Raw genomic sequence first — 50,339 nt, 5'->3', positions numbered from 1 at the left:
CGTTGTGTTGAGTTTTCCCTATTTTTGGGTGGGGTGGTAAGGTTCGGAAAATTTTTCTCTATCAGAAAAACATACTTTTTGCAAGTAAAAAGACTTATTCTTGTCGGAACACTTGAAAAATGTGCCTTTTTGAGCCCAGAACGGCGATCCATAGATTAGTATGTTTCCTGCATGCAATTTAATAACCAGAGTTGAGGACCAGGACTCGCCAATATTTTCTTACATCGAACTCACATTAGTCCCAGTTTAAAAAAGCAGATTCTATGTTGGGGCCGGAGTAATTCCAGTGTCCCATCTTTCTTCCGTTTCGAATTTCTGTTTTGCCATAAAGATGAAGATGATAATAAGGATTTTCTAATGTTTTATTCCAAAGAGTAGATCCGGGTTTATAATCTTCTCCTAAAATATTTTTCATTGATACTGGGTTGGCCAGGATTGTTTTTGGGGAAGGTAAGTTACAAAGAGTTCTCAGCTGAAGGGAAAATTGAGAAATTGTACCAGAGTTTTGACTAAAATGTCCTGAGTTATGCGGCCTAGGTGCAAATTCGTTGCATAAAATTTCGTCTCCTCGGATAAAAAACTCTATCCCAAAAACTCCAACGTAATCGATTGTTTCCGCTAATTTTTTTGCATAGTTTACAAGTTTAGTTTCTATACTATCTGGAAAATTTCCGGGATAAAATGTAAGGTCCAAGATATGATTTTTATGAACGTTTTTAGAAGGTCTAAAATTTAAAATTTTGCCGTCTTCAAATCTGGCCATAATAACGGAGGCTTCCGAAGTAAATTGGAAAAATTCTTCTACGATATGATCCGGTTTGTTGAGGTTAGAAAATACTAAAGATAGTTCTTGTTCGGTGATACACCGAATCTGCCCCCTACCGTCGTAACCCATCGTATTCGTTTTTAAGATACAGGGAAAATTAGTCTTAGAAAGAACGGATTTTTTGTCTTCTTCCGTTAAAACCGGATAAAATTTCACCGTAGGAATTCCTGCTTTTTGAAAAGAAGTTTTTTCCTTCCAGCGATTTTGTGAAATTCTGACGCAGTTCGGAGAAGGTCTAACTATCAGTCCGGTTCGTTTAGAAAAATTTTCTATTGTAGTAAGTGCAATTTCTGGAATATTCTCAAATTCAAATGTAAGACCGTCTATATTTTCCAAAAAAAAAGTCAGAGCTTTTTCGTCTTCGTAAGTGGATATATATTCTTTTGCTCCCGCTCCTGCGGCCGGAGAATTTTTTTCGGGAGAATAAACGGAAATCTCGTAACCAAAAGGAATCGCTTCTAAACAAAACATTCTCGCGAGTTGTCCTGATCCCATCACTCCCAGCCTGGAACCTGGAAGAAGCATTCGAGAATTGTTCACAATAAATCCTTATTTTTAGAAAGTGCGTCTTCTCGAATTTGATTACGATATCGTTCTAGTTTTTCGGAAAGTATAGGATCTTGAAGTGCAAGAATTCTGACTGCCAATAAACCAGCATTTTTTGCGCCTGCAGTTCCGATCGCAAGAGTTCCTACTGGAACTCCCCCTGGCATTTGAACGATGGATAATAAACTATCCAATCCGTTTAAAGTTTTACTTTGTATTGGAACTCCTAAAACAGGAAGAGTAGTCATCGATGCAACCATTCCGGGAAGATGGGCCGCACCTCCTGCTCCTGCGATGATTACGGAGTAACCTTTTTCTTTTGCAGATTTAGAAAATTCTAACATAAGCTCAGGAGATCTATGTGCAGAAACAATTTCTTTGTGAATAGAAACGCCAAATTCTTTAAGAATGATCTCCGCTTCTTTCATCGTTTCCCAATCGGAATGGCTTCCCATAATGATTGCAACTTTTGTGTTCAAACATTTTCTCCTGTGGAAGATGTTTCTTTAGATTTACTTGTTTGCAAGTATTAAACCGGAAGCGCTTCTACGAAACGTTCCAATTGAATTCCTCGAGACGCCTTCGCTAATACGATAGAACCTTCCGGAATCGTTTGTAAAAATTTATGAATGAGTTCTGATAGTCCTTCTTGTGTTCCTGGAAAATGTTCAGAGAACCTGGGAGAAGAAGTTCGTTTAACAAACTCTTCTTGAATCCAAAAAGCATCTGTTCCAAAAGTATAAAGTCCCTTTAGGTTTTGAAATTCGGAGCATTTTTTTCCAAGTTTTTTATGAAACTCTTTGGAATATTCTCCTAATTCTTTCATATCACCTAACACCGCGTAAAACTCTTTTCCGTCGGCGAGTTGATCTGCGACTTCCAAAGAGGAAATCATGGATTCGTAATTTGCGTTATACGTATCGTTGATTACAGAATATTTGCCATTTTGTAAATCTAGTCTTTTATTGGAAGACTTGAAAGAATGGATCCCTTCTTGAATCCATTCTTGTGGGGTACCGATAGCTTCTAAACATGTGATAGCAACAGAAAGGTTTTCTAAAAGTTTTTCACCTGGCAGATTCCATTGGATTTTTTTGTTTTTGTATTCTAATAAAAATCCGGAGGATTTTTTCTGAAGAATAGAAAAAATTTTTTCAGATTTTGTAAGAACAAGTTTGTTTCCGTGTTTGCGAGTTTTATTTTTTAGTATTTTAGAATATTCTCCTGTATTAGGATAAAATAATTTTCCTCCTTTTTTTAAACCTTCCACGATTTCGCCTTTGGCTTTTGCTATGTTTTTTTGACTTTCTAAAAATTCTATATGGGCCGTTCCAATTGTAGTTATGATGGCGTAATCTGGTTTAGCAATCTGACTGAGTCTTGAAATTTCTCCTTTATGGTTCATTCCTAGTTCGCATACTACAACTCTGGTCTGATCGGAAATCTTAAAAAGTGTAAACGGAAGCCCAATTTCGTTATTATAATTTTTTTCGGTTACGACTAGTGCAGATTCTTCTAGATTTTTAAGACAATTTCCTAATAATTCTTTTGTAGTCGTTTTTCCGCTGGAACCAGTGACCGCAATTACGATCGGATCAAAACGGGATCTGTGAAAAGATGCGAGTTTTCCGAGAGCGGTTAACGTGTTTTTTACAGGGATTGCTTTGGATTTCTCTTCGAGGTTAAGGTTTTTATAAATCGGATGATTTTCTTCGACTAAAAAATAAGTAGCTCCTTTGGAAATTGCATCTCTGATAAATTCGTGTCCGTCTCTATTTCCTAAAAGAGGTACAAAAAGGGAATTTTCTTCTGCCTCTGTGGATGAAGTGGTAATCGTAGTAATGAGTGGTTCTTTGTGATACCAAGTTTCGGATGTGGATCCCAATACTCTGCGGATGGTTTCCGGATCGTAGTAGAAGTTCGATTTCATGGGTCCAAGTTGTAAGGGGAGAATGTTTTGAAAATTCTAAAATGAATTTTGGCAGCATAAAGAGTTTCTTGCAAACATAAGGCTACAGAAGGATCTTTTTCAAATATTAATTTTTTAACTGAAACTTTGGCCATAGATACTCGTTAAAGCTGAATTGACTGTTAGATTTGTTGGAATACAGCCTTGACAGTCTTCATTCTTATATTTTTGATTCCATTAAAGCTCGAGTAAATATGACTTCTAAAAAATCAACTTCCAAAAAAAAATCACCCAATCAATTGGATAAGTGGTGGCAAAAAACAACGATTTACCAGATTTATCCCCGCTCTTTTGCAGATAGTAATCGGGATGGTGTTGGAGACATTCCAGGGATCATTTCTAAATTGGATTATCTTCAAGATCTTGGGTTTGAAACAATTTGGATATCTCCTTTGTATAAAAGTCCACAAATGGATCACGGTTACGATGTAAGTGATTATTACTCGATCGCTCCAGAATATGGAACTATAAAAGATGCAGAAAAGTTAATAAAGGAAGTTCATAAGCGCGGGATGAAAATCGTTTTTGATATGGTGATGAATCATACTTCTATTGAACACGATTGGTTTATACAATCCCGTTCTAGTCGAGATAATCCTAAAAGAGATTGGTATATTTGGAAAGACGGAAGAGGAAAAAATAAACCTCCTAATAATTGGAGTTCGTTTGTGACACCCAAGGCCTGGCATTATGATTCCAATACGGATCAATGGTATCTTGCGAGTTTTCTAGATTTTCAACCAGACTTAAATTATTACAATCCAGAAGTCAAAAAGGCAATGTTCGACGTTTTGCGTTTTTGGCTTAAGAAGGGAGTAGATGGTTTCCGTTTGGATATTTTTCACGCGATTTATAAGGATAAATATTTCAGAGACAATCCGTTTCGATTTAAATATATCGTTTCGGAAAATGATCACGATGGTTATTTTCAGAGTAGGGTTCATACTGTAAACCATCCAAATAACTTTGCTTTTGCGAAAGAGCTAAGATCCGTTTTAGATGAGTTTGATGGAGATCGTTTTGCGGTAGGAGAGGTGGCCGGAGATGATCATATCATCAAACGCTACTTAGGCGAAAAAAAAGATGGCCTGAATCTAATCTTTTTATTCGAAACTTTGTTGTTAAAGTTCAAGACTAGTTTTTTTAAGGGAATCGTAAAAAAAATGGAACAAGTATATCCGTATCCAAACGTTCCCACATACGTTTTTGGAAACCATGACCAAAGACGTTACATGATGAAAATCAATAATAATCTCGAAAAAGGAAAATTGATTGCTCTGTTTCAGTTTACCGCGAGGGGGGTTCCAGTCACTTATTACGGAGAAGAAATTGGAATGACCAATGAGACGATCAAATTAACTGAGGCACAGGATCCGCTTGCAAGAATCTATCGCTGGTTAGGTGATTCGCTTTCCGAATTGTTGGGACTCGCAGACGTTATCATTCGGGATCGAGCAAGGTCGCCGATGCAATGGGACGACTCGCCAAACGCAGGTTTTACGGTTCAAGAAGCAAAACCATGGATTCGGGTTCACGGAAATTATAGAGAACGTAACGTTTTGATCGAGTCCGAAGATTCGGATTCTCTTTTAAATACTTATAAAAGTGTTCTTCGCATTCGAAATGGAAGTTTTGCTCTTAAAGAGGGTTCTTTGAGATTAATTGAAGAAAACGTTCCAAAAGATATGTTAGTTTATTTAAGGGAATTTGGTAAGGAACGTAAACTGATCGTTTTTAATTTTGGTAAAAAAACCAAATTTTTTTCTAATCCTACCGATTGTAGAAAATATTTTTTCTCTACGGTTTCTTTCGATCATAACGAATTTGATCAATTTAAAATACCTCCTTGTTCTGGAGTTATATTAGGTAATTAGTATATTTTAAAAAATGTGTATTCTACAAAAAAAGATTTGTTTTGGACAAATCTATTGTTTGAAACAGAATTTTTGCGTCTATAATATGGGCGAAGTATTCAATGATCAGGGTAGAATCAGTAAAATCTGTTTTGGGGGCATTATAAAATAATAATGTGTGTTCTGTATAACCAATATAAAAGTGATTTATTATACTGCATTCTGCAGAGTGACCAGCCATTGAAACTCAGCGAATATTTTTCTATAGATTGGCATTACTGAGTTTAAAATCGGTCGTTAGCTATTTTAAGCTATGAAATTCACGAGCTACTACTACGATCTAAAACGCGATCCGTGACGAGCGTTTTGTTGAGTCTAAGGTTTAGTTTTTTATTCATAGAGGTTTTCTTTTGCTCAATTTACATTAAAATAACGTGAGTTTGGCGGTTGAAAAAATTTTCTAAAAGTATAAGTTCCTACAATTTTAAAATTTGTTTGTAAAATCGTGATTTGCAATAGTTTTCATATTATTTTACAGAAAACCTAAGTTTTGTGAGTTCCCGCACTTGAATACGACAGATTCAATTGTTATAAACTTCTATTTTAGAGTTGTTGAAAAATTCCATAGTGGTGATTAAGAAAACTGCTTCAATTGATAGTTTCCATGAAATAGAAACAAATGGGAAATTAATTTTTTTGAATGTTCGGTAAAACGTGATGATTCCTTCCCGTCGATAATATTATAAATTTTAAAATGTATTTTCCGTGGAGAGTTTCCACGTTTTTGAGGAACAGTTTAAAAGATAAAAGGGATAATTTGAAACCGTTGAGTACTACTATTTACTGAATAAGATGATACTCAACGATTCAGAACATTCAATTTTACTTAAAAACTCATTTCATTAAGTGTAATACGTAGGAAATGAGTTTTAGAAAATTGATTTTTAGACTTGTATAAAAATTAAAAAGTTAATTTTACTTTTTATTCTCCGTAAACCACTACACATTCTTTCGAGAAAATTGGCCCCAAAATTCCAAAAGTGCTTTTGTCAACAATTGCAACTTTTGTGATTTGGCCGTCTTTCATTGCTTCTGCAATACTTCCTTCTCCACCGGAGTAGAAGTACCATGTTAAAAGTGAATAGAGGTTACATGACTTTCCACTTTTTACAATCTTTGCATCCGTAGGACCACCAGTTGGGTTTCCCGATACGTGATAGCTGGAAGAGTTATAAATTGCCGCTGGAAAAATACTTGTTGCACAGTTGGAAACAACAAACGCCGCGAGAGAGATTACAATCAGACTGATAAATTTTTTCATTTTAATTATTCCCCACTTACGATGGTGCAATAGTTGCTATAAACAAGTCCCAGAACGGAAAAAGTAGAATGATCTACGGTTGCGATTCTAGAAATTTTATTTTCTAATGCAATTTGTCCTACCGATGCGTTTCCCCAGGTGACCAGGTAAAGAACGTTATGAGCACAACTTTCTGCTTTTTTAGCAATAGGAACGTTGTTGGAAGGATTGATTTCCCCTGGAAAGGTAGTAGTTGTAACGAGTATTCCTTGTTGAGGACCAGTAGCGCAATTCGATAAAAATACCGAAAAGCTGAGTGCGACTAAAGTCAGGATGATGATTTTTTTCATAAGATCCTTTTTCCTTCTTCCTTATTTTTTCTTTCCGGTAGCAGATTTTGCATCCGTTTTCGTTTCTACAGCTGCATTAGAACCGGTTACGACAGTACAAAATTTATGATAAATAGCACCGTATAAAACTCCAAGTTGTTCGTATTCTATGCTCGCTACTTTTGTAATTTTACCATCTGCTTTTGCTGCTTCGATGGAAGAATCACCAAAAGATACTAACCATAGTATGTTTTTAGAACATGCCTTTCCAATAGAAGTATTTTCTGCATTGTCTCCAAGTGGGCCTGGGATTACGCCATCATGTACAATCACTCCACCTTTAGAGATGATAGGGTACATGAATCCATAGTCTTTGGTTGGGTTTGTATTGGGGCGAAGTCCGTAAATGTACATAGCATTTACTCCTGTACACTGAACCGCCCAGATCGTCATGAAAGAAATGAAAAGTAGTGATTTGAGTTTCATTTTTTCTCCTGGATTCCTTGTTTGATTATTCTCGGACGTTGCTTGTGATTATCTCTAAAGCGACATCCGGCGGCCTATACTATAAAAAGTGATATTTTTGTAAATAGAGAATCACTTATGAGTAACAAGTTTTGAAATTTTTTATCAAAAAGATATTTTTTGAAGGGTTTTAAATACAAAGTGGAGTAAAAATAAATTTTTTCAAATTTATTAGCGAGATGATTCGTTTTAATTTGTATGAATAGGATTGTATATAAATGAAAAAGTTAGTTTTTTAGGATGAAAACAAAAAAAGGTTTTAATATTTTTCACTTTGTATTTTAAATCTTATGGATTCAATTTTATATGGAAGGAATGTTCTAAAATTATAGGTTAAGATGGGTTCGAAACTTTAAATTATCTTTTGATCTTGAATCCATTTTTAGTTTTGCTTTTAAAAGCTAGGTTTGTCATTTTTCATGATTATCTTGAACTTGTGGGAACTATTACAAATCAGGGTTTTAATAGATTGGATCTAAAGTTGTGGGAACTATTACTTTAAGAAAAATCTTTCTAGTATTGAACTCAACTCATATTCAAAAGTAAGATGGGTCCATTTAAATTTAATAATTTTATTTCTCTCAAAGGAAAAGAGTGAAACTGGTTTTGGAATATGTCAATCCAGTAGGTTTTAAAAAAATGCATCTGAAATGTATTACTATCATCTTTCGGATAAAAAAGAAGATTCTTCAGAATCGTAAGCAAAAGGAGAAACGATTTTAGAAAGGTCTTCCTCTTCTTGTTTTTTTCTGATCTTTGCAAACTGTGATTTCCATTCTTGTGCTTTGTGGTCGGAACTACTTCCAAAATTTATTTGAAGATAAAACAATGAGAAAAGTAAAAGTTCTCGGTTAAACCCGGTTTGGTTGAGTTTTGCATCTAAAAATTCAGGGTCGATCTTCCGTCCACTTTCCACAATATCCTGAAGAATTTCAATCGCCTGAATATCCGTAACAGAACCTTGGTGTCTGTAAATTCTATGGAGAGGATAAAGGATTTCTTTATCCGGCTTTCCATTTTTTTTCAGACTTAAAAAAAAGGCTCGTCTGGACATAGCCAAAGAATCGTTGAATTTTCTATTCTGTAGAAATTCCAATGCAGACTCGTAGGCGAAGATGGGTTCAGATCGAAAAATAGAGGCACGGTCTAAAAGAGCTTGTACCAAATCGGAAGATTTTTTCTTTTTCAAAGATAAAAGAAAAATTTTATGAAGGAGTGAATTATCAGGAAAAAAAGGAAGGAATTTTCTACATTTAGAAATTGTATCATCGATTCTTCCAGACTCGTAAGAATTGTTTATTTCCGATTCGATCGCAGCTAAATCTTCTTTATAGGGATTGTTGATTCGAATCCAGTTTAGAGTTTGATTGTAGTATTCTAAATTTCCGAGTCTTGAACTGAGAACAAGAACCTTGTATCTAAGTGGAGGATTTTCAGGATTTTTAGAAAGACTGAGTCTGGCAAACTGGAATGCTTTTATAGGTTTATTGAGTTCTTCATAACCAGTGAAAATTTCGTTCATCAAAGAAGAATGATTTGGATCTAGTAAAATGCTTTTCTCAAAACTTTTCAAAGCGGTCACTAAATCTCCTTTACCGACCCAGGCTCTTCCTTCTAACTCATAGTAAAGCGCTGTATTTTTATTTCTGATCGAGTCCGCGATTTCTAATTTTTGAAGGGCTTCGTCGTATCGGAGCCGGTTTAATTCTTCTTGTGCTTGGCGGAGTAGTTCCGAATAAGAAAAGGTTGAATTCCCGTAGACCGTTGAATAACTTGTGCAAAGTAAAAAAAAGAGCCAAGTGGATAGCAGTCTCCCAGCCAGTCTGTTCGGTAGAATTCTTCCCATCTTTTTAAACATCGGAACATTAAAAAAAAACAAGAGGTTTCACTGAATGAATTCAGTTACGATAATTATCGCCATGTCTATTTTGGCGATCGTCACTGCTGTGGTCTATACCTTAAAAGTCACCTCCATCAAAGTAGGTACCTTAGGCGGTAACGAAAAAGAAACGAAAAAGCTTTTAGAAATTTCATCCGCTATCTCCGAAGGAGCTATGGCCTTTCTCGTAAGGGAATATAAAGTCATTTCCCTGTTTATTGCCTTTATGGCAGTATTGATCGTTCTATTGTTAGACAATCCTGGATCGGAAGGATTTAACGACGGAATTTATACTGCAATTGCTTTTGTATCGGGAGCTTTGATTTCCTGTATTTCCGGTTTTATCGGAATGAAAATTGCAACTGCAGGAAACGTAAGAACCGCAGAGGCCGCTAAATCTTCTATGGCAAAGGCTTTTCGGGTAGCATTTGATTCTGGAGCCGTGATGGGGTTCGGACTCGTAGGGCTTGCAATTTTAGGAATGATCGTGCTTTTTCTTGTTTTTACTGGAATGTATCCAGGTGTAGAAAAACATTTTCTTATGGAATCCTTGGCTGGTTTTGGATTAGGGGGGTCTGCTGTAGCACTTTTTGGAAGAGTGGGCGGCGGAATTTATACAAAAGCAGCAGACGTAGGAGCGGATCTAGTCGGAAAGGTGGAAAAAGGAATTCCTGAAGACGATCCTAGAAACCCGGCAACGATTGCGGATAACGTAGGAGATAATGTGGGCGATGTGGCAGGAATGGGAGCAGATTTATTTGGTTCCTGTGCGGAAGCTACTTGTGCGGCTCTTGTAATTGGTGCTACTGCCTCCGCTCTTTCTGGATCTGTAGACGCTCTATTATACCCGCTTTTGATTTCTGCATTTGGAATCCCAGCTTCTATTTTAACCAGCTTTCTTGCAAGAGTCAAAGAAGATGGAAATGTGGAATCCGCTCTTAAAGTTCAACTTTGGGTTTCTACACTTCTAGTCGCGGGAATCATGTATTTTGTAACAAAAACTTTCATGGTGGATTCTTTTGAAATTGCGGGGAAAACAATCACAAAATGGGACGTTTACATTTCGATGGTGGTTGGACTTTTTTCTGGAATGTTTATAGGGATTGTAACTGAATATTATACTTCACATTCTTATAAACCTGTAAGAGAAGTGGCAGAAGCGTCTAACACAGGAGCGGCGACAAATATCATCTACGGATTGTCTCTTGGTTATCATTCTTCCGTAATTCCAGTGATTTTACTTGTGATTACAATTGTAACGGCAAACCTACTTGCGGGAATGTATGGAATCGCGATTGCGGCTCTGGGCATGATTTCCACGATCGCGATTGGATTGACCATAGACGCTTACGGTCCTGTTTCGGATAACGCGGGCGGGATCGCGGAAATGGCGGAACTCGGAAAAGAAGTTCGTGATAGAACCGATACTCTGGACGCGGCTGGAAATACAACTGCGGCGATCGGCAAGGGATTTGCGATTGGAAGCGCCGCTTTGACTTCTCTTGCGTTATTTGCGGCTTTCATCACAAGAACTCATACCACGAGTCTTGAGGTTTTAAATGCGGAAGTGTTTGGAGGATTGATGTTTGGAGCGATGCTTCCTTTTTTATTCACCGCAATGACGATGAAGTCTGTAGGAAAAGCCGCAGTGGATATGGTGGAAGAGGTTCGCAAACAATTCAAAGAGATTCCAGGAATTATGGAAGGGAAAAATAAACCGGACTACAAACGTTGTGTGGATATATCTACGAGCGCTGCTTTGAGGGAAATGATTCTTCCGGGGCTTCTCGTTTTATTAACTCCGATCTTAGTAGGTTATCTTTTTGGAGTCAAAACTCTTGCCGGAGTACTTGCGGGGGCATTGGTTGCGGGTGTGGTGCTTGCAATTTCTGCCGCAAATTCCGGAGGAGGTTGGGACAACGCAAAGAAATACATTGAGAAAAAAGCGGGCGGAAAAGGATCGGATCAACACAAAGCCGCGGTTGTAGGTGATCCGTTTAAAGATACTTCTGGACCATCTATCAATATTCTAATCAAATTGATGGCGATTACAAGTTTAGTTTTTGCTGAATTTTTTGTCCAACAAGGTGGATTGATATTTAAAATATTTCATTAAAAAATTCTAAATTAGAATTTTATGAAGCTACAAAGCCCTTTTTGCAAAAAGCAAGAAGGGCTTTTTTTGTGGATTTGTTTTGAAGATTAAATTTTTTGAAGTATTGGATCAGAACCGGGCGTGCCCTGTCGAACAATTGGAGTTGATGAACCAAATAACTTCTTAAAGGTGAAATTCTTTTTTTAAAAACGTTCGACAGGTCGCGCTCTCGATTACAATCTGCAAAGCACCATTTGATTTTGTCTAAAATCCAGAATCTTTGGATTTGCAACGTTGCATATAGGTTGATCAATGGTGCATTGCAGTATTTTCATCTCGATCGCTCACGCGTTTTGAAGTTCTATATTTTTTTCGTTTTAGTTTGATTGAGTGGTTTTTAAAAGTTTGGTTCTGGTAAAAAATAGGAATGTTCGCTTGCAATCGGGTTGGGTTCGAAGAATAATTCCCTGGAAATTTGATTTTTACGTAAATTTAAAGTCCAGATCATTTTGTAAGATTTATGGAACTGAGGAACTCCTCGGTTCATCGTGTCTACGATAGAATCTCCGACGCCTACTTCTTCTAACCAGAGAAGATAGTTAAAAAGAAAACACCTGGAAACTCCATGTGCAGCGGCCAATGCACCTAACACAGCCCAAACTCCAGTATTTACATGGATGGTCATTTTCTTCAACTCACCAACTCCCCAGTTGTATTTGATTTTTCCGGCTCTCCAATGCAGACGGTTTAAAGAAGAGATATATTTAGTATATTTCTCTAACAAAAAAGGAAGTTTTTTAGAAAGAGCTTTTTTCTGAATCGAATTCAATTGATTCCAATAGCTGAGAGGAATTAAAAGAGAGTCGGAGCCGACTTCTCCTTCATTTAAGGCGGATAAAATCTTTTTTTGAGAAGAAAGTAAAAGAAGGTCCATATCCAAAACGGTTCATTAAATTACAAATGAAGGACCTGATTCTAAAAAAAATTAAGAAAAAAATATAAGAAATTAATAATTTGAACTAAAACTGATAAACAAGATAGGGTTTCTTACATTGAAATCAGATTCGAGATGATTTTAGTTTTTAAAAAGTATCAAAACGTTTTTTTAGCTGACTACTCAATAAGGAAAAGTCTATTAGTTGGTATGTTATATTTGTTATTACGACCTATTATAATTTTTCCTATTATTTCCGTCTTATATGCAATTTTTGTACAGTATATATTTCAAATTGAATCCCTGAAAAATCTAGGAATGACTATGACTTACGGCGGATTCTTTGTGATTCCTTTCTTAATTGGAGTTATTTCGGTGTATGGATTGGAAAAAGAAAAACCACAGCCGATTCCGTTTCGTATTTTTTATCCTTGGATACCTACTATTATTTCGATGTATTGTGCATTTTTGGTAAATTGGGAAGGGCTCATCTGTCTGGCAATGGGCGCTCCAGTTTATCTTGTTTTATCAAGTGCGGGTGGGATTGCAGTGGGAATTTGGTTCTATATTTTTCCGGGACATAGAATGAATTTACTTACTATGTTCGGTATTTTAAGTTTTCCTTTTATAACTGGATACTTCGAAACTTATTGGGAATTACCGAACGAGATCAGATTCGTCGAAACGAAGATTGCGATCGAATCGACACCCGAAAAAATTTGGAAGAACATCATCCGCATACCCGAGCTCGAAAAAACGGAAGCCGGCTTTTTTTACCGAATGGGATTTCCCAGACCGATTGAAGCTACTCTTTCTTATGAAGGAATCGGAGGAGTTAGAGAGGCGAGGTTCGAAAAAGGATTAGTATTTTATGAAACTATCACAGAGTGGAATCGAAATCGAAAATTGAAATTCGAAATCAAGGCCGATCCGAATCTGATTCCGTTAACAACATTAGACTCTCATGTAGTACCCGGAGGGAGATATTTCGACGCTTTACAAGGAGAATATGAATTAGAATATAAAGAAAATCTAAAAACGAATGAAACAGGAATTATAACTCTTCATCTTCGAAGTAAATACCGCTTATCGACTCACTTTAACTTTTACGCGTCTATTTGGGGAGATTTTTTGATGAGAGATATTCAAAATTCGATTTTAAAAATATTGAAAAAAAGGATAGAGTTTTCGGAAATGAAATTCGTTTCACTACAATGAGAATCTTAAAAGTTATGTTTTATTACCTATCCCTATAAAATTGAGTGTCGTAAATTTTAATTATAAAATCCTGTTTCAAAAAAAAATATTGGTACTGTGTTATATAGTTATGAGTAATTGAGACTTGTTCTAAAAACTTAAGATGAATCATTTTTGAATATTCAATAAAATGTGTGAGTTCACATCGATTACGCCATACGATTTGTTATTTTATAGCTAAATAGCAAAACTAATGTATTGTGTTCAAACAGGTTTTGTAAAAAAGATTAGTATCTTTTATCACTATAATTTCTGCGTGAGTTTTCCACATTTTAAGTTTTGAAATAAACTCAGCACCGTGTTATTTTCATGCGTTCGGGTTCTGCAAAATAGTTTTTTCATTTTTCTGAAAAAAATTGGAATCCGAACTTTACAAATCTATTCCTAAAATGTGGGAACCCCGCAAATCACGATTTTAAGAACAAATTCTGAAATTGTAGGAACTCATACTTTTAGAAAATTCTTTCTTGTTTTCTTACGCCAAACTTACGTTAAATTAAGCAACCTTCTTGTTTCTTACTTATTTGAACGCAGGTGTCTTTACAAGGACCGAGTTGAGAGTTTCGAAAATGAGGGAATTCTTAGTTACATTTTTTCAAACAGGATTCTAATTTTTGGCTACATTTTCGGATTTGTTTATAATTTTCTAATTTATCCTCCGAACCTAACATTTCCGTTCCAGACACAAAACAAAAAAGAAATAAAATTAAAATATAAAAAATGGAAGTTTTGTCGATGCAAATCGTAAAACTAGGATTTTCCGCCGGGGATTGGACAGAATGACTGTTGTCATTGAATTTCGAAGATAACCCTAAAAATAAAAAAAATTCGAGCAGAATTTTCGAAAAGAGAAGTCTAAACATTTTTTTATCAATAATTAAAGTTTGTCCCAAAACCGTCCAATGTGGGAACTATTACGAAAATTTAACGACATTAGAACCACTCGAAAGTTCACAAATTGTCAAATGCGATTTAATTTGTAGGAACTACTGCATTTTATTAAAAATTTCTAAAGAATTATAGTGTAAAATTTTTTGAGGTTTCGGGACAAGCCTTAAGCAAAAACTTTTGGCTGAGAAAAAATTATAACTTCCGAATCTCTTCATACAATCTTTTCGCCGCTCCTCGCCCCGATTGGACGAATTCCCAGTTTTGTTTTCGAATCGTTTCCAGATCGTTTTCAGACAAATTCAAAATTTGGAATATGTCTTCCGCTTCGGAGACGATAAATAGACTGCCCGATTTTTCCAAAATCATAGCTTCTGGAGAATTATAAATTTTAGGGCCGGTCATCAGAGGCAGGCCAAAAGTAGCTGGTTCCAAAATGTTGTGCACTCTATTGTGAAGTGCACCTCCCACATAGGCAAAATCCGCTGCTTGATACGCAAATGCTAATACGCCTAACACGTCAAATACGATTGTCTGAGCCGTCAGGTTTTCAAAAGGAGTAGAAGTCCAGGTTTGGTAAATTATATTTGCATCTTGTAGTTTGTGTTCTATAGAAATAATCCTATCGGGAGAAGTTTTATGGGGAAAAATCCAAAATGCAAAATTGTCTAATAAGGCAGGGTTTTTTGAACGGATGAGTTCATAAAGAGAAACGATTAAGTTTTCGCAGGGTTCGTAAGTAGATGCAAAAAGTATAATTTTAGAATACGGATAATTTTTAGGTTTTTTAAAAATTTTAGCATTGTCTTCGATTTTTTTGAGAACGGAATCGAATCTAGTATCACCTAACACCTTTACAGGAATTTGATCCGGGACCAAAGAACGAAAAACATCGTAAAAAGATTCGTGAGAAGGAAAAATTCCATCCAGATGTTTAAAAACGGATTTAGTCAATTTGCCCATAATCCCTTTTTTACGATTTCCGATTACCGCAGAACCTAACACTACTTTGGTGTTAAATCTATTTGCAGAAATTACTAAATTTGGCCAGGTATCCCAAGCCATCAAAACTAAAACCTTAGGGTGAAAACGGGAAAAAATCCAATCATAACTAAAAGGAAGATCGATCGGAAGATGAAAAGTTTCATCCGCTGGAAATGCTTCTAATTGAGAATCTCTTACACTATCCGAAAAAACAGATTGAATTAAAAATGCAGAAGGATCGTTTTTTCTAAATTCAAGTGCAAGTGCCTTACACTGGTCCAATTCACCAACCGAAGCAGCGTGAAGCCAAACAGTATATTTACCGGAAAGGTCCAGTGACTTAGAAAGAATTTTTTTCTTATCTGCAGAACGTTTTCTAAAAAAAAGTCTCGCGGAAGGAAATAAGAAAGAAATCGGAACAACAAAAATAAGAAGAAAGATCGTCAGGATTTGATAAAGAAAAATCATAGTTCTATGAGCGGAGTTTTATTTGCATTTGATTTGATGGATACTTTAATTAAAGATCCTTTCCATTCTGCACTCTATAAAATGCTCCCAAACGAATCGAGAGAAAAATTTATTCAGGGAAGAGAAAGAAACGCGTTTATAGAATTTGAAAAAGGACAAATTGAAGAGGACGAATTTTTAGAAAGATTTTATCTGCCGGAATATAGAAACGGTGGTTTACCAGATCCTAAAAAGATCAAAGATTTTATGTTTAGCAAAATACGATTGATACCGGAAACGGTAGAAATTGTAAAACTACTCAAGGCAAACGGAAATAAAATAGTATTAGCAAGTAATTACTCCGTCTGGTATAAAGAACTTCAAAAGTTTACTGAAATGCAGGAAGTATTTTCTCAATTTGATCAGTTGTATTTTTCCTGTGAACTAGGCGTTAGAAAGCCAGCAGAAGAGTATTTTCAATGGATTCAAACCGATTATCCAGGTATGCGTTATGTTTTGATAGATGACAATGCGACTAACGTAGAGGCGGCGGGTTATATAGGATGGGATACATTTCAATTCGATCCGAAAAAACCTTCTCAACTCGGAGAATTTTTTAGAGACCAGTTCCCCAATTATCTTTGATCTCCGCACCGGGATAACTTTCATCTCTCGTATCGATTAGAATACCCATACGATCCAGATAAAAAACAAATTCTCCCTTTTTCTGAAATGGGCCTGGGATCAAACGAATTTCTGCAACTTCGAACGGATAACGTAGATTTCGATTGAGTTTTATATTCTGAGCTGGGATTTCTAATTTTTTCTCAATCCGTTTCCAACCGTCAAAACTCAAATCTCCTAAATCAATTACGATTTCTTTGGATTTATGCTGATGAAGAACCAATTCTAATTTTGCGTTTTGAGAATTGGCATACATCCAAAAAAAAATTCGAGTAGGGATTCCGATTGGGAGTCTGATTTTTTCTTTCGGGCGAATTTCTAAATGTGAGTGTTTCGGATTTTCGAAAAAGGTCTGAATCATCATAGAGTGATAGTCGTTTGCAGTAGAAAGAGTGGGATAAAATTCTCTTTCTTTAGAAAAGGCAGAATTTTCTGGAATCTGAGAGTTAAAACGAATTTCGTTTAAAAATGAAACTCCTCTATAAATTTCCCAAGGCCTGGAACCTTCAAATGAATCCACAAGAAAAAGATTGTATTGTTTCCAATCCGAGAGTATCTTTTCTAAAATCAAAACTCGACTCATTTCATCTTCGTCTCTTTTTACTGGAGAAGAGGAAAGTTCTATCCTTCCCAGAGCCGATTCCAAAAAACAAAGGGCAAATAAAATTACCGAGAAAAACAATATTCTCACAAGATTCTATTCGGAGAAAATAAGACTTAAAAACAGACTAAAAACCGATATTAAAAAACAGGTATACCCATGAGAAGAGACCAGTTGAAAATTCTACTTTCCGGAATCTTAGTTTTGCTCCTAGGATCGTTGATCGTTTATAGTTATCTTTTCCGGGAAGATATTTCTAAGTTTTTAAAAAAGAAGGAAAGTGAGGAAGTTTCAAACAATTCAAAAATTGATAGAGTGATCTTAAGCCCAGATGTAAACTCAGAGTCTCACAACGATCTAAATACTCTTCCGACGGAAAAGAAAGTTCCAGGAGAGTTTTCCAATCATGAATCTGAAAGTTTACCGCCTAACAAAGCGGTTCAGGAAGACTGGGCTGAGGAAACAAAACAAGGTGTGATTCCTGAAGAGAAATTGAGGGAAGAAACAAACAATTATAAAAATGTAAACAAGGGAAAGGCTAAAGAAAAAACGCAGGAAGTTTCGACTAACGTACCTAAAGAAGAAACAAACGTCTACAAAGAAGAACCCAAAAAGGAAAGGATGAAAGATTGGGAAAACAAGTTCGAAAAAGTCGATCGAAAGACTGAAAGACGTTTTCCTAAAAAATCTAAGATGAAAAAACATTCTACCTCTAAAACTGGAAAAAAAATTCGATCCTTAGAAAACAGAGTGGATCGTTTAGAGAGAAAATTAGGAATTTCTCATACAAAGAAAAAACATAAAACTCATAAAGTAGATCGAAAAAGTTTAGAAAAAAGGGTTCAAAAGTTAGAAAGAGAAATGGAGAGGCTAAAAACAAAAGAGTAATATGGGGGTTTTAGAGAGTTATCAAAAAATTTACGAGGAACTTCAGCAACTTAGGTCGGAAAATCCTCCTACACTCATCGCCGTTTCTAAGTTTCAACCGATCGAAAAAATCAAAGAAGCGATTGGATGTGGTGTTGTCCATTTCGGTGAAAATAGAATTCAAGAAGGAATCGAAAAGTTTTCACAGTGGTTAAAAGATAAAAATACATCTCTGGTTTTACATCATATCGGACCAGTTCAAAGTGGAACTTTGCGAAAGTTATTTTTAGGATATTCATACGCTCATGGAGTGGGGAGTGTTGGAATCGTAAACGAACTTTTAACTAGAGCGCTAAGGGAAGAAAAAAAAATTTTATACTTTCTACAAGCAAATTTAACCGGAGAAAATACAAAACACGGTTTTGAAAGAAAAGAACTGATCGAAATTTTAAAACAAAAAGAAAAATTGTCTAATACTTACTGCAAGTTAGAAGGACTCATGGTAATGGGGCCTTCGGACGGAGATCTTACTAAAACCAGAGAAGTTTTTCGAGAACTTTCTAAATTCAAAAAAGATTATATACCGGAAGCGAAACTTTCTATGGGAATGTCTGGAGATTATAAAATCGCGATCGAAGAGGGAAGTGATTTTGTTAGGATTGGAAGTGCGATTTTTGGAGAAAGAAATTGATATGAAATATACGATAGGAATTGCGGGTTGTGGAAATATGGGAGGAGCAATTTATTTCTCTCTTAAAGAACGTTATCCGACACAAGTATTGGGATATGATCCTTATATAATTTCCAATCAAAAGATAGAACTTATATCTTCCTGGGATGAATTTGTTTCTAAGTCCGATTTAATACTCGTTTGTGTAAAACCTGGAAAGGTGATTGAACTTTTAAGACAAATCAAAGTTCCTAAAAAAATTATATCCGTTGCCGCTGGAATTCATATCGATACAATTCTAAAAAATCTTCCGACGGGATCCAATGTAGTGAGGGTAATGCCTAATTTACCTTTACTAGTTTCAGAAGGGGCGATCGGATTTTTCGGAGACGAAGAGTTATACGAAACCGTTTCCGAGATCTTTCAGCCTTTAGGACATTCTGTAAAACTCGGTAGTGAGACTCTCATGGACGCGGTTACTGGACTTTCCGGATCGGGCCCGGCCTATGTTTTTAAATTTATACAAGCTTTAGCAGAAGGTGGCGTTCTTTCCGGCTTGGGGTATCAAGAAGCGTTGGATCTCAGCATACAAACAGTGATCGGTTCTGCACAGCTTCTTAGAAAAGAAAGAGAGAAAGATCCGACAACTCATCCAGAAGTGTGGAAAAATAAAGTAACTTCTCCAGGAGGAACTACGATAGCTGGGCTTGTGGAATTGGAAAAAAATGGATTTAGCAATGCGGTTTTAGAGGCGGTAAAAGCTGCAGCAAATCGTTCTAAAGAGTTGGGAGTTTAAAATTATTTAAACAAACTATACTTGTTTCTAATTCATTTGGATCTGTAATTGGAATGTACTAAAATTTTATAAAAATCTAGGAACTGCTTCCAAAAAAAGTCTCAAAACCTGTAAATGAATTTAGAAAATTAGAAAGAATCTTTTTAAAAGTATAAGTTCCTACATTAGAGTTGTTGAACATTCCATAATGAAGATGAGCAAAATTTGCTTCCATTGTCTATTTTAATGGAAATGGATGGAAAATGAATTTTTCAATAATTCTATTTTAGGGATCGATCTGTAAAATGTAGATCCTAGCTATTTTCAGAAAAATGAATTCCTTATATCGGTTCACGTTAATTGAGATTTGGTGATTTAAAAATAGTATTTTGTGACTAATTTTGTGAATCAAAAGGTATAAAATAAAAATTTCAGATTTTATTTTGATTCCAAAGATAAAAAAGAAAGCAAACTTTTTATAAAAAGCTGTTGTTATAGATGAAATTAACTCTTTGGACTAAAATTTATCTTGAAAAGTAAAGCGGAAGGATTAAAACACTAGCGCGGACAGGATTCGAACCTATGACCTTTGGGTTATGAGCCCAACGAGCTACCAGCTGCTCCACCGCGCGGTGTCTACGGGCAAGTATTGGTGGATAGGTCTTGAAAGCAAGAATAAATCGACAAAAAGAATTGATTTTTGTGAAAAATTGGTCTGATAATCTTCGTAAAAAAGAAATATCACCAGAATGAAAAAAATTGCCGAATATATTCGGTGTAAAATTGGAAAATACTCCCTTAGTATAGAGACTGGAGAACCAACCGTTTGATCAGTAAAGAAAACGATCCCTTGATGATAGAATATCTGGAAAAGAAAATCTATGATCAAAAACAATTATTAGAAATTAGTAAAGCTTTAAATTCCACATTAGATTATAAATATCTAATGGATGCGATTTTAAATATCTGTCTCGCTCAGCTTCAGACTCTACAGGCTGCGATCTATGTCAGTCCGGAAGTAGATTCCGATTTTTTTGAATTGGATCCGAGTTATAAAGGTTTTGATCTTTCCGAAAACGAGAAATCTTTTCGAATTAAAACAAACGCGGCTCTGATTCAATTTTTAGAAACTAGAATGAAAGCCATGACCATAAATCAAATCGAAGAGAATATGGGTAGGGCTGTAAATGAAGTAGATTTTTTGAGAGGAATTGGAGCTGATCTGATCATTCCATTGAATGCAAAAGGAAAAGTGAACGGACTTTTGGTTCTAGGAGAAAAGATGACCATGAACGAAGTCCAAGAAGAGGATAGAGACTTTCTAACGACTCTTTCCACTCTTGCCGGAATCGCGGTGGAAAACTCAAGACTCTACGAACTCGCTACTGTAGATATGATGACTGGACTCAAAGTACATCATTACTTTCAGACAAAACTTAAAGAAGAAATGGATCGTTGCAGAAAGAAAAAATCCTATCTTACTCTTCTATTCACAGACGTGGATAACTTTAAGAAGTTCAATGATACCCATGGACATCAGGCAGGAGATCAGGTTTTGATCGAAGTGGCGAAACAATTGATTCGTCAAGCAGGGAAACATGATATTCCAGCTAGATATGGAGGCGAGGAATTTTGTTTGGTAATGCCCGGTGCGGATTTGGAAAGAGGGTACGAAATGGGAGAAATGATTCGCAAAGCCGTAGAATCTAGTTCTGTGAAAAATCCAAACGGAGGTCCAGATTTAAAAGTTACTCTTTCGGTTGGTGTATCTGAGTTTTGGCCTAAGGATAAAAATAACAGAGATTTGATTGAAAGAGCAGATAAGGCGCTTTATACAGCTAAAAATTCAGGTAAAAATCGTACTGTTTGTTACAAAGAAAATTAGAGAAAACTACTATTGCTATAGAATGAATTTTAAAGTCGATGACCATTTTTAAAACTAGGATTTGAATCAAACATTTGATTTTGGTTTCAATTGAAGTTTTTTAAATTTAATTTTAAAAAGATTTTTGTTTGTTCATGTTAGCGATGAGCAAAAGTTCCACTTAAAAAATTCTTTTCTTAAATGTTTGTTTTTAAGGTAAAAAATAAATGTGTGGTTCTATTTTGTAGCCTATTCCTATATATAATAGAATACTAATGAATTTAAAGTCGAATTCTCGTTTGGAGCATTTTACTTTATTGCTCTGAATAAGAACATATAAATACTCTCAATTTCACGGTTAAACTTTGGAAATGTGGGAACTCTTACAAAAATTCTAGTAAAGAAAGGCGGTTAAAAACTTATACAAGTAGTTATTTGAGACGATTTTTGCAGGAATTCCCGCAAAATCTTAAAATAATGTGAATTCAGTAATAACGCGAAAGGAATCATGTGGGGGAACTCAGTCATCACCAACCCCACAAGTATTTGATCTCAATATAAATCTGTCGGAATTACGACAAATCCTCTGTAAAACTAGTTCCCACCTCACAACGCGATTCATAGAGAGTGTTGTGTTGAGTTTTTTCTATTTTTGGGTGGGGGAGGAGGTGGAAAGGTTTTCTTTATCAGAAAAACATACTTTTTGCAAGTAAAAAGACTCGTTCTTGTCGGAACACTTGAAAAATGTGCCTTTTTGAGCCCAGAACGGCGATCCATAGAAAGCCCGTTCTGTTGAGTTCATTTTGATTCTAAAATCCTATTCAACTTGTGGGGGAACTCAGCAGAACACACTTTCAAATTAAAGCTTCTCGCTTCTATGGGCACTCAGCGCCACTTCCATGGATCGTTTGACGGATTGTGTTCTATAACAAATTGAATTTGGTAAAAGATTTTGTTTTGAATCGAACCCTCAATTTGTTGATCGGAGTTGAAAGTAGGGTCTGGCGACGCCGAATTCACCTGAACTTTCTTACACCGAATTTACATGATTAAGGCGTAAACTTATTAAATAAAGTACTTTATGTAGTTCTGAGTAACCTCTATAAAATTGATTTTCTTAAATTTTTATCATAGTCTTTAATTGGTACTCTTTTATATAATTCTGAGTAAAAACTAAAAAGTTATATAGAAATCATTTTTATAAATAAATGTAGGAACTACTACTTTTAGAAAAAATTGTCCAACTTTCTTATGCCGAACTCACGTTAACTAGGCTTTTATAAATAAGCTGAACCTTTTTTATAAAAGAATGTGGGAGCTACCACAAATACTGATTTTACAGATAAATTCTAAAAATGTAGGAACTACTACTTTTTCTGAACTCCGGTCTAAGTTTATTAAAGATCGGAGTTTAAAAAAGTTTTTAAAATAAACTATAGAAAAACTTTTCTTTTTGGAAAATATGCCGATCAATACAGTATGGAAAAGAATCCTCTTCTGTACCAAATCCCTCTGACTCAGTTTGAAGAAAAAGAACTCACAAAACGAATCCAAGATAGGGCCCTCGGGAAAGAAAAATTTGATTTCTCTCCGTATTCTTGTTTTATAGAATATAAACCTGCGGACCCGATTACTGGAATCCAATACAGGGACTGCGTGATCGATTACACACGATGTTCCAATCAAAAATGTATCAAAAAGTTAACCTGAGGATATTTTTTTACCTTATAGTCTTATCTTTCCTTTCTTGTTCTTTTATTCCCTCGAAAACGAAAGTGATTCCGATTTCGGGGGGAGTGGAAATTACTCTTCCTTTTTATGTAAAAGGTGGATTTCGTTTTATTCAACTTTCTCTCTCACCGGATCAAAAACCTCTTCGTTTTTTGGTGGATACTGGTTCTAGATTTTCATTTTTAGACGAACGGTACTTTACGGAATTGGATTCCAAAAAAAGAATCGCTGTTTCTTATCCGGGAGGTAAGGATGATTCCTATCGGAAAATCAAAACTATCCAATTGTTTCACAACGTATTTCCAATTTTTAAAGATATAACCGTGTATTCCCATAACTTCTCCGGTCATCTGGAGTTGGATGGAATTATTGGTATAGATTCTTTATATGATAAAATTATAATATTAGAATATCCAACTCAGATCCGTTTTTTAGAGATTTTAGACGGAAAACTTTCCTCAATCTCTAATTTATCTGGACTTGAGAGAGATGCGGAACCACTACGTTTTGTTTCTGGCCTTCCCGTGTTGGAAGTCAATTACGGCACTCAAGATAAATCTCTTCTAATTTTAGATACCGGAGCCGAACCCAGCGTTTTGGAACTTCCTAGTCCGTTGCCTGGTATCATAGAAGAAACTTTTTCGAGCAGATCTGTTTCGGTTTTAAATTTTCAAGGAAAGGTTGTAAACATCCGAACCAGATTTGTTCGTAAACTTTGTTTGATTCCGACGTCTATTTGTGTTGAGGATCTAGAAATTCTTCCTTCTGGACTTCCAGTTGAGCTTTCGAAGCCCACCAATGGGATTAGAATTCAAGGTGTTCTAGGCGTGAACTGGCTAAACAAACATAGAATTCTTTTGGACATGAAACGGAGTCTTATAGGTATAGTAGGGAAAGACCGATGAGCAAAGGAAAAATCATAGTGGCAATGAGTGGAGGGGTGGATAGTGCTGTAACAGCCGGTTTGCTCATGGAAGATGGATACGAAGTGATTGGAGTCAATCTGAGAACTTGGGAATACGAAGCTCCTGCCTGCGATACTACTAAAAAATCTTGCTGTTCTCCAGAGGATATTCGAGATGCTAGGGACGTTGGTATTTCCTTAAAAATTCCATTTTATGTAATTAAGATGGAAAAGGTATTCCAAGAGAAAGTGATCGATCGTTTTATAGAAGACTATCAACATGGAAAAACTCCAAATCCTTGTGTGGAATGTAATACTTTTGTGAAGTTTGGGGCTCTTTTTGAAAAGGCCAAGGCGCTGGGAATCGATAAAATTGCAACTGGTCATTATGCCAGGATTGCGCGTAATGGAGAGCGTTACGCGATTGCCAATGGAATTGATGTTGGAAAAAATCAGGCCTACTATTTGTACGGACTTTCTCAAGAAAATCTTAAAAACGTAATTTTTCCTCTCGGTGAAATGACAAAACCGGAAGTGAGGCAAATTGCAAGAAGGATGGGACTTCCTGTCGCAGATAAATCAGAGTCTCAAGAAATTTGTTTTATTCCGGAAAACGATTATAGAAAATTTTTAGAAAAGAAAAACGTAGAGTTTACTCCTGGGTTTTTTAAATTGAAAGATGGTCGTATCGTAGGAAAACACAAGGGTCGTGAAAATTTTACGATCGGTCAGAGAAAGGGGCTGGGAATTGCCTGGAAAAATCCTCTTTACGTAATTTCTATCGAAGATGACGGTTCTGTAATATTAGGAGAAGAGAATGAAACCTACAATGAATCTTTCTCCGTAATCGATTTAAACTTTCAGGGACTTGCTCCTTTGAACGAGGGAGAATCTCTCGAATGTAGGGTTCAAGTTCGTTACAGACATATTCCGATCCGTTGTAAAATTACAAAAATGAAAGAGGGACTTATCGTTCATCCTCTAGAGGATGTAAGAGGAGTGACTCCAGGACAATCTGCGGTGTTTTATCCTTTAGACTCCGATTATTTATTGTTAGGCGGAATTATCTCCAAGGGAAGTATTCAAATGCGGGTTGCGGAACCTGCGATTTCTGTCTTAAATTGAACGAGGATTTTCTTTTTTGTCTCTAAGTCATAAAATTACTGGAAAGACGATTTTGATCGTAGGAGGGGGGCTTTTACAGGTTCCCATCATTCAAACCTCTAAAATGATGAAACTTACCACCGTAGTCGCAGATATGAATGGTGAAGCTCCTGGTATGAAAATTTGCGACATTCCTATGGTAATGAGCACGAAAGATATTGAAGGAATGGTAAGAGAATCCAAAAAACTCTCCACTAAAATCAAAATCGACGGAGTGATTACTGCCGGAACCGATGCGAGTATGACCGTGGCCGCGGTTGCAAATGCTCTCGATCTCCCTGGAATTCGATATGTGGATGCGGAAGCCGCTTCTAACAAAGTAAAAATGCGGGAACGTTTGAAAAAAGCAGGAATTCCTCTCCCCGGTTTTGCTCCTGTGTGGAGTCTTTCCGATACAAGAGACGCATTAGAATTTTTGAATTTTCCACTCGTGATGAAACCCGCGGACAACATGGGTGCTCGGGGGGTTATCAAAGTAGAAAATAGGGAAGAGTTACAAGCGGCGTTTAAACACGCAAAAAAATATTCTCCTACGGGAGAGATGATTTTAGAAGAATATATGCCCGGTCCGGAAGTTTCTGTGGACGCTCTCACTTGGAATGGGAATTTTGTAATCACTGGAATCGCAGATAGAATTATTGAAAGAGAACCTTATTTTATAGAGATGGGGCATAACATGCCTTCTGCTTTGAGTCCTTCTATTTTAAAAGAAGTGGAAGAGGTGATGTTTCGAAGTATGAAGGCTCTTGGAATTACTCTTGGAGCTGGAAAGGGAGATATTAAAGTTACTCCGGATGGAGTTAAGGTAGGGGAAATTGCCGCGAGATTATCCGGTGGTTTTATGTCTGCGTTCACTTTTCCTCTTTCTTCTGGAATTAACTTAAATCGGGCCGCCATCTTAATCGCGTTAGGTGAAGAGCCGGACAACTTGACTCCTACCTCCAATAGAATTTCGATAGAACGTTGTCTTTTAGCTCCGAGAGGAAAACTTATTTCCATCGATGGAATTGAGGAGACTCGTAAGATAGAAGGGGTCAACGATCTGTTTTTTATGAATAAGATCGGGGATATTATCCAAGAACCTACGAATAACATAGAAAAAACGGGACACGTAATTATCAGCGCGGATACTTTGGAGCAAGCTGAGACGGTTTTTGAAAAAGTAAAAAATACGATTCGATTTACTTGTGACGAACTCTATTCTGTTTCCGAAAAAGAAATTCAACAAAATGCCAGATTACGTTTTGGAAAAGAAGTATGCTGGGTTTGTAAAGTTTGTGACGGAACCGATTGTGCTTCCGGGGTTCCTGGGATGGGCGCTCTGGGAAAAATGCTTACTTTTCAAGACAATATCAATGCACTACGGGAATATTCGATTCTTCCTAAATATATTCGAGAACATACTCAGGCTTCGGTAGAAGCTCACTTTCTTGGAAAAAAATTTAGAACCCCTGTAATGGCAGCTCCGATGACTGGAGCTGTTACGAATATGAACGGCGCCATGGATGAGTTTACGTTTGCGGCTACTCTGCTGGAGGGATGTCATACTTCTGGCACCTTGGCATGGTTAGGCGATGGCGCCAGTCCGGAAAAATATTTGATCATGTTGGAAGCGATTCGTAAAACAAAGGCGGACGCGGTTTTGATCTGTAAACCTAGAGAAGACGAAGGGCTTTTAAAAGAAAGATTTCAAGAATCCGAAAAATCCGGTCTTTTGGCGATCGGTATGGACGTAGACGCGGTCAATTTTAAGACGATGACTTTGAAAAATATTTCCTCGATTACTAGAAATGTTTCTAAACTTGCGAAAATTCGTTCTTTTACTAAGTTACCTTTTATCGTCAAAGGTATCATGGCCCCACAGGACGCACAGCTTGCAATCGATGCAGGTGCGGATTGTATCGTCGTATCCAATCACGGAGGAAGAGTTTTAGACGATATGCCCGGAACTGCTAGAGTTCTTTCTGGAATTAGAAATGTTATAGGTGATAAGATTCAGATTGTGGCAGATGGTGGAGTGAGAAGCGGCATGGACGTATTTAAAATGATCGCTTTGGGTGCGGATACGGTTCTAGTGGGAAGACCGATGGCGATTTTTGCGGTTGGAGGTGGAGTTGCCGGAGTTCGATTTTTAATTTCACAATATACTGATAATCTTTTACAGTCTATGAATGTTACTGGAACCGAAACTTTGAAAGATATTGGAATGGAGTTACTCTTTCGGAAAAAAATTGACGAAGAAAATTCTCCGACTGAATGAGAAAATCGTTTTACTAACTTAAAATTTACGGTTTAATATTCGAACCGTAAATCTACGGGTCGTGTTCGGACGAAAGAATCATGGATAAGTTTATCAATGACGCAGAAGGAATTCATAAAATTCTTCAATCTCTTTTTACTAGACTCCCCGTAGTGATACTTGTAGACAATCGCCCACTTCCCGTAAGAGTGGCCGGTCTTAAAGATTCTTTTAGAATTGTAGTCACTCTTCCTCCAGGAACTCCTAACGAACAAAGTCGAAAATTGTTTTTAGTTCATAATAATCATAGATTTGCGGCTTTTTGTACCGTTGAACTTCACAATCCATCAAACAGCGTGGAACTTTTACTTACGAGTGCGATTCAAGTAACTATCGCTCAGAGAACTGAAAAAAGGGTTCATATAGACTCAACATCTCAAATTACTCTTACGAATATCATCAATCAATATAAGGTTAGGAAAGCGGTCGGATTTGCCGATAAAAAGATAGACGGGATCGTTAAAAAACACGCAAAACTTCTCAAGGAAACCTATCCTCTTTCCAGTATCTTTTTTTCGGACAAAATGGATAACAGACTCAGGTTAATGTACAATTTTGATAAGCCGATTTACATTTTAGATCGTTATGCGAAATCGGATGGAAGCGCTGGTTTTCAATTTCTTACATTTTCAGAATATCAAAAGTTGATTGCTGTAAATAACTTGGAATCAGGTATCGTTTCTGAAATTTCAATTATGATCCGATATAAAGGTTACACTCCATTGGGTTATGTTCAGATTCTTTCAGATAAGGAACTAAGTGCGAGCGATTTCAATACTGCTAATATTACTGCAAACTCAATTTCTAAAGAAATCATTGCTTCTGGTTTTTTTCAAGAATCCAAAGAGAAATGTAACGTGGACAATATATCCATGCAAGGTGTAGGCTTTTTTCATCATCAGTCTATTTTCTTTTCCAGAAGTTTTGCAGTGGGAGAAACTATTCTATTTGACATCAATTTTTCTGCGGAAAGTAAGGGAACGTTTCGCGCGGTGATCCGAAATATCACCAATACAGATAAAATGTTTCGAATCGGTTGCGAATTTTTCAACTTGAACGAAAGAGAAGAAAATATGATTCAAACTTATATCGACTCCAAGGAAAATCAAACCTGAGTTTTGTTTTGATCGATCCTATTATTGATTCAAAAAAATTCGAGGAACTATTTCAGTTTCTAATTTCTAAAGAAGAATCCGGAACTAGACTTGATCATTTTCTTTCTAAAAAATTCACTTATCATTCTAGAACGACTTGGCAAAAAGAAATTACCGAAGGAAGAATTCTGATTTCTAGTAAAACGGTCAAACCGGGAGTTTCTCTTAAAGAAGGGGATTTAATTTCTTATCATCCGATCCAAAAGGAAGAACCTCCGGTTCGAAATGATTATAAAATTCTTTATGAAGATGAATTTTTTGTAGCGGTTGATAAACCAGGTGATCTTCCGATTCATCCCGCTGGAATTTATCGAAAGGGAAATCTTCTGACTTTTCTAAAAGAATCCGGAAAGTTTAAAGATTTATTTACGGTGCACCGATTGGACAGGGAAACTTCGGGGGTGATTTTGTTCGCTAAAAATTCGGAGATTGCTTCTATTTTATCTAAATCATTTAGTTTAGGAAATATTCAAAAATATTATATTACAAAAGTACATGGAAATTTTCCAAAAAGAAAATCGGCGTATGGTATTTTAAAACCAGACCTTTCTTCTAAAATTAGAAAGAAAAGAACATTTGTTCCTTTAAAATTTAATTTTTTAAAAAGAAATAAAAAATACTTATTCGAAAATTCTCTCATCGAAAAACAGGAGGAAATTTCTTTGACTTATTTTCAAAAAATTGAATATGATAAAGGGAGGGAATCAAAATTCAAATTTTCTAAAATAGAATTTCAATTCAAAAATGTGAATAATGAAAAAATAAAATCGGTTTTTTTAGACCAGGAGAAGGATTGTTATTCTTTTTTATTATGTAAGCCGATTACTGGGCGTATGCATCAGATTCGAGCCACTTTGTTTAGTTTAGGTTTTCCTCTATTTGGAGATAAACTCTATGGAAAAGACGAGAAAGTTTTTTTAGAATTTATAGAAGGAAAAAATCCAGATCTGACCACTCGGTTGGGAATGAAAAGACAAGCTTTGCATTCGTATGCAGTTTGTTTGAATCACCCGGTCACAAATCAAAAGATGAAAATTACGGCTCCTATTCCGGAGGATTTTTTGTGAATCCAGGATTATTCGAATCTTTTATTCCTGTGATTGTACTCGTGATGGGGCTCGGTTATGCGGGAGTTGTGTTTGGAAATGGAACCGTGGACGGCCCCGCACAAATGCTTTTGATTCTTTCCGGAACGGTTGCGAGTTTACTCGGAATTCGTCTTGGGGTTAAATGGGACGTTCTAGAAGAAAGAATTTTAGAATCATTGAAAAACGTATTAAAACCTGTGCTCATTCTTCTATTGATTGGATCTCTGATAGGAGTTTGGATTTGGTCTGGAATCGTACCTTCTATGATTGTGTGGGGATTAAAAATTTTAAAACCTTCTTTCTTTTTAGTAACCGCTTGTGTTCTATCTTCCGTTGTTTCTTTAATTACTGGAAGTTCTTGGTCTACGGCGGGAACCGTAGGAGTTGCGCTGATGGGGATAGGAACCACGTTAGGCGTTCCTTCTGGGATCGCCGCAGGAGCCATCGTATCGGGGGCGTATTTTGGAGATAAACTTTCTCCATTTTCGGAGACGACCAATCTGGCTTCTTCGATCGCTGGAACTCCACTTTTTACACATATTCAACATATGTTATATACTACGATTCCTGCTTTTTGTATTGCGATTGTGTTTTTTACTTGGACCGGTTTAGATTATTCTGGTTCTGAAAGTGGGGATCAAAAGGTAAACGAGGTGATCGGTTTGCTCGAAAAATCTTTTCGAATTCATCCCGCTTTGATAATCCCTCCTATTTTGACCTTTGTAATGATTTATTTTAAAATTCCAGCTATACCTTCAATTCTTGCAGGAATTCTTTCCGGAGTGGTATCCGGAGTTTTTTTACAACATTCCGAATTAGATTTTCCGGAAATTTACAAACAGATTTTAAATGCTGCTTCTAAAGGAAATTCGATTAAGAGTCAAAGTCCTCTTACGGATGCTTTACTTTCGAGAGGAGGAATGGCTTCTATGCTTCCTACGGTTTGGTTGATTTTTTCGGCAATGTTTTTTGCGGGAGCGATGGAAGGGGCCGGCTTGATTCAGGAAATTACCAAAGGAATATTAAAATATGCGAATACAGATCGATCTCTTTTAACGGGAACTATTTTTACTAGCATTTCCGCAAATCTAATTTCTTCCGATCAATATCTTTCGATATTGGTTCCGGGAAAGATGTTTAAAAAATCTTACGAAGAGCATGGTCTTGATCCTAAAAATCTTTCCAGGGCCTTGGAGGATTCAGGTACGATGACTTCTGCTTTGGTCCCTTGGAATACATGTGGTTCTTTTATGGCTGCAGCACTTGGAGTTCCTGTGGTTGTATTCCTTCCGTATGCGATTTTAAATTTATGTAGTCCTATTATTTCTCTTGTCTGCGCTTGGACTGGATGGACGATTCGAAAAAAAAGGATTGGCACGTAGAATTAAAATTTAAGAATATTATTAATTTTTGATGTTTTTTTTGAGCGACTCAAACAAGCAGAATCACTCTTTGAAAGACTGTAATGAAACGTAGTATTAGATTTTATTTTTTTGTAAAGGCTCATTTTATGAGGTATGTTTAAAACACGTTAAAATAATATTGAATTTCTATTTACAAATAATCTAAATTTTAAAATGACAAAAAAAAATCCTCTTTTCTTACTTCTCATAACGATTGTAGTTCTTGGATTTATCTTTCCGCAAAATATTTCGATGCCGGTGGAAGGCGCAAATCGTTCTAGTTATCATCCTCAATCTTTTTGGTTTTATCCGTGGGGGCGATCTGGGACTCATAAAGGTGTGGATATTTTTGCAAAACAAGGAAAGAAAATTTTTTCTGCAACCCCAGGTTTAGTTGTTTTTTGTGGTGAGATTTCAATGGGTGGAAATGTAATTCTAATTCTCGGTCCTAAATGGAGATTTCATTATTATGCACATCTAAAGGAAATTAAAATTTCAACTTGGTCTTGGATCAATCGAGAGGAAGTAATTGGGATCGTTGGTAATACTGGAAACGCAATTGGTAAACCATTACATTTACATTATTCGATCATTACTCCTTTGCCTTATGTCTGGCTTGTGGATCAGGATCGGGAGGGATGGAAAAAAATGTTTTACCTAAATCCGATTTCGTATTTTATAAATTCAAATCTATAAAATAGAGTTGTTGAAAATTAATTCTTCATCTTGTTTCTATTTCATGAAATGGTCGATTGAAGTAGTTTTGCTAATCGCCGCTGTGAAATTTTCCAACAAGTCTAATAAATTTTTAATTTGATTGTGGCTACAAATAGCAATTTCATGCGGAAATTTGAATGTATGATTATCATTTGAGAGTTTTAGAGAGATTTCTAAAGAATCTTAAAGGAAATGATTTTTGTAGTTTTTACAAATTGTTTCGTTTTTCACTTCAATCTTTTTTGTATGTTATGTCGAACTCACGTTATATAGATTCTTATTATTTTTTAGATTCAATTTCAATAGTAGTTTTTGCATTTATAAGACTCAACGAGCGTTTTTCTATGGATCGTTTGGTTAGTTTTAGGTAGGTTCTAAATAAAAATTTTTGCAAATCTAAAGGATTTTAAAATTTGAGTAAAATAAAAATTAAGAATCGATCTACCAATTTTATTTTGTTTGTTGTAGGATCTCGACAGCCGTTTTTATCCGTAAAAGATGAAAAATTAGATCCGGTTACGCAGATAAAAATTCTACTTTAAAGAGGGGTATTTTTTGCGATTTTTTCCGTGAAAAAAATCGGGTAGGCCGATATTGGAAGATAGAGAACACCATGCTTTCTAAAATTCAAACCATACTAATCGTAATTATATTAGTTTTCGGGGAACTGCTTTGGGCGGTTTCGCCGGATCAGATCAACTTAGGAATTTTGATTGGGGAGAATAAAACCAATCTTAAATTCATCAATATATGTGTGAGTAACCTGGCTCCAATTTTGGAGCCCACAAATTCGGATACAAGCCCGCCTAATAACACTAAGGTGGAGGCGGGTAATACAACTACTGAAGTTGGGGACAAAGTAGAGTTATTTAAAAAATTAGGTGCACTTCCTTCTTACATTAGTTTGAAAAAGGCAAATCAATTTGATTTTAATGGAAATATGTTGTATTTTCAGAGTAATTATAGCCTTTCCTTTAAAAATTTAAGAGGGGCGCAAGGGGAGATGAAAGATCTTTATCAGGCGACTCACGAACAATATCTTCAAAATTCTAGAATACTTTTGGAATATGCTTCTCCTTTAATTGTAAGAAGTAATGATAAGATTGCACAACATCTACTTCGTTTAGGCTTTAGGGATCTGAAAAGTTCTGAAGATCATTTTACAATCGCATATAACTCCGCTCCTTATCAATTTCGTTATAAACTTCTTTTACACGGGGAAGGTATCAAAATTGCAAGAAGAGCCAGAAAATTTGCTCTTTTAGCTATGATCGCATCAAAAACTCCAACCGAGGATAAACCGGAATATCAATTTGTAAATTTAGATGATATGAGAGCTGCAGTAGAAAAGGAAACTATCACCGATTACGAAAAGGTGAGAAATACTTTGATCAATTATATTGATAATGATTTGCTCCAAAGAAAAATCGTACCACCCGGAGAAGCCAAAGATAAACCGATCGATATTCTTGAAATACACGACGACAATTACGGTATTATCACTTCGGGAAGAATTTCTATGATGGATATGAGCAACGAAGAAATTAAAACAAGTGATGCGATTCAAAAAGAAACGTTACCGCCAATTCCTACAAAAACACAAAATTAAGTATATTCTAAAATACGAATAGGATTAGAATGTTTTTAAAAAAAGTAAGATTTGTTTTCTCTTTGTTATTTGTATTGGTATTATTACAGAGTCACTTGAATGCTGGTACTCTTTCATTTCGAGAAAAGAAAAAATCGATCGAAAAAAAGATTCGGATTTTAGAAGAATCTAGAAAATTGATTCCATTTCAAAACCAGGAAGAAAACTGGAATAGACTAACTTCTCTAAAAAATCGTTTTCAAAATTCGGTGTATTCTGAATCTCTTCGGGAAAAAGAAAAGTCTATGTTACTTTTAGAAAGAGCACTTTTTAGAACTGCTTCCGATTTTACTTTAGAAGGAAAGGTTTCGGCTAAGAATTTGATTCGACTTTATTCGGATGAATTTTCGGAAAAGGAACAAAGTCAGGAAGTTTCAATGACTACATTTCAGAAGGAAAGAGCAGCTACTTACTTTCGAATGGCAAAAGAAGAGTTGGATCAAGCTGAAAAGTTTGATCGGGATGGAAATAATTTTTACGCTCTGATTCTATATGGAAGATCTATTCAATATTCTTTAAGTGCTTTTCAAACTATGAATTTTGAAATTCCAAACCAGTATATTAGGGTTTTCAAAAAGAAACCTATAAAGGCTTTATAATAAAACTTTACGGTATTCTATTTTGTAAAAATTAATAAAAGTTAATTTTTCCGTAAAAAACGTGGGAACTCCTACAAATCGTAAATTTACAGATAGATCTTGAAAAACGTGGGAACTCCCACAAATCGTAAATTTCAGTTAGATCTTGAAAGTGTGGGAACTCACACAAATCGTAAATTTACAGTTAGATCTTGAAAAACGTGGGAACTCACACAAATCGTAAATTTACAGTTAGATCTTGAAAGTGTGGGAACTCCCACAAATCGTAAATTTACAGTTAGGTCTTGAAAGTGTGGGAACTCCCACAAATCGTAAATTTCAGTTTGGTTTTTTAAGTGTGGGAACTACTACTCTTTAAATGCCTAGAGATATTATAGTAATGTGAATTTTATGTAAAAAAAAATTGTGAAAAGTTTTTTCTGAAAATAAGAGTTCCCACAGATTTAGGTGCTTTTTGAAACATTTGCTTTTTATGATTGGATTCCGTATTTAAAGATCCTGCTTAAGTTTTTTAAATTAATATGAGCTCGGTGTAAGAAAACAAGAAAGAATTTTCTAAAAGTAGTAGTTCCTACAATTTTGGAATTTGTTCGTAAAATCGTGATTTGCGGGAGTTCTCACATTTTACTGATCTCTAGAAAATTGAGTACCGTTAATATTATCACAAAACGCTGATTCTATGTAAAATATTAGGTATCTTATTATATAGTTATGAGTAGGAATCGATCTGTAAAGTTCAGATCCTAATTTTTTTCAGAAAAATAAATTATAGGTTTTTTACAACTAACTCGCGTTAAATCACTTGTTTTAAGACGAATATTTGTTGATTGATTTAGATCTTATGAAATTGAAAAACGTGTTTTAAAAATGGATCCACGTTTGTAAAACTAAAGTCATCTTATCCCCTAATGTAACGATTGAGTTTGAATCCAAATCACCCAGTGGGACTTCAATGAAATTCGGGATATTAGAGTTATTTCTGTAATCAAAAGCGTAGCAAAATTCTCCGCCGTCGGTACCTATCGATACAATCTCTGGAATGTATTTTTTGATTTGATAATCTTCATTAAGTTGAACCAACTCTTCAATTTTCCATAAAGATAAATAACGGTTTCCAACTTTACCTTCTCCACCGTTGGACCATAACAATATTTGTTTATAATCTTCAGGAAAAGTAACTTTGAAAATCGATTCGATTTTTTGGATCGTATTTAGGTTTGTACCAGGCTGAATAGTCCATACGTTTTTAAATATATTCGTGATATTCATTTTAAGATTTTCGAATGTAAAAATCAGCTTGAGCCTAAGATTGATAGTTTCTCTAAATTCATTGAGTTTATTTTTTCTCTAATTGAATTGAGACCAATGTTTTTACAACCTACAATTTCGAGTTTACGTAAGGAAGAAAGTTTTAATATAACCTCTGGATTTGTGATTTGATTACAGTATTGAATGGATAGTTCTTCTAATTTGGAAAGGAATTGAATTTCAGATAAATCAGAAAGTCGAGGCAAATTAGTTATATTTAATATTTTTAATGTATTTAGGTTTGTTATTCCAAAAAGAGATTCAATTCTGCCGATGGCTATTCCTAGTTGATTTAAACCTATGAGAGATATTTTTTCGAAGATTTCATTTTTATTTACATTTGTTAAACCCAGACTATTTAAACGATACTTTTGAATTACGTTTAACATAGTAGCGTTTTTATCCAATTTAAGTACTAGATTTTTGAGTCCGTTCAAATTTGAATGAGTAAAACGTAATACAAAACCTTCTGTTTTTAAAGTGTCTATGTTCGGGAGATTTAAATTTGAGTGCCATGTGCATTGACCGTTTCCCGTAATACATAGGGTTTTAAGAGAAGAGGGAAGTAATTTGTTTTCTAGTTTGAGAATAAACTTACGCGGGACTTCTAATTCGATTAGATTTGAAAAAGTATGGATATATTCCGGAATTTCAAGGATTGTATCGTCTAACGAAAGAATACGAAGTAGAGTGATTTGTTTTTTGTTTATCTTTTCCGAAATTTGATTCCATGAAATTACATGTGGATCTTCTAGGAAAAAAGGCATAGTTTTTTGCCAGGCCGACTTCTGTTTTTCGTCGACCATGACCCATGTGTTATTTGACATTTATTTTTTCCGTTTGGAAAATCGTTTCGTCATTATTTTAAAAATGGATTCTAGAAACTAAACTCCGATCAATAAACGCTACATCCAAAAAAGCCATTGGCAAGTCCGGAACTGGTAATTGCGCCTGCAGCGGTTGCAGTAGTATTTGTTAATAAACCGGTTCCAGCCGTTGAAGAATGGAAAATAAAAATATTATCAGAACTTCCCCCGACAAATAAGTCTGGAAATCCGTCTCCGTTGATGTCTCCGCCGGAAATAGGAGTTTTAGGTGCATTTGCGGAAACCCCGATTCCTGCAAATGCACTCGTGATTTGTGTAGTTGCATTACCAGTGGTTAGAAATCCACCGATAGCTCCTGCACCTGGCATATGGAAAACGAATACCCTATTGGGAATTACAGTTGTAGAAATTAGATCTATTCTTCCATCCAGGTTTAGATCCTGTGCAGTCAAAGAAACTCCGAATGCGTTCGTGCCTCCGGTTCCATTGATCATAAGCGGAGCATTTCCAATCGTAGATGTATTTATACCTGCACCTCCTGCAGATGTAAATACGGAAACTCTTCCAAATCCGACTCCTAAATTAGGGCTTCCAATTGCAAGATCGGAATTACCGTCTCCGTTAAAATCGGCTGCAAATAAACTGATACCAAATTCCCCTGCATTTCCAGCGCTATCATTGGTAAGAGTTGTGATTACTCCTCCCAATCCACCAGCCGCCCCGTGATGTATATAAACTTTACCTTGGTTTACTACAAATCCTCCACCTACGCCAGCGCCATAACCAGGTGCTCCAATTGCAAGATCTGCAAAATTATCTCCGTTCATATTTCCAGTGCTCAACGAATATCCGAAACGATCAGTTGCGTTTTCACCTGTGAGTGTAGAATTTGCAGCAGCTGAATTTATTTGTGTAACTCCAGCGGCTCCAGCGGAATGAAATACATAGACTCTACCCTGAGAACCATTAAAAACGGGTTCTCCTGATGCTAGGTCTGCGTAGCCGTCTCCGTTTAAATCACCTGTAACAATACTATCTCCAAATCTAGCTCCCGCATTGGCTCCACTGATCGTTTTAGTGGCAAAACCGGAAAAGGAAATATTGACCCCAGCGTTTCCGGAAGAATGAAATATATAAACCCTACCTTGGGCACCGTTCCAACCAGGAGCACCAGAGATTACGTCTGCAAATCCATCTCCGTTTAAATCTCCCATAGAAACAGTTCTTCCAAATTCTTCCGCCGCGACTCCTACAATGATCTTACTTGCGGATTGTGCGTTTGTAATTGTCATTCCAGCGTTCCCGGAAGAATGAAAAATATAAAGTAAACCCTGTCCGTATTCTGCAGATACAAGATCAACGTATCCGTCTCCGTTTATATCTTTATTATTTCCTTTTCGAACCGAAATGGCTGCTGTAGTTGTAAGGTTATTGGCTAAGTCCTTAGCTCTTGCAATGATCGTATGTTGAGAGTTTTGCTTCCAAGTATTTATATCCGAAGGAAGTTTAAATTTCCAAGGATTGGTTCCGGTTGCGGGCACAAAAGCGCCATTGTCCAAAGAAACTTCTACAGAAGTAATTGTGCCTGCATCTGTTGCCGTTCCAATTACGAAACCACTTTCTACGATAGAATTATTTCTAAGATTTTGGATCGTAACGACAGGAGGAGTCACATCTGGAGCGGCTCCGGTTGTAAAACTCCAACCAAACGCAGCACCGATTGGATTTCCTACAATATCATTTACTGTTAGGATTGTTGCTGTATAATTTGTACCGGCATTTAGAGGGGTTAAAGCGCTAGGAATAAAAGTAGCAGAGGATCCTGAACAGTTCACAGTACCATTGATTCCGTTATTAACCGTAAAATTCAAGGTGGAACAATTGATGGTTTCATTAAATGCAACTGTAATGTTTGCATTTGTTGCGACACCTACTGCTCCCGAGAGAGGGCTTACAAGAGAAACTTGAGGAGGAACTAGGTCTGGTGCCACTCCTGTTGTAAAAGACCAAGCGTAATTTCCTCCGTTTAGTGCATTATTATTACTGTCCGTAACCGTATTTAAAATCGTTACTGTGTAGGTTGTATTAAAGGCAAGTGGAGGGATTGTCGGGGCAAAAGAGACAGTATTTCCGTTACAATTGATATTGATTGGAATCACAGTACCCGGAGTTGTAGGATCATCGTCCAGGGTGATTCCTCCTAAAATACTTCCACAATTCATGGCTTCACTAAAAGCGATACTTACACCTCCGTTGGTCGGAACGCCTATCGCAGCGTTTGCGGGAGTAACGACGGCAACACTGGGAGGAGTTAGATCGGGTCCTGGGCCTGTAGTAAAGTTCCAATTTATTGGAATGAGAGGATTATTAAAAGTATCTAATGCACCCTGATCGATTTCTACTGTGTAAGTAGTATTAAAGGCAAGCGGATTTACAGGATCTGGGGTCCAGGTAGCGGAAGTTCCAAAACAATTTACACTTCCTATAAGATAAACCCCGGTTGCCTGCCTCTTTAATCGAAAGGATGCGGAGGTCACGGAAGCGCAAGACATAGGTTCGCTAAAAACTACCATAGGGTTGGCATTGGTCCCTACGCCGTTTGCGTTGGCGGAGGGTACAGTAAATGTAACCGTGGGTTGAGTCTGATCGACTGCAGCAGCCGTCGTAAAACTCCAGGTAGAAGGTGTAAGTGGATTGTTTTGCAAATCCGTAATCGCATTTGAGACGGTAACCGTATAATTCGTATTTGGTGTCAAATTGCCTAAAGGAGTAAAGGATGCGGTTGTGCCTGTACAACCCGGATTCCCGTTTACGCTTCCAGGAATAAGTATATTATCATCTAAGACAATACTTCCGATGATCGTAGCACAATTGATAGGTTCACTAAAGGCAATACTGATTGTTTCGTTGATAGGAACGTTTTGTGCATTGGGAGTGGGATTTACAAAGGAGACGGTTGGAACCGTTAAATCGGGGGCAACTCCGGTTGTAAAAGTCCAGTTATATGCGTTTACAAGAGGATTATTAGCAAGATCTTTTGCTGTAGAAAGAATATCCACACGATAAACAGTATTAAAAGCAAGAGGATTATTAGGGGTAAGGGTGGCAACGGATCCTAAACAAACTACATTACTAGGTTCTAATACATTGGTAACATTATTTTTTAATGTAAAATTTACAATGTTGATGGAAGTGCAATTCATTGTTTCAGTAAACGCAATTTGAACGGAAGTATTATTAGGAACTAAATTGGCACCTATGGTAGGGGTTCTTAAAGATACGTCTGGCGCGACTAAATCAACAATCGTGTTGGTGGTAAAGCTCCAAGTATAGTCTTCTGAAAGAGAGGAGCCGTCCATTGATTTTATGTCTTTGGAAATGCTAACGGAATATACAGTTGATGCAGCCAAGGAAGACGTTGGATTGAATAAAAGAGTTTTTTCTGTAGAAGTGAAATTTCCCGGAATGATCGTATTTCCTTGTGTTAGTTGGATCGATTGAGATTGGATACTAGAAGAATCCAATTTTTGACTAAAACCAACTTGGATGGATGTGTTCAAAGAAACTCCGGTGACGTTGGGTCCAGGAGAAATTTGCGAAACGTTAAATGAAGAATCTGCACTACGATTGCTAAAATCTAAATATGCAAAAAATGGCATTGAATTTCCTTTTCCTTGGACGCAACCGATGCCCCCAAAAATCAAAATGGAAAAAGAAATAAAAGTTTTTATATATGAAATCACTAAAAAAGGCTCCAACAACTATAAAAAGAGTTGCCTCGAAATTAATTTTAGAAAAAGAATTTTTCACTTGGTTGAGAATTCAATTTTTTTCGCCTAAAAGATGTAAAAATATTGACATATTTTTTTTCTAAAAACTGGTTATGTTATAACTTGATGTCTGCTTTCTAATTAGGTCGGTTTCGAATTTTTATGGGATCGTATAAAGACAGATATAAAATTTAAACTCGAAATCAACTTTATAGTGATTCCGTATAAAGCTTTATGACTAATTTTGATAGACTTGAAAGACTAAAAGGTTGTAGGGTTCTTATTGATTTTTAAAATAGATGTCTGAGTCATTTTTGGGAACCTATTTTTGACATATTTTTTAATGTCAAATCAATGGATTTTGAGTGAGGCCCTCATACAACGATTCTTGAATATTTTTCTTAAATTCCAATTAAGTTAGTTGTGGATATCATTTTATGGCTGTTAGGTGAACGAATTTAAAAAGGAACTAAAGGTATGATCTTGGATTTTACAATAGTAGAGTTGTTGAATAATTAATTCTCCATCTTGTTTCTATTTTATGAAATGGTCGATTGAAGCAGTTTTGTTAACCATCGCTATGGAATTTTTCAACAACTCTAATATATATATTCTCGAAGAAATTTCTATTACTGATCTCTATAAAATTGAGTGCCATTAATTTTATCACAAAACGCTGGTTCCATACAAAGTATTAGGTACTTTATTATATAGTTATGAATAGTAGAGTCTATTTATTAAGTAATAAATTTTATTTTTTTATAAAAGAATCAAACTTTGGTATAGAGAACTTCTATTTTCAGAAGAGAAAATGCTTTTCTAATTTTTATAAATCAGACTCACATTAAATTATGAATCGGATTTTTAGAAACTGGAACTGGATTGGTTTATGGATTCTGATCTGGAGTTTATTTCCGATTTTTGGAGAAGGACTTAGAAATTTACCCGAGGCTCGAATTCCTTTAGATGAAGGAAAGAAATTAGAACCTAGTGAACTTGCAGAAAAAAAGGAAGGTTGGTATGTAACAGCAATTCCGTTATTGAGTTCGGATCCTGTAAGGGGGCAAGGAGGTGGTATTCGCGCGAGTTTATTTTTTAACGGAAAAAAAACAGATTTATATTATGAATATGAAGCGTATCGAAGTAAACTTACACTTCAATTGTTTCAAACTAATCAGGGAGTTAAAAATCATTTTATACAGTTTGATTCTCCTTATATATTAAATACTGCGTTTCGATGGAAAAGTAGTCTTAGCTTGGATTACAATCCTAATTCTCAGTATTTTGGAATTGGAGAATCTTCTCTTCAATCTCTTTCTTATAGTCCTAGAAATTTATCTGGGATCGGTCGTGTAGGGAATGCAAATTTTGACGCTTACGAAACTTCTCAGTCATACATCCGTCCTTCTCGTACTGGTTCGGAAATTACTCCAACGGTCAGTGATCAGGGTTATAACCAGTATCTGTTCAATTCTACTACTTTCTTTAATGGAATCGATTATACTTTTTGGAAGGCTTGGAAATGGGTGGTTGCAAATGAAATTTCCAGAAATATAATTGGTCACTCGGATGGAGTTTGGCATCCTTCCAAAGATCCATATTTTGCCGGAAGTATCTGGGAAACACCGGTTCCAAATGGAGAATCAAAGTTGACCGAAGATTATAGAGCCGGAAAAATCCGAGGATACAACGGAGGAGATATAGTTTATTTTAGAGCAGGTATTGCTTATGACACCCGGGATTTTGAGCCAGACCCGGATCGAGGTATATTAGCAGAATTAAATGTAGCAAACGTTTCTAAACGCACCGGTTCTGATTTTAATTACAATAAGATTTTTTTTCAGACAAAATATTTTTATAAGATTCTACCAGATGTTTTTGAAGAATTGGTGTTTGCTACAAGGGTCGCGTTAGGTTACACATCTTCTGGTGCTCCTTTTTCTGAAGTAAGATATATGTGGAGTTTGGACGGACCTATGACTGGAATTGGTGGTCTTCAAACGATGAGAGGTTATCGCCAAGATCGTTTTGTCGCTCCTGTGGTTGGTTTTGGAAGTGCGGAGTTTCGCTGGAGATTTGCTACATTCAAAATTTTTGATGAACTTTTTACTTTGAGTTTAGTTCCATTTGTTGACGTAGGTAGAGTCTGGGATTCTGAAAAAAGAATTAATTTACAAGGTTATAAACATTCTTGGGGAAGTGGATTTAGAATCATCTGGAATCAAGCTACTGTAATTTTGATAGATTTTGCTAAATCCAAAGAGGATTCTCAGATGTTTGTAGATTTTAGTCACGCGTTTTGAAAATTAAGAAAATCTTATTGAACTTGAAGTTTGGTTGAGTAAATTTTTTTTTACTACTCAGATGTATTAAAAAAATACTATGCTGTGCTTGTTTCAAAACTTAGAATGTGAAATCCTTTCCAAAAAAACAACAATTCTAGGTTTAGCGTAATTTTGCGAAGGTTTTGTTTTCTATCTCTTTAAAAAAATTCCCGTTAATTTTTGATACCATTTTCATACGTGCGAATAGTAAAATGCGTTTTTCAACTTTACAAGCTCTAAATCAATTAGCGATTGTTCTTCTGAAAACAAGTGTTTTAACATGAGTTAGTCGTAAAAAAATCTTGGCGAACAAAAAACTTAATATTGCTTTCATGTTTGCAACATAAATTAATTTCTCATTGGTTACACAAAACCAAGTTAAAATAACGTGAGTTCGGTGTAAGAAAAACTAAGAAGAATTTTCTAAAAGTAATAGTTCCTACATTCATTTATAGAAATGATTGATCTTAATTTTTAAAGACTAAAAACAGTGGAGTTCCCACAGATTAAGTCGCATAATAAATTGTTAATGCCATTTTTCGTTGTGCTAAATTGTCTACGTTCGAGTGAGTTTTCCGAATTGATTCGAACAACCTCTATACTTTTCTTTCCGAAATCGACTCCTATAACTTGACTTCTTGACTTTCCATTTCTTTTCTCCTAAAATGACAGAAGCAGAAGGGCTTAACAAAGTCGGGTAATAGCACCAGCACTTCTATACTCGGTCGACTTTGTTAAGTTACCACACATTGGTTTGCGGTGGCCGATTTTAGATTCATCTACGGGATCGCGTTCTATATTGAAACTAAAGACGATTATTATATAATATTTCCTGAATGCAATTGATTTACCAGAGTAGGTAAGCCGGTTCGCCCAGATTTTTTTTACGTCGAATTCACATTGCGTTATTTAGATGTTTTGAAATGAAACCTTTTTGAATCTTTGAAAAAAGTGAATTGTTTTTTAGATAGAATCCATTTTGAACGATTTTCTAAATCGAATATAAAAAGGATCGTAACCCATTGCTTTCCAAAATGAAACCGCATTTTCGTTTTCTACTATGGCTCTAAGTTCTATACTTTTGAACTCTTGGTCTTTTGCCCAAGATTCGCACGCTAGAACCAATGGTTTCATATAACCTGATTTTTGTTTTCCTCGTTTGGTTACGGCCAGATCGATGAATAGAGTTTTCTGTTCTTCTAAATAAGGTTTATCTTCCGTCCTGGCGATTAAAAGAGAAACAAGTTCATCTCCTAAAAAACCCCCTAAAAGTAATACTTTTCCAGTGCCTTTTAATTTTAGATAAACGTCTATCATCTTTGTGCCTGCACGGGGGCGAATTTTAAATATCCCATCTAACTGTAAAGAGTTGATTAGGCGAAAGAATTGATTTACAAGTTCGATTGAGGCCTCTCTATGTTCTGGAAGTAAATTAGCGATTTGAAATTTCTTTGAATTCGTTTTAGACTTAGGCATTTGGATTTCGAGTTTAACAAGAATGGTTTTTCTAAAGATTCAATTTGTCCATAGATTTGCATCTCCTATTTTATAAATTCAACTTGGACAGTATCAAGAATCTTTCTGTGAATTCTATTTAGAACTGTCAAATAGAGTGAGTTCGTGTAAGAAAAAATTTTCTTACTACTCGGACGTATGAAAATAGTACCAAGTTATTAACAGCCGAATTTGCGAAAAAAATAGCGATACTTAAACATGATGCAAATTCGGGATTTACGACATTTTAGAGCAGAACCCAAACATTCAAATTTTTGAAACAATCTAACCCAAGTATTTTATTCATGTGTCCGAGTAGTAAAGAATCGATCTTTAAAGTCCAGATTCTAACTTTTTTCAGAATTATGGTTCTTTATGTCGATTCACGTTAAAATAAAATACCCAAAAAGTCCGCTTCTAAACTGGGCTTGTCTGTAAAATTTATGATACGTTGATCTCTATTGATTCTTACAAAGTGGAGTATCGTAAATTTTTATGCAAAAACTCTACTTTAAAGTGAGTCGGCATAAGATGCTTGTGCACTTAACGATATAGTTCTGAATAAAAGAAATCTTTATTTTTTAGGTTGTATTTTTAACTCTTTTTTAAAGATGTTTCCAATTGAATGAGAAGTGATTTTACTGTGATAAAAACGATCCGAAAAAAAATTTTAGGACTTTATCTAATTGTACAAAGTCTAGTTTTTACTTTTGTACTTTGTTCAGAAAATAAATTAGAAATTCCTAAAATTTTTGAATCTTCTCGAGAAGAACTTGGACCTGACTCCATTGATAAATTTTTTTCTGAACATAACGAATATGTTTCCGATGGTTTTGACTTTCCAGTGGGGAAACCGAATGCAAAGGGTTATATGGATAAACAACCCTTTGGAAAAAATTTTCATCTGGGTGAGGATTGGAATGCAGTTGGTAGAAACGACTACGGAGATCCGGTTTATGCGGTCTCACATGGAATCGTGAAATTTGTAGGTGACGAAGGTCCTGGTTGGGGAACCGTGATTATGATAACTCATCTGCTTCCCAACGGAAAACGAATCAATTCTCTTTATGCACATCTTTCTAAGATAAACGTTTCTAAAGGAGATCAAATCCGAAAAGGCAAAATGATCGGTAGAATCGGTGACGCCAATGGTCGTTACGGACCACATCTTCACTTCGAAATGCGAGATGATTTTTTTCTTCCGACCGGACCTGGTTATAGTAGAGATCCTTCTGGTTATCTCAATCCAAAAGTATTCATTCGTAAGAATCGAAAATTGAAGTGATCGATAAACATTTCTTTTTCTGTATCAAAGAGCTTTTTGTGAAATGTTTTTCACAAAGCCAGAAACGGTTTCAAAGTGCCTTACATTTTTTCCAGTGTTTTCATAAAACTTTAGAAATGTGGGAACTCCTAAAATAGTTTTACTGTAAAATCGTGATTTGTAATAGTTCCTACATTTTTAAATTAAGAACTTGTTGTCCTAAGACCTCAAAGAATTTTACGAGATAATTCTTTAAACATTTTTAATAAAATGCAGTAGTTCCTACAAATTAGGTCGCATTTGACAGTTTACGAACTTTCAAGTAGTTCTAATGTCGTTAAATTTGCGTAATAGTTCCCACATTGGACGATTTTGGGACCAGCTCTAAAAAGAAACCGAGTTCGATTGAGAAAGAATTTTCTAAAAGTATGAAGTCCCTACAATTTTAGAATTAGTTCGTAAAATCGTGGTTTGTGGTAGTTCCCACATTGGACGATTTTGGGACAAGTTCTAAAAAGAAACCGAGTTCGATTGAGAAAGAATTTTCTAAAAGTATGAGTTCCTACAATTTTAGAATTAGTTTGTAAAATCGTAGTTTGTGGTAGTTCCCACATTTTAGGAATCGATCTATAAAATTCGGGTCCCAACTTTCTTCAGAGGAATGGATCATGATCGAACTCACATTAAAATAAGAATTTAAACTCAATGTTCTCGCTCCCAGGTTTGTGATAAAAATCGCTTTCCTTTGGATTTTGATTCTTGTGATAAATATCATACCAAGTGTTATAAATAAAAGGATTTCGATCGAATCTATTTCTGAGATTCTTTGAAAAATCAAATTGACAGTATATGCTTGAACCTTTTCCGTTTGGTTCTGAAATATAGAAACAGGAAATCCATGAAGAAATTTCTGATATTCGTAAGTTTTGTAATCAGTCTGTTTTTTGTAACAACCGGAGCCGTCTATGGACAACAAGAAGATTGTTCTAAGTTGGCATTTATGGACGATGTCCAACGGAAACCAAGAACGGATTTACCCTTTCCCATCTCTGAAATGAGACGTCTGAGGCCAGAAGATATTTGTAAAAAGAAAGAAGGTTGGTTTCCCACCGGTCTTCCACTTTTGAATTCTGATCCGAACGTAGGTGTTGGATATGGGGTCCGGGTATTTTTGATCAACAACGGTAAAAAGTCCGATCCGTTTTTTGAATATGCTCCGTATCGATTTAGAATGTTCGCTCAGTATTTTAATACGACTAAAAATAGACAGTATCAAGACATCAGTTTTGACGCTCCTTATATCTTTGATACCAAATGGAGACTAAGAGGAGATTTAATCTATGATACGAATCCAAATACTTTATACTATGGAATAGGAGAGAGATCCTTAGAGACTCTTTCCTACCAAGAACGCAATCAATCGGGAGGCGAAGTCGTAAGAAACGCGACTTACCACGAAAGAGAAAAGAATATTTATTTTACAAGACCTGGAGGTCCAGGGGATCCAGTCGATTTTCAAGGAACCAATTACTCTGGTTTTCCAAATAATGACGCGTTTCGGGTAACGGATCGAATGTATAACCGCTATGACATTCGTTCCCCACAAGCTAATCTCAGTGGAGAGCATATCTTTTTCGGGGGATTAGTTAGGGCGGTCGCTGGAATCCGAGTTTCTCAGAATATAATCAAAATCTTTGACGGTCAATTTGTAAAAAGTACGGATCCTTTGACAGAAGGAACGCCTTTTAGTAATTCTGGTATAACTCCTAACGGAAAAACAAAAGTAACCGAAGATGCAGAAGCTGGAAAAATCATAGGGGCTAATGGCGGTAATGTGAAGTCGGTTCGATTTGGATTGGTCTTAGATACTCGGGACTTGGAGCCAGATCCCAACCGAGGAATGTTTGTGGAAGCGACTTATGAAAAAGTCGCCAAAGCTTTTGGATCTGATTTTCAGTATTCCAAATATTTTACTCAGGTCAAATTATTCTACAGCCCGTTTCCGAAGGTATTTGATAAACTAGTCATTGCAGGTAGAGGGGCGTTTGGTTTGACCGAAGGGGACGCACCTTTTTTCGAATATAGAAATTTATGGTCTACAGAAGGTGGAATTACTGGTCTCGGAGGATTAAGAACTCTGAGAGGTTATAAACAAGATCGATTTGCTGGTAAAGCAATGGGATGGGGAAATATAGAACTTCGTTGGAAGTTTTTCGATTTTAATATAGCCGGACAACATTTTGCTCTGAACTTGGTGCCTTTTATGGATTTCGGTAGAGTTTGGGACGACGAACATAACGTGGGGCTTAAGGATTATAAATATTCCCGAGGTTTAGGATTTAGAATCGCCTGGAATCAGAGTACAATTTTGATGTTGGACTACGCGGTTTCCAAGGAAGACAAACAAGTATTTATGAACTTTAATCACATTTTCTGAGGGAATCATGAAAAAATATCAGTATATTCTAATATTCTATATCTTATTTTCTTTTTTTGTAAATTGCGAGGAGAAACCGGACGATACTACTTTAGGTTTTATTAATGAGGACGAGAAAGTATTACTTGCAGGTATGTTATTTTTTAACCCTTATTCGGTTGATACTACTTCCGGAACGATTACCGATACAACGAGTAGGTTGATGTGGAAAATTTGCACACAGGGGCAGGCTCTTAGGGTAGGACAAAACGGCCAATATGATTGTGAAGGGATTAACGATGCTTCTACAATCATAGGAAGATACGGAGCCTCTCTTTTTCAATATTGCTCTCTCAATCTAAACGACTGTAATACCATTTCTATCCCGCAGGTTTTAGTAGGACAAACTCCCGGATTTTCCGGAACAAGCGAGGCTTACGATACTTGTTCTCAGGATCGTACTGCAGGACATTCTGATTGGAGACTTCCCACCTTACCAGAGTTAAAGGCTTTGACCGCTTCCGGAAGTTTGAATTCTTTTATTTTAAAATTTCCGAACACTGTAGAAGACCATTACTGGACTTCTTGGACAAAGGAAGGAACTGTAGATACGGCTCATACAATTAGTTTTGAAGCTTCTCATTTTGGGGAAGAAATGGCTTTTGCAAAAACAAATCGAAACTTTGTCCGATGTGTTAGAAGTCTTCCCTAATCATTGGAGAATCAAAAAATTTTATGGATTTATCTAAATAGAAATAGGAGTATGTTTCATCCAAACCTCTTTGATTGATAAAAAAATTATGCGAATGTTTGTGTGAAAACTACTACGTTCACTTTAGAAAAATCTTTCAAGAATCTAAAATTGGACAAAAAGTTAAGTTGGGGAAAACTCGCCGTATTTCGTTATATTTACGGCGAGGAGATCATACTTTTAGTTGGTTTTTGTTTGTAGAAGTAAATCCTTTTCACTTGTTTTAGGAAATGCGTTTCGTATAACGGCTTTTAACTTTCTAAAATAGGATTTTAGAAAAATTTAGATCTATTTTAGAGGAATTTATCACATTACTCTGGTTATGAGAAAATTTTAAAAGGCGACTTTAGAATTTAGGAAACTTTTAAATGTTTTACCGTAAATGAAAAGATTATTAGATTGATTTTTTAGAATATACCTAAAATAGTATATTCTATTTTTTTAACGTATATTGATTTTGGTAAATAATTGTAAATTTTTGGTTCTAAATAGATGAAAAACGATAACCAGATTTTGAAACTGCAAAGATCTTCCATTCCTATTTTTTGCAAAATTAGAAAGTGGAATTTAAAAAATTTCTACAAATCCTTTTTTACAATTTTTGTAATTCCTGGATGTATTTTTATTTCTTCTTTAAAAATTTCTGCCCAAGAAAATTTTACTGGTTGTGACAAACCAGAAGCAAGAAAGGATCTTCCGTTTTCGATCGATCGGGTCAAACAGATGTGTAAAAAAGATCTGGATAATAAAAAAGAAGGTTGGTATCCTACGGGACTTCCTTTGATTAATTCCGATCCAAATGAAGGAATTGGATATGGGGTCAGAGTTTATGGCTATAACAATGGAAAAAAAAGTGATCCGTTTTTTGAATATACTCCGTATAGACTTCGTTTTTTTGCACAATATTTTAATACGACAAAAAATGCTCAATACCACCAACTCAGTTTGGACATGCCCTATGTAGCAAATACGCAGTGGAGGCTTCGCGCGGATGCTTTACTTACGATTACTCCTACTACTTTGTACTTCGGTGTAGGAGAATCCACGTTAAAACCTTTAACGTATCACGAACGAAATCAGCCAGGCGCGCCACAGGTTACGAATGGGCAGTACGGTTTACAGGAATCTACGTTTCAATATCAAAGACCGGGAGGTTCCGGAGATCCGATTGAACTTGGAGGTAGGCTTTATTCAGGAGTTTCTTCTGGCCCTGGGTTTAATGTAACAGATCGTATGTACAACCGTTATACGATTCAAACTCCTCAGTTGAATTTCAGTACAGAGCGATCTTTTTTTCACGGAACTGTAAGGCTCGTGGCTGGTTTTAGACTTTCGAATAACATTGTACATGTGAACGACGGAAAATTTGTAAAGTCGGTGGATCCAATTTTTGAAGGAACTCCTTTGAGTAATTCGGGGCAGGTTCCAAACGCTAAAACCAAACTTACCGAAGACGCGGAAGCCGGAAAAATTTTAGGCTATCACGGAGGATTTGTAAATACTGCTAAGATTGGTCTTGTGTATGATACGAGAGATTTTGAACCAGATCCAAACTCCGGTGTTTTTTTGGAAGGCACTTATGAGAAGGCCTCTAAAACGATTGCTTCCGATTTTGATTTTCAGAAGTATTTTGGACACGCAAAGTTCTTTTATAGTCCGTTTCCGAAGACGTTTGAAAAATTGGTTTTGGCTTCCAGATTCGGTTTTGGGATTTCGGATGGGAATGTTCCATTTTTTGAATATAGAAATCTTTGGGGTACGGAAAACACTGTCTCCGGTTTGGGTGGACTTAGGACGCTTAGGGGTTATAAACAGGATCGATTTGTGGGACGTGCGATGGGTTTTGGTACGTTGGAACTTCGTTGGAAATTTTGGTCATTTTCAGTTGGGGGAGAATACTTCGCGTTAAACTTAGTTCCTTTCTGGGATTTTGGCAGGGTTTGGAACGATGAACACAAGGCGGGTTTAACTGATTATAAATATTCTCAGGGTTTAGGTCTTAGAATTGCTTGGAATCAAGCGACGATCATCATGATGGACTATGCAGTTTCTAGAGAAGATAAACAACTCTTTGTCAATTTTAGTCACGCTTTCTAAGGAGACCGTTATCGTTTTCCTTTAGAAAACAATTTGGTAAAATTCGGATTTTGTAATAGTTCCCACACAATTTCAGAATTTAATAGTA

At 36.0% G+C, this 50,339-nt stretch carries 42 protein-coding genes, 1 tRNA gene and 1 pseudogene; 24 read left to right on the top strand and 20 right to left on the bottom strand.

Going from position 1 to position 50,339, the window contains the following annotated elements; translation table 11 throughout:
• Window positions 1-235: 235 nt before the first annotated feature.
• Genes BW942_RS05580 through BW942_RS21400 form a run of 4 tightly spaced genes read right to left on the bottom strand, consistent with a single transcriptional unit; the run spans window position 236 to window position 3,436 of the window.
• Window positions 236-1,351 (bottom strand): 5-(carboxyamino)imidazole ribonucleotide synthase, encoded by a 1,116-nt coding sequence (locus BW942_RS05580; RefSeq protein ID WP_000926285.1) that lies wholly within the window; start codon window positions 1,349-1,351, stop codon window positions 236-238.
• Window positions 1,352-1,362: 11 nt separating this feature from the next.
• Window positions 1,363-1,851, bottom strand: a complete 489-nt coding sequence (gene purE / locus BW942_RS05575) for a 5-(carboxyamino)imidazole ribonucleotide mutase (RefSeq protein WP_001093510.1) — start codon at window positions 1,849-1,851, stop codon at window positions 1,363-1,365.
• A gap of 50 nt (window positions 1,852-1,901) precedes the next feature.
• Window positions 1,902-3,302, bottom strand: a complete 1,401-nt coding sequence (locus BW942_RS05570; protein WP_000841157.1) for a UDP-N-acetylmuramoyl-tripeptide--D-alanyl-D-alanine ligase — start codon at window positions 3,300-3,302, stop codon at window positions 1,902-1,904.
• Window positions 3,299-3,436, bottom strand: coding sequence for a hypothetical protein (locus BW942_RS21400; RefSeq protein ID WP_001151644.1), 138 nt, complete (start codon window positions 3,434-3,436; stop codon window positions 3,299-3,301). The genes BW942_RS05570 and BW942_RS21400 overlap by 4 nt, the downstream gene beginning before the upstream one ends.
• 99 nt (window positions 3,437-3,535) lie before the next feature.
• Here BW942_RS21400 and BW942_RS05565 point away from each other — a divergent pair, with 99 nt between their 5' ends.
• Window positions 3,536-5,215 carry an alpha-glucosidase gene (locus tag BW942_RS05565; protein WP_000202103.1) on the top strand — a complete coding sequence of 560 codons (1,680 nt, stop codon included), beginning with the start codon at window positions 3,536-3,538 and terminating at the stop codon, window positions 5,213-5,215.
• A 22-nt stretch (window positions 5,216-5,237) separates the two neighbouring features.
• Here BW942_RS05565 and BW942_RS05560 read toward each other — a convergent pair whose 3' ends face one another.
• From BW942_RS05560 to BW942_RS05540, 5 genes are all read right to left on the bottom strand, one after another.
• Window positions 5,238-5,435 carry a hypothetical protein gene (locus BW942_RS05560; RefSeq protein ID WP_000907227.1) on the bottom strand — a complete coding sequence of 66 codons (198 nt, stop codon included), beginning with the start codon at window positions 5,433-5,435 and terminating at the stop codon, window positions 5,238-5,240.
• A 741-nt stretch (window positions 5,436-6,176) separates the two neighbouring features.
• A complete protein-coding gene (locus BW942_RS05555) occupies window positions 6,177-6,515 on the bottom strand; it encodes a TRL domain-containing protein (protein ID WP_000713555.1) in 339 nt (112 codons plus the stop codon).
• Between the two features lie 5 nt (window positions 6,516-6,520).
• Complete coding sequence (locus BW942_RS05550) at window positions 6,521-6,844, bottom strand: TRL-like family protein (protein ID WP_000720240.1); 324 nt, start codon at window positions 6,842-6,844, stop codon at window positions 6,521-6,523.
• A gap of 21 nt (window positions 6,845-6,865) precedes the next feature.
• On the bottom strand, window positions 6,866-7,309 hold the full coding sequence (lsa14, locus tag BW942_RS05545; RefSeq protein WP_000769736.1) for an adhesin Lsa14: 444 nt from the start codon (window positions 7,307-7,309) through the stop codon (window positions 6,866-6,868).
• A 700-nt stretch (window positions 7,310-8,009) separates the two neighbouring features.
• Entirely contained in the window at window positions 8,010-9,194 is a 1,185-nt protein-coding gene (locus BW942_RS05540; protein WP_000532666.1) for a tetratricopeptide repeat protein, read from the bottom strand.
• A 46-nt stretch (window positions 9,195-9,240) separates the two neighbouring features.
• Here BW942_RS05540 and BW942_RS05535 point away from each other — a divergent pair, with 46 nt between their 5' ends.
• Complete coding sequence (locus tag BW942_RS05535; RefSeq protein ID WP_017855597.1) at window positions 9,241-11,343, top strand: sodium-translocating pyrophosphatase; 2,103 nt, start codon at window positions 9,241-9,243, stop codon at window positions 11,341-11,343.
• Window positions 11,344-11,719: 376 nt separating this feature from the next.
• Here the strand turns inward: BW942_RS05535 and BW942_RS05525 are convergent, their stop codons facing one another.
• Window positions 11,720-12,256 carry a DUF1564 domain-containing protein gene (locus tag BW942_RS05525; RefSeq protein WP_000365006.1) on the bottom strand — a complete coding sequence of 179 codons (537 nt, stop codon included), beginning with the start codon at window positions 12,254-12,256 and terminating at the stop codon, window positions 11,720-11,722.
• Window positions 12,257-12,580: 324 nt separating this feature from the next.
• Between BW942_RS05525 and BW942_RS05520 the strand changes: the two genes are divergently transcribed.
• Window positions 12,581-13,474, top strand: coding sequence for a hypothetical protein (locus BW942_RS05520; protein ID WP_000220884.1), 894 nt, complete (start codon window positions 12,581-12,583; stop codon window positions 13,472-13,474).
• Window positions 13,475-14,094: 620 nt separating this feature from the next.
• Here BW942_RS05520 and BW942_RS05515 read toward each other — a convergent pair.
• On the bottom strand, window positions 14,095-14,376 hold the full coding sequence (locus BW942_RS05515; protein ID WP_000489180.1) for a hypothetical protein: 282 nt from the start codon (window positions 14,374-14,376) through the stop codon (window positions 14,095-14,097).
• A 220-nt stretch (window positions 14,377-14,596) separates the two neighbouring features.
• Window positions 14,597-15,853, bottom strand: a complete 1,257-nt coding sequence (locus tag BW942_RS05500) for a 3-deoxy-D-manno-octulosonic acid transferase (protein WP_000576871.1) — start codon at window positions 15,851-15,853, stop codon at window positions 14,597-14,599.
• Window positions 15,854-15,859: 6 nt separating this feature from the next.
• Between BW942_RS05500 and BW942_RS05495 the strand changes: the two genes are divergently transcribed.
• Window positions 15,860-16,477, top strand: coding sequence for an HAD family hydrolase (locus BW942_RS05495; protein WP_001967625.1), 618 nt, complete (start codon window positions 15,860-15,862; stop codon window positions 16,475-16,477).
• Here BW942_RS05495 and BW942_RS05490 read toward each other — a convergent pair.
• Window positions 16,449-17,198, bottom strand: a complete 750-nt coding sequence (locus tag BW942_RS05490) for a flagellar filament outer layer protein FlaA (RefSeq protein WP_000466324.1) — start codon at window positions 17,196-17,198, stop codon at window positions 16,449-16,451. The two genes, BW942_RS05495 and BW942_RS05490, sit on opposite strands and share 29 nt — an antisense overlap.
• A gap of 78 nt (window positions 17,199-17,276) precedes the next feature.
• Here BW942_RS05490 and BW942_RS05485 point away from each other — a divergent pair, with 78 nt between their 5' ends.
• From BW942_RS05485 to proC, 3 genes are read left to right on the top strand one after another with little or no spacing between them, the layout of a single operon-like run.
• On the top strand, window positions 17,277-18,005 hold the full coding sequence (locus BW942_RS05485) for a hypothetical protein (RefSeq protein ID WP_001250524.1): 729 nt from the start codon (window positions 17,277-17,279) through the stop codon (window positions 18,003-18,005).
• 1 nt (window position 18,006) lies between these two features.
• Window positions 18,007-18,675, top strand: a complete 669-nt coding sequence (locus tag BW942_RS05480; RefSeq protein ID WP_000538451.1) for a YggS family pyridoxal phosphate-dependent enzyme — start codon at window positions 18,007-18,009, stop codon at window positions 18,673-18,675.
• Window position 18,676: 1 nt separating this feature from the next.
• A complete protein-coding gene (gene proC / locus BW942_RS05475; protein ID WP_002080974.1) occupies window positions 18,677-19,450 on the top strand; it encodes a pyrroline-5-carboxylate reductase in 774 nt (257 codons plus the stop codon).
• Window positions 19,451-19,988: 538 nt separating this feature from the next.
• Here the strand turns inward: proC and BW942_RS05470 are convergent.
• Window positions 19,989-20,061, bottom strand: a tRNA-Met gene (locus BW942_RS05470).
• Between the two features lie 194 nt (window positions 20,062-20,255).
• On the opposite strand from BW942_RS05470, the gene BW942_RS05465 reads away from it, so the two are divergent.
• Entirely contained in the window at window positions 20,256-21,314 is a 1,059-nt protein-coding gene (locus BW942_RS05465) for a sensor domain-containing diguanylate cyclase (RefSeq protein ID WP_000623745.1), read from the top strand.
• Between the two features lie 1,278 nt (window positions 21,315-22,592).
• On the opposite strand, the gene BW942_RS22055 is transcribed toward BW942_RS05465, so the two are convergent.
• Window positions 22,593-22,799 carry a hypothetical protein gene (locus BW942_RS22055; protein WP_001968201.1) on the bottom strand — a complete coding sequence of 69 codons (207 nt, stop codon included), beginning with the start codon at window positions 22,797-22,799 and terminating at the stop codon, window positions 22,593-22,595.
• Between BW942_RS22055 and BW942_RS05460 the strand changes: the two genes are divergently transcribed.
• The 11 genes from BW942_RS05460 to BW942_RS05410 all read left to right on the top strand — a co-directional run bounded on the left by BW942_RS05460 (window position 22,773) and on the right by BW942_RS05410 (window position 34,000).
• Window positions 22,773-23,003, top strand: coding sequence for a hypothetical protein (locus BW942_RS05460; protein WP_000414477.1), 231 nt, complete (start codon window positions 22,773-22,775; stop codon window positions 23,001-23,003). The genes BW942_RS22055 and BW942_RS05460 overlap by 27 nt on opposite strands.
• On the top strand, window positions 22,982-23,929 hold the full coding sequence (locus BW942_RS05455; RefSeq protein WP_000284411.1) for a pepsin/retropepsin-like aspartic protease family protein: 948 nt from the start codon (window positions 22,982-22,984) through the stop codon (window positions 23,927-23,929). Before BW942_RS05460 ends, BW942_RS05455 begins: the two co-directional genes overlap by 22 nt.
• Window positions 23,926-25,053, top strand: coding sequence for a tRNA 2-thiouridine(34) synthase MnmA (gene mnmA / locus BW942_RS05450; RefSeq protein WP_000033461.1), 1,128 nt, complete (start codon window positions 23,926-23,928; stop codon window positions 25,051-25,053). The genes BW942_RS05455 and mnmA overlap by 4 nt, the downstream gene beginning before the upstream one ends.
• A gap of 16 nt (window positions 25,054-25,069) precedes the next feature.
• Window positions 25,070-27,352 (top strand): alpha-hydroxy-acid oxidizing protein, encoded by a 2,283-nt coding sequence (locus BW942_RS05445; RefSeq protein ID WP_000058904.1) that lies wholly within the window; start codon window positions 25,070-25,072, stop codon window positions 27,350-27,352.
• An 80-nt stretch (window positions 27,353-27,432) separates the two neighbouring features.
• On the top strand, window positions 27,433-28,506 hold the full coding sequence (locus tag BW942_RS05440) for a PilZ domain-containing protein (RefSeq protein ID WP_000357129.1): 1,074 nt from the start codon (window positions 27,433-27,435) through the stop codon (window positions 28,504-28,506).
• Between the two features lie 8 nt (window positions 28,507-28,514).
• Entirely contained in the window at window positions 28,515-29,612 is a 1,098-nt protein-coding gene (locus BW942_RS05435; RefSeq protein WP_000566815.1) for an RluA family pseudouridine synthase, read from the top strand.
• A complete protein-coding gene (gene nhaC / locus BW942_RS05430; RefSeq protein WP_001068039.1) occupies window positions 29,609-31,015 on the top strand; it encodes a Na+/H+ antiporter NhaC in 1,407 nt (468 codons plus the stop codon). The genes BW942_RS05435 and nhaC overlap by 4 nt, the downstream gene beginning before the upstream one ends.
• A gap of 195 nt (window positions 31,016-31,210) precedes the next feature.
• Window positions 31,211-31,732: a M23 family metallopeptidase gene (locus BW942_RS05425; RefSeq protein ID WP_000162902.1), complete on the top strand. Its 522-nt coding sequence runs from the start codon at window positions 31,211-31,213 to the stop codon at window positions 31,730-31,732.
• A 158-nt stretch (window positions 31,733-31,890) separates the two neighbouring features.
• Window positions 31,891-32,124 carry a hypothetical protein gene (locus BW942_RS05420; protein WP_000272477.1) on the top strand — a complete coding sequence of 78 codons (234 nt, stop codon included), beginning with the start codon at window positions 31,891-31,893 and terminating at the stop codon, window positions 32,122-32,124.
• A 242-nt stretch (window positions 32,125-32,366) separates the two neighbouring features.
• Window positions 32,367-33,362 carry an adhesin OmpL37 family surface protein gene (locus BW942_RS05415; protein WP_000949351.1) on the top strand — a complete coding sequence of 332 codons (996 nt, stop codon included), beginning with the start codon at window positions 32,367-32,369 and terminating at the stop codon, window positions 33,360-33,362.
• A gap of 29 nt (window positions 33,363-33,391) precedes the next feature.
• The gene (locus tag BW942_RS05410; RefSeq protein WP_000478876.1) at window positions 33,392-34,000 is read left to right on the top strand and encodes a hypothetical protein; all 609 of its coding nucleotides are present in this window, start codon (window positions 33,392-33,394) and stop codon (window positions 33,998-34,000) included.
• An 861-nt stretch (window positions 34,001-34,861) separates the two neighbouring features.
• Here the strand turns inward: BW942_RS05410 and BW942_RS05405 are convergent.
• The 3 genes from BW942_RS05405 to BW942_RS05395 all read right to left on the bottom strand — a co-directional run bounded on the left by BW942_RS05405 (window position 34,862) and on the right by BW942_RS05395 (window position 39,896).
• A complete protein-coding gene (locus tag BW942_RS05405) occupies window positions 34,862-35,269 on the bottom strand; it encodes an SMI1/KNR4 family protein (protein ID WP_001027892.1) in 408 nt (135 codons plus the stop codon).
• Between the two features lie 23 nt (window positions 35,270-35,292).
• Window positions 35,293-36,114 carry a hypothetical protein gene (locus BW942_RS05400; protein WP_000227357.1) on the bottom strand — a complete coding sequence of 274 codons (822 nt, stop codon included), beginning with the start codon at window positions 36,112-36,114 and terminating at the stop codon, window positions 35,293-35,295.
• An 89-nt stretch (window positions 36,115-36,203) separates the two neighbouring features.
• Window positions 36,204-39,896 (bottom strand): Ig-like domain-containing protein, encoded by a 3,693-nt coding sequence (locus BW942_RS05395; RefSeq protein ID WP_000892827.1) that lies wholly within the window; start codon window positions 39,894-39,896, stop codon window positions 36,204-36,206.
• 860 nt (window positions 39,897-40,756) lie between these two features.
• On the opposite strand from BW942_RS05395, the gene omp85 (BW942_RS05385) reads away from it, so the two are divergent.
• Window positions 40,757-42,208 carry an Omp85 family outer membrane protein gene (gene omp85, locus BW942_RS05385; protein WP_001079689.1) on the top strand — a complete coding sequence of 484 codons (1,452 nt, stop codon included), beginning with the start codon at window positions 40,757-40,759 and terminating at the stop codon, window positions 42,206-42,208.
• Between the two features lie 537 nt (window positions 42,209-42,745).
• Here the strand turns inward: omp85 (BW942_RS05385) and BW942_RS21665 are convergent.
• Together BW942_RS21665 and BW942_RS05370 are read right to left on the bottom strand one after the other, a co-directional pair.
• Window positions 42,746-42,879, bottom strand: a pseudogene (locus BW942_RS21665) (IS110 family transposase); the annotation flags it as partial.
• A gap of 313 nt (window positions 42,880-43,192) precedes the next feature.
• Window positions 43,193-43,705 carry a GNAT family N-acetyltransferase gene (locus BW942_RS05370; RefSeq protein WP_001126680.1) on the bottom strand — a complete coding sequence of 171 codons (513 nt, stop codon included), beginning with the start codon at window positions 43,703-43,705 and terminating at the stop codon, window positions 43,193-43,195.
• Between the two features lie 643 nt (window positions 43,706-44,348).
• Between BW942_RS05370 and BW942_RS05365 the strand changes: the two genes are divergently transcribed.
• From BW942_RS05365 to omp85 (BW942_RS05350), 4 genes are all read left to right on the top strand, one after another.
• Entirely contained in the window at window positions 44,349-45,008 is a 660-nt protein-coding gene (locus BW942_RS05365) for a M23 family metallopeptidase (RefSeq protein WP_001255725.1), read from the top strand.
• Window positions 45,009-45,885: 877 nt separating this feature from the next.
• Window positions 45,886-47,424 carry an Omp85 family outer membrane protein gene (omp85, locus tag BW942_RS05360; protein ID WP_000713980.1) on the top strand — a complete coding sequence of 513 codons (1,539 nt, stop codon included), beginning with the start codon at window positions 45,886-45,888 and terminating at the stop codon, window positions 47,422-47,424.
• A 7-nt stretch (window positions 47,425-47,431) separates the two neighbouring features.
• Window positions 47,432-48,115: a surface adhesin Lsa25 gene (gene lsa25 / locus BW942_RS05355; RefSeq protein ID WP_000760764.1), complete on the top strand. Its 684-nt coding sequence runs from the start codon at window positions 47,432-47,434 to the stop codon at window positions 48,113-48,115.
• 531 nt (window positions 48,116-48,646) lie between these two features.
• On the top strand, window positions 48,647-50,251 hold the full coding sequence (gene omp85 / locus BW942_RS05350; RefSeq protein ID WP_000786858.1) for an Omp85 family outer membrane protein: 1,605 nt from the start codon (window positions 48,647-48,649) through the stop codon (window positions 50,249-50,251).
• Window positions 50,252-50,339: the final 88 nt, after the last annotated feature.

Source organism: Leptospira interrogans, assembly GCF_900156205.1.
GTDB lineage: Bacteria > Spirochaetota > Leptospiria > Leptospirales > Leptospiraceae > Leptospira > Leptospira interrogans.
The sequence above is the reverse complement of the archived record's forward strand: the minus strand, read 5'-3'. Positions and strand labels throughout refer to the sequence as shown.

What these genes read in the sequence shown, in the direction of transcription:
- BW942_RS05580 (WP_000926285.1), bottom strand. Translation starts at nt 1,351, where the DNA reads ATGCTTCTTCCAGGTTCCAGGCTGGGAGTGATGGGATCAGGACAACTC.
- BW942_RS05570 (WP_000841157.1), bottom strand. Translation starts at nt 3,302, where the DNA reads ATGAAATCGAACTTCTACTACGATCCGGAAACCATCCGCAGAGTATTG.
- BW942_RS21400 (WP_001151644.1), bottom strand. Translation starts at nt 3,436, where the DNA reads ATGGCCAAAGTTTCAGTTAAAAAATTAATATTTGAAAAAGATCCTTCT.
- BW942_RS05565 (WP_000202103.1), top strand. Translation starts at nt 3,536, where the DNA reads ATGACTTCTAAAAAATCAACTTCCAAAAAAAAATCACCCAATCAATTG.
- BW942_RS05560 (WP_000907227.1), bottom strand. Translation starts at nt 5,435, where the DNA reads ATGGCTGGTCACTCTGCAGAATGCAGTATAATAAATCACTTTTATATT.
- BW942_RS05555 (WP_000713555.1), bottom strand. Translation starts at nt 6,515, where the DNA reads ATGAAAAAATTTATCAGTCTGATTGTAATCTCTCTCGCGGCGTTTGTT.
- BW942_RS05550 (WP_000720240.1), bottom strand. Translation starts at nt 6,844, where the DNA reads ATGAAAAAAATCATCATCCTGACTTTAGTCGCACTCAGCTTTTCGGTA.
- lsa14 (WP_000769736.1), bottom strand. Translation starts at nt 7,309, where the DNA reads ATGAAACTCAAATCACTACTTTTCATTTCTTTCATGACGATCTGGGCG.
- BW942_RS05540 (WP_000532666.1), bottom strand. Translation starts at nt 9,194, where the DNA reads ATGGGAAGAATTCTACCGAACAGACTGGCTGGGAGACTGCTATCCACT.
- BW942_RS05535 (WP_017855597.1), top strand. Translation starts at nt 9,241, where the DNA reads ATGAATTCAGTTACGATAATTATCGCCATGTCTATTTTGGCGATCGTC.
- BW942_RS05525 (WP_000365006.1), bottom strand. Translation starts at nt 12,256, where the DNA reads ATGGACCTTCTTTTACTTTCTTCTCAAAAAAAGATTTTATCCGCCTTA.
- BW942_RS05520 (WP_000220884.1), top strand. Translation starts at nt 12,581, where the DNA reads ATGACTTACGGCGGATTCTTTGTGATTCCTTTCTTAATTGGAGTTATT.
- BW942_RS05515 (WP_000489180.1), bottom strand. Translation starts at nt 14,376, where the DNA reads ATGTTTAGACTTCTCTTTTCGAAAATTCTGCTCGAATTTTTTTTATTT.
- BW942_RS05500 (WP_000576871.1), bottom strand. Translation starts at nt 15,853, where the DNA reads ATGATTTTTCTTTATCAAATCCTGACGATCTTTCTTCTTATTTTTGTT.
- BW942_RS05495 (WP_001967625.1), top strand. Translation starts at nt 15,860, where the DNA reads ATGAGCGGAGTTTTATTTGCATTTGATTTGATGGATACTTTAATTAAA.
- BW942_RS05485 (WP_001250524.1), top strand. Translation starts at nt 17,277, where the DNA reads ATGAGAAGAGACCAGTTGAAAATTCTACTTTCCGGAATCTTAGTTTTG.
- BW942_RS05480 (WP_000538451.1), top strand. Translation starts at nt 18,007, where the DNA reads ATGGGGGTTTTAGAGAGTTATCAAAAAATTTACGAGGAACTTCAGCAA.
- proC (WP_002080974.1), top strand. Translation starts at nt 18,677, where the DNA reads ATGAAATATACGATAGGAATTGCGGGTTGTGGAAATATGGGAGGAGCA.
- BW942_RS05460 (WP_000414477.1), top strand. Translation starts at nt 22,773, where the DNA reads ATGGAAAAGAATCCTCTTCTGTACCAAATCCCTCTGACTCAGTTTGAA.
- BW942_RS05455 (WP_000284411.1), top strand. Translation starts at nt 22,982, where the DNA reads ATGTATCAAAAAGTTAACCTGAGGATATTTTTTTACCTTATAGTCTTA.
- mnmA (WP_000033461.1), top strand. Translation starts at nt 23,926, where the DNA reads ATGAGCAAAGGAAAAATCATAGTGGCAATGAGTGGAGGGGTGGATAGT.
- BW942_RS05440 (WP_000357129.1), top strand. Translation starts at nt 27,433, where the DNA reads ATGGATAAGTTTATCAATGACGCAGAAGGAATTCATAAAATTCTTCAA.
- BW942_RS05425 (WP_000162902.1), top strand. Translation starts at nt 31,211, where the DNA reads ATGACAAAAAAAAATCCTCTTTTCTTACTTCTCATAACGATTGTAGTT.
- BW942_RS05420 (WP_000272477.1), top strand. Translation starts at nt 31,891, where the DNA reads ATGTATGATTATCATTTGAGAGTTTTAGAGAGATTTCTAAAGAATCTT.
- BW942_RS05415 (WP_000949351.1), top strand. Translation starts at nt 32,367, where the DNA reads ATGCTTTCTAAAATTCAAACCATACTAATCGTAATTATATTAGTTTTC.
- BW942_RS05410 (WP_000478876.1), top strand. Translation starts at nt 33,392, where the DNA reads ATGTTTTTAAAAAAAGTAAGATTTGTTTTCTCTTTGTTATTTGTATTG.
- BW942_RS05405 (WP_001027892.1), bottom strand. Translation starts at nt 35,269, where the DNA reads ATGAATATCACGAATATATTTAAAAACGTATGGACTATTCAGCCTGGT.
- BW942_RS05400 (WP_000227357.1), bottom strand. Translation starts at nt 36,114, where the DNA reads ATGGTCGACGAAAAACAGAAGTCGGCCTGGCAAAAAACTATGCCTTTT.
- omp85 (WP_001079689.1), top strand. Translation starts at nt 40,757, where the DNA reads ATGAATCGGATTTTTAGAAACTGGAACTGGATTGGTTTATGGATTCTG.
- BW942_RS05370 (WP_001126680.1), bottom strand. Translation starts at nt 43,705, where the DNA reads ATGCCTAAGTCTAAAACGAATTCAAAGAAATTTCAAATCGCTAATTTA.
- BW942_RS05365 (WP_001255725.1), top strand. Translation starts at nt 44,349, where the DNA reads ATGAGAAGTGATTTTACTGTGATAAAAACGATCCGAAAAAAAATTTTA.
- omp85 (WP_000713980.1), top strand. Translation starts at nt 45,886, where the DNA reads ATGAAGAAATTTCTGATATTCGTAAGTTTTGTAATCAGTCTGTTTTTT.
- lsa25 (WP_000760764.1), top strand. Translation starts at nt 47,432, where the DNA reads ATGAAAAAATATCAGTATATTCTAATATTCTATATCTTATTTTCTTTT.
- omp85 (WP_000786858.1), top strand. Translation starts at nt 48,647, where the DNA reads ATGAAAAACGATAACCAGATTTTGAAACTGCAAAGATCTTCCATTCCT.